We start from the raw sequence: 43,701 nt of genomic DNA on the forward strand, positions 1-43,701 counted from the left end.
GTTTGTGCGGGTGTGGGCTCGGAGGTGGGGACCGTTTGCGCGGAAGCGATCCGGGCCAGGTCGGGGGGAGCGGCTTGGGCCGGCTCAGGGGCGGGTGGGGGGACGGACTCCGCGATGACGGGCTGTGCGGGGGTGGGCCGCGTGGCGTCGGAAGCGGGTGCCGGGATGGCCGAGCCGGTGTCCGGGGTGGGCCTGTGAGCGGTCTGGGCGGGGTCCGACGTGGGGGCGAGGGGAGGCTGGGTGGGGTCCGAAGCGAGGGTGAGAGTGGCTTGGGCGGAGTTCGGGGTGAGAGTGGCTTGGGCGGAGTTCGGGGTGGGGGCGGACGTGGGTCGTGCCGGGTCGGTCGTGTGGCTGGGGCGGGGATCCGGAGTGTGCGCTGGGGCGGGGTGTCCGTGGAGTGGGAAGGAGGCCGGAGCGGGGGTGGGGCGGGGGAGGCGGGAGGCCAGAGAGGCGGCGACGTCGGCGAGTTTCGCGCGGGCCGTCAGGGCGACGGTCTCGGCGCCTCGGCGGGAGCGGACGAAGGCCAGTGTGCGTACGTTCGCCAGAACCAGGTCCGCGAGCAGATCGGCGGTCTCGGCGGTGGCGGTGCGGCGGACAGGAGCCCCGCCCTCGCCCCGGAGATCCGTCAGGGGCGGCTCCCACAGCGCGAAGGTGGTCGAACCCTTGGGGGAGCCGTCCAAGGTCACCTCGTCCATCTCAAGCCCCGTCAGTCGCCTCCCGAACACGCCGGGCTCGCTGGCCGTGGCCGAGGCCAGGACGAAGACCGGCGAGGCGCCGTAACGACCGCACACCCGGCGCAGGCGGCGCAGGATCTGGGCGACGTGGGAGCCGAACACGCCGCGATAGCCGTGGCACTCGTCGACGACGATCACCCGGAGCCGTCGGAAGAACGCCGACCACTGCGAATGGCGCGGCAGCAGCGCCCGGTGCAGCATGTCAGGATTTGTCAGGACGTAGTTGGCGTGCTGCCTGATCCACGTACGTTCCTCGAAGGGTGTGTCCCCGTCGAAACAGGCGGCGCGCACGGCGGCGATCCCCAGGTCGCGCAGCGACCGGCGCTGGTCGGCTGCCAGGGCCTTGGTCGGCGTGAGGTACAGGACGGTGCCCCCGTCGAGGCAGGCGGCGACCGCCGGGGTCAGGTAGGCGAGAGACTTCCCCGATGCCGTGCCTGTGGAGATGATCACGTTTCGGCCACGGTGTGCAAGTTCGGCGGCTTCGTACTGATGTGTCCAGAGTCCGGAGACGCCCAGGTTCGCCAAGCGCGTAACGAGCGGTTCCGGGGCCCACTTCGGCCATCCGACTTGACCCGCCTGACGTGCTGGAACATGCTCCACATGAGTGACGCGCTCGTGACGTGCAGGAACGCCGAGCAGGTGACGGAGGAGTGGACCTGGTCGGCGTGGGGAGGAAGCGGAGGAAGTCACTGTTTCCAGTCTGGCATCGGTGGGCAAAGTCGCCGGGAATCGTGATTTCGTATAGACACAAGCCAGACGCGTGGTTGAATGCCGCGCGTCAGGGTCCGACGGTCTGGAGCGCCGCTCCAGACTGCCAGGCCCATGAGGGTACTTTCGCAGGCGAGGCGCTGGAGGATCTGTGGATCTGAAGCTGGATCACCACAACGAAGACCGACTCACCATTGTGGAGGTCGAAGGTGAGATCGATGTCTACACCGCGCCCAGATTGCGTGAGCTGCTGATCGATCTGGTCAACAAGGGCAACTTCCACCTTCTGGTCAACATGGAGAAGGTGGACTTCCTCGACTCCACCGGCCTTGGCGTTCTGGTCGGCGGGCTCAAGCGGGTGCGCGCGCACGACGGTTCGCTTGAACTGGTCTGCACGCAGGAGCGCATCCTCAAGATCTTCCGGATCACGGGGCTGACCAAGGTCTTCGGGATCTACGCCTCGGTCGAGGAAGCCAAGGAAGCTCACGGCAAAGACAAGTAGCCATGGCTACCGTCGAGCTGACGTTCAGCGCTCTTCCCGCACACGTGCGCACGGCGAGGCTGGTCGCGACGGCGATCGCCCGGCGTACCGGTGTGGACGAGTCGCTGCTTGACGAGGTCAGGCTGGCAGTCGGTGAAGCTTGCTCCCGGGCTGTCGAGGCGCACCGCGCCCACTGCCCGGGGGAGCCCATCCGCATCGAACTGCGCGACGATTCCGGCCGCTTCGAGGTGACGGTCACCGACCAGGCCCCGAGCGACGAGATCCAGCCGGAGCAGCCGCTCGATCTCGGCATGCTGTCCGACTCCTTCATGTCGGGGTTCGGCATCGCCGTCATCGTGGGGCTGGCCGACGATGTCGAGGTCATCCCCAGTCCCAAGGGGATGCGCATTCGGATGAGCTGGCCGGCCGTGGCGATCCCGTCCTCATAAGACCCTTTTACGGCGAAGCCCCCGAACGCCACCCGCCGCAACCCCTCAGGCCCCTCCAGGGGCACGCTCCTCACCCGCCCGGGTCCGATCATCGCGACGCCGCCCGGTAAGCCCCTGGAAGGGATCTGGGACCCGCCCAGCCCCAAAGATCGAACCCGGGCCGGCGATCGCCCAACTCGCTGGCGAGGGCGCCGGCTCCGGGCGTCATCCCAGACTCGGAGTCGGCGCCCTCGGACCAAGAAGTCGGCAAGCGGACGGCCGACTCACCAGGCGATGGGCCCGGTGACGCGCAGGCCGGGACGGCAGAGCCCATGGCCAACGTGGCAGAGCCCATGGCCAACTCCGCAAAGTCACGAGGCTGAGCGACGCGGCCACCGCGGCACAGTCACGAGGTCATGGCCACCACGGAGGCATGGCCACCACGGAGGCATGGCCACCACGGAGGCATGGCCACCACGGAGGCATGGCCACCACGGAGGCATGGCCACCACGGAGGCATGGCCGCACTGCCACCGGGATTATGCACGGGGCCTGTGGCGTGGCCGTTAACGAAGACCTCCCGCAGTGCGATCTCCAACAGCGTGACCACTTACGACGATGACTCACCGGGACTAATCGCTCGCGGTGTGGTCGTTCGTCGGGTGGTTCGCGGTGTGGTCGTCTGCGGTGTGGCTGTTTACCGGGGTGTCCATGATGTGGTCGTTCGTCGGGCGGTTCGCGGTGTAGTCGCTTGCGGTGTGGTTGTTCACCGGGTCGTTTATGGCGTGGTCGCTGGTGGAGTGGGCGTTTGTCGGGCCGTTCGCGGTGTAGTCGCTTGCGGTGCGGCTGTTCACCGCGTCGTTTGCGGCGTGGTGGTTCGTCGGGTCGTCCCCGGCGTGGTCGTTTGCGGCGTGGTGGTTCATCGGGGTGTCCACGGTGCGATCGCTCACGGTGCGATCGCCGCACGGGTTAGGCGGGGGTTCCCGCTCGGAGGCGTGGCAGGGCGGCGTTGGGGTGGGGTGGTGTGAGGAGGGTGGCGCTCGGGGAGGCCGCCGGCGCGGGGCGGGGGGCGGCGGTGGGGGCGGCTGGGCCGTAACGGATAATGATCTTAGATCGCGTGAAACGCGATCATGTCGCGAAACGCGATCATGCATTTTCGGGCGACCGTTTACTGGCGCCTGTCATGCCCGTAAACCCCGGGAAATTCCCGAGTCAAGGTCCAAATCGGGCCCCAGTCTGGGGCTTACTGGACGCGCGAACAATTGCCGGGCCCGAGAGCCTTCATATCCGAGGAACCGCTGCGTAGACTCCCCGGCACCGGCCAAGGTGATCCGGCGGAACTGCGGACTCAACCGGAAGCGGCACCCATTACCCGGATGGTGCCGCACCAACCGAGACATCGCAGCACCACCCGGGCAGGACGTACCGTCTTGCCGAGGAGAACGGATGTTTACGCACTACCTGGCCGCAGAGCCAACGTCCAGCCTGACCCTGAGCGGCGGCAACCTCACGATCGTGGTCATCGTCGCCGCGGTCGCGCTCATCGCCCTGGCCGTCGCGGGCGGCCTCGTGCGCGAGGTGCTGGCCGCCGACCAAGGCACCGAGCGCATGCAGAACATCGCACGTGCCGTCCAAGAAGGGGCCGCCGCCTATCTCAAACGACAGTTCCGCACCCTGGCGCTGTTCGTCGTCCTCATCCCGATTCTGCTGTGGTTCCTGCCGGGCGAAACCGATGTGAAGATCGGCCGTTCCATCTTCTTCATCGTCGGTGCCGCTTTTTCCGCCCTGACGGGATTCATGGGCATGTGGCTGGCTGTGCGGGGCAATGTCCGCGTAGCCGCAGCCGCGCGCACCAGCGGTGAGAAGCAGGCGATGCGCATCGCCTTCCGCACCGGCGGCGTCGCCGGCATGTTCACCGTCGGGCTCGGCCTGCTCGGCGCCGCCGTCGTCGTCTTCCTGTACGAGGGCGACGCGCCCGGCGTGCTCGAAGGCTTCGGTTTCGGCGCGGCGCTGCTGGCCATGTTCATGCGAGTCGGCGGCGGCATCTTCACCAAGGCCGCCGACGTCGGCGCCGACCTGGTCGGCAAGGTCGAGCAGGGCATCCCGGAGGACGACCCGCGCAACGCCGCCACCATCGCGGACAACGTCGGCGACAACGTGGGCGACTGCGCGGGCATGGCCGCCGACCTGTTCGAGTCGTACGCCGTCATGCTCGTCGCCAGCCTCATCCTGGGCAAGGTGGCCTTCGGTGAGCAGGGACTCATCTTCCCGCTCATCGTGCCGATGATCGGTGTCGTCACCGCCATCATCGGCATCTTCGTCACCCGCCTGCGCGACAAGGACCGCAACGGGATGGCGGCGATCAACCGCAGCTTCTTCATCTCCGCCGCGATCTCCGCCGTGCTCGTCGCCGCCGCGACCTTCTGGTACCTGCCGAGCGACTTCTCCGGACTGAACGGCGCCTCCGTGCAGTCCGACGCCGACCCGCGCGTGATCGCCATCGGCGCGGTGCTCATCGGACTGGTGCTCGCCAGCGCCATCCAGCTGCTCACCGGCTACTTCACCGAGACCAACCGCCGTCCGGTCAAGGAGATCGGCGAAAGCTCGCTCACCGGTCCCGCCACGGTCATCCTGTCCGGCATCAGCGTCGGCCTGGAGTCCGCGGTCTATTCGGCGCTGGTCATCGGCGGCGCCGTGTACGGCGCGTTCCTGCTCGGGTTCGGCAACGTGACCGTCGCGCTGTTCGCGGTGGCGCTCGCGGGCACCGGCCTGCTCACCACCGTCGGCGTCATCGTCTCGATGGACACCTTCGGCCCGGTCTCCGACAACGCGCAGGGCATCGCCGAGATGTCCGGCGACGTCGAGGGCGAGGGCGCCCGGGTGCTCACCAGCCTCGACGCCGTCGGCAACACCACCAAGGCGATCACCAAGGGCATCGCGATCGCCACGGCCGTACTCGCGGCGACCGCCCTGTTCGGCGCGTTCAAGACCGCGGTCCAGGCCGAACTGCCCGACCCCGCGAGCTTCAGCCTCGACATCGACCAGCCGAACGTGCTCGTCGGCCTGATCATCGGCGCCGCCGTCGTGTTCCTGTTCTCCGGCCTGGCGATCATGGCTGTGGGACGCGCGGCGATGCGGGTGGTGTTCGAGGTCCGCGACCAGTTCCGCAACAACCCGGGCATCATGGACGGCACGGTCAAGCCCGAGTACGGCCGCGTCGTCGACATCTGCACCCGCGACTCGCTGCGTGAACTGGCCACACCCGGCCTGCTCGCGGTGATGACGCCGATCGCGGTCGGCTTCGCGCTGGGATACGCGCCGCTGGGCGCCTTCCTGGCCGGAGCCATCGCCTGCGGCACGCTGATGGCGGTGTTCCTGTCCAACTCCGGCGGCGCCTGGGACAACGCCAAGAAGCTGGTCGAGGACGGCCACTACGGCGGCAAGGGCTCCGAGGCCCATGCGGCCACGGTCATCGGCGACACGGTCGGCGACCCGTTCAAGGACACGGCGGGCCCGGCGATCAACCCGCTGATCAAGGTGATGAACCTGGTGGCGCTGCTGGTGGCACCCGCCGTGGTCATCTACTCGGACAACCTGGCGATGCGGATCGGCCTGCCGGTCGTGGCGGTGGCCGTGGTGGTGACGGCGATCCTCATCTCCAAGCGCCGCACGGTGACGGTCGAGCCCACCAACACGCGCGAGCACGAGCCGGTTCCGTCCTGATCGCGTTGAGAATCGCCCGCGCCCGCTCTCGGGCGCGGGCGTTTTTCGTCGCTGAGACTCTCTCCGTTACGGCAAGCCCACCTGACGCCGCCCGCCGCACCGGCCGCCCGGCCTCTCCGAGCGCTACTCCTCTGACCGGGCCCCACCGCGACGCCGCCCGGTAGCCAACGCGCCCGGCCCCTGCGGGGCCGGGCGGGAAGAACGTGCGGCTCAGTACACCTGGATGCTCACCGGCGAGAACCAGCCGGAGAAGTTCGGCGTCTCCCCGGGGTGGATCGGGGCGCCATGTCCCAGGCAATCCGTGTGCAGTTGGAACATCGCCGCCGTGCGGCTGCCCGTGTTGATCGCCGACTTGGCGCGGGCGCCCCAGCCGTGCGCCACGAGGTCGACGCAGGCGCTGCTGCCGAGTGACGACACGGTGAGCCGTTCGCCGGCGTAGTTCTCACCGTCGAACAGGCAGACGGTGTTGGTGAAGGGGCACTTCGGGTTGGGGGCGCTCGCGGAGGCGGCGCCCGTCGTGCCGAGGACCCCCAGGGTGAGTCCCGCTGCGATCACTAACGCCTTGGTCCTGGCGAACCGAGGTCGCATGTTCATGGTGGAGCTTCCTTTCTCGGGGAATTCCAAAAGGCCGACAATTCTGCCGGACGGGAAGAGGGGAGCCCGGATTCCGGGCTGCGGGGATCGGAGATTTCGGCCGGGAGGGACACCTGCTCAGCACCAGCATTCCCCGGCGTCCGGGAAGGATAAACCACAGAATACACTCGGTGATCTTGCGATGCCGAAATGGCCGACCGGGCCGCTGATTAGTCTGAGAAGTCCCGACATTTGTAAGACGTATTTCCGGGTTACCGGGAAGGCGTCATGCGCTTAAAGACAGGTTTTGAGATCTCATTACCAATGATGGATTGTCGCGACATGTCCGGATAATGCTACTGTTCGAGCTGGATCGACTACTCTATGTGACTCTGGGGTTGACATGAAGATCGCCTGCGTCGGCGGAGGGCCCGCCAGTCTGTTCTTCGCGATTCTGATGAAACGGGAGACGCCCGCTTGCGACGTCACCGTCTACGAACGCAACCCCGCCGGGACCACGTACGGCTGGGGCGTCACCTACAGCGACGACCTGCGTGACAACCTGCGCTTCGCCGACCCTGAGACCGCCCGGGCCGTCATCGACAACTCCGTGAGCTGGGGCGAGTGGCTGGTCCACCTGCCCGAGCGGCCGGGGCTGGTGATGAACGACGAGTACGGCGGATACGGCATCAGCCGCCATCGCCTGCTCGACATCCTCACCGAGCGCGCACTCGCCCTCGGCGTCCGCATCGAGACCGAGCGTACGGTCACCGGACTCGCCGACGTGGCCGACGCCGACCTCGTCGTCGCCGGTGACGGCGCGGGCAGCGTACTGCGCGAACACCACGCCGAGCAGTTCGGCACCGAGATCGAGGTCGGCCGCAACCCCTACATCTGGCTCGGCACCACCAAGGTCTTCGACGCCTTCGCCTTCGCTTTCGCGGAGACCGAGCACGGCTGGGTCTGGTGCTACGGCTACAAGTACAGCGACCAGTACAGCACCGCCGTCGTCGAATGCGGGCCCGACACCTGGACCGGCCTCGGCTTCGACCGGATGCCGCAGGCCGAGTGCCTGGCCCTGCTGGAGAAGCTGTTCGCCGGGATCCTCGACGGGCACCCGCTGATGGGCCAGGAGGCGGCGGACGGCACCGCCCGCTGGCTGAACTTCCGTACGGTCACCAACCGCGCCTGGTCCCACGACAACATCGTCCTGCTCGGTGACGCCGCGCACACCACGCACTACTCCGTCGGCCTCGGCACCGCCCTCGCGCTGGGGGATGCCGCCGTCCTGGCGCTGTCGCTGCACCAGGAGCCGACTCTGGCGGCGGCCTTCGCCCGCTACGAGCGGGAACGCAAGGACGAGGTCGTGATGGAGCAGCGGGCGGCCGGGTACAGCGCCCGATGGTTCGAGGAGCTGCACCGCTACATCGACCTACCGACCAAGCAGTTGCTCGCGTTGCTGAGCTTCCGGCACTCCAGCGTGCTGCCGCATCTGCCACCGAGGGTGTACTACGGGCTGGGCTGGACGGCCTCGAAGTTCCTCTCGGTGACGGGGATCAGGCGCCGCCTACTGGCCCGCGTGCAGCGGGAACGCCTGAGCCAGGCCACCCAGACCCGCTGACCCGGTCTCCGAGCCCTATGTGGGGCCAGGCCACCACGTCGCTGGCCTCACATAGGGCGTTCCAACCGGCTGCGCCACGAGCCCCTGCCACCACGTACCCCCGCGCCCTGCGACCACATACCTGGTGCCCTGCCACCACGTACCGTCCGGTGCCCTGCGCCCACGTACCCCCGCGCCCTGACCGCGTACCCCTGTGTCCTGATCGCGTACCCCTGTGTCCCGCCGACCAGGCACTGCCGTGCGTCGGGTCGGGTCGCGATCGAGGGTCGTATGGGCGGGCGGCGGCGCTGGATGGGAGACTTGGGGTGTGGAGGAGAACCGTCCCGGTGGGGGCAAGACGCTGGGCCTGATCCTGCTGGCCATGGTGGTGATCCTGGCGGTGCTGATCGGGCTGGCAGTGTGGGCGTCGCCGCGATGAGCACGCTCATCGTGCTGCGGCACGCCAAGGCCGCCCAAGTGCCGGGACTGGCCGACAGGGAACGTCCGCTGACCGATCGGGGCGAGCGCGACGCCGCCCGGCTGGGCGTGGCGATCCGCGACCTCGGTCACCGCCCGGACCTGGTGCTGTGCTCGCCGGCGCTCCGCACGAGGCGGACGGCCGAGTTGGCGTTCCCCGACGACGAGATCAGCTTCGAGCGTGACATCTACGCCGCCTACCCGGACGAACTGCTGGAGCTGATCAGGCTCCAGGACCCTGCGGCCGCCACCATCGTGCTGTGCGGCCACAATCCGGGCGTCCACGAACTGGCCCTGGGACTGACAGGTGGGGAGTTCGGGTTCCGGCCGGGCTCGTTCGCGGTGGTCGAGGCGACGGTTCCATGGGTAGAACTCTCGGAGGGGGAGGGACGCCTGGTCACGCACTGGGATCCCAAGGAGCATCCGGCGTAGGTCCCGAGGGCCCGGCGCCGCCGGGCCAGCGAGGGGACCATGCGGGGGATCTTCCGGTCGGCGTTCTTCGCCCCGCGTGCCCGGCCGCCGTGGGGGTACGGGCTGTTCTGCGCGGTGATGATCGCGGTTCCGGTCATGTTCGGGCAGACGTTCGCGGCCCTGGGTGTCGCTCTGACGGCGTTCGGCGACCTGTACGGGAGACCGTACGGACGCCGGGCCGCGCGGCTGGCCGGGCTGGCCGTCCTCGTCACCGCCGGGTTCTGGCTGGGTGCGGTGATCCCGTGGTGGGGCGTGGCGGTGGCGGCGGGATTGAGCGGGCCGTTGGCACCGGCCGTCGTGACCGGCCTCTACCTGCCCGGCGACGTGGTCGCCGTGGCCGCGGGCGCGGCGGGGTTCGCGGTGGCGGCGCTGGCCCTGTGGCCGGTGCACGGAGCCGACCCCCTCGCCTACGCACGTGAACGGGCGGCGGCCGACCTGGACGCGATGGCGCAGGGCCTCGGCCTGCCGGACGACGAATGGGACGAGCGGGTCCTGCGCGCCACCAAGTCCGCCGACGCGGCCGCCACAGCCTGGGTCGCCTCCCGAACCGGGGGTGCGCAGATCGCGGGCAGGGGGCCCCGTGCGGGCTGGTGGGTGCGTGCGCTGGCCGTCGGGGCGGGGGTCGCGGTGACGGCGGGTACGGGCCAGCCGTACGCGCAATGGTTCATTCTGCCCCTGCTGGCCGCCCTGGTGGTGGCGGACGGGAGCACCCGCGCCCGAGCGACCGGGGCCGTCGTGGGCGCCTGGGCGGTGGTGCCGGTGTTCGCCGTGGTGCCGACGCCGTACGCGGTTGCCGCCGCCGTGCTGGGGCTGGGCACGTTCGGTTTCGCCATGCGCCAGGTCGCCCACGGGTACGCGGCGGGCACCATCGCGGCCCTCCTGCTGCTGCTCAGCGCCCCGTCACCGGACTGGGGCAGCTGTGTGCTGCTGGCGGGCTGCGGCGGTGGCGCCGCGCTGCTGGCCGAGGGCGTTCAGAGGGTGGTGAGGGTGGCGGCGGTGGACGACGGGGTGGGGTCCTCGGCGTCGGCGGCCTCGACCTCGTCGCGGGAGATGCCGAGCAGGTAGAGGATCGAGTCGAGGTACGGGCTGTTGACCGCGGTGTCGGCCGCCTGACGGACGACGGGCTTGGCGTTGAAGGCGATGCCGAGCCCCGCGACCGCGATCATGTCGAGGTCGTTGGCGCCGTCGCCGATGGCGACGGTCATGCTGATCGGCAGTCCGGCCTCACGGGCGAACCGTTCGAGCGCCCTGGCCTTGCCCGGCCGGTCGACGATCTCGCCCACGACCCGGCCGGTGAGCTTGCCGTCGATGACCTCAAGGACGTTCGCGGCGGAGTAGTCGATGCCGAGTTCGGTCACCAGCGAGTCGGTGATCTGGGTGAAGCCACCGCTCACGATCGCGAAGCGGAAGTCGAGCCGCTTGAGGGTACGCACCAGCGTACGGGCGCCGGGGGTGAGCACGACCTCCTTGCGCACCTGCTCGAAGACGGTGGCGGGCAGCCCCTCCAGCAGGGCGACGCGGCGGCGCAGCGACTCGGCGAAGTCGAGTTCGCCGCGCATGGCCTCCTCGGTGACCCGGGCGACCTCGTCGAGGCAGCCGGCGTGGGCGGCGAGCAGTTCGATGACCTCGCCCTGGATGAGGGTGGAGTCGACGTCCATGACGATGAGGCGCTTGGCACGCCGGGACAGGCCGGTGCGCTGGACGGCGACGTCGACCTGCTGGGCGGCGGCCTCTGCGGCGAGTTCGACGCGCAGGGCGTCGGGGTCGGCGCCGGACACCGACAGTTCGATGCAGGTGACCGGCCACTGGGCGAGGCGCTCGATGCGGTCGATGTTGGCTCCGGCGGCGGCGATGCGTCCGGAGATGCCGGCGATGGCGGCGGGTGGCAGCGAGGGGCCGAGGACGCTCACGGACAGACGGCCTCTGCGGCGCTGTTCCTTGGTGAGGGAGCCGGTGGACAGCTCGACCTCCATCCCGAGGTTCTCCGCGACGCGCTCGACGGCGGTCCACAGGGCGCCGAGGGTGCTGCCGGTGCCGGTGGAGTGACCGCCGACGTAGGTGACGAGGACGCCGAGCGTGAGACGGCCTCTGATGACGACCTGCTCGATGTCGGAAACGGTGACCGGGAAGCCGGCGAGCACGCTGAAAAGCCTGGAGGTGACACCGGGGCGGTCGGGGCCGGTGAGCGTGATCAGGAGGGTGCGCTGGTCCACTCGGACCACGCTACTGCAGGGTTCGGACACGGGGACGCGAGGGGTGAACCCAGGCGGGCGCCCGCCTGGGTTCGGTGGATCAGCGCGCCAGGCGGGTCTTGACTTCCTTGGCGAAGACGTGCGAAGGAACGCCCCAGCGCTCCAGCTCCTCCTTCGACAGGTTCTCCATGCCCTTCTGGACGTCGAAGGTGAGAACGCCGAGGGCGGCCTTCTGGGTGCCCTTGGCGTACTTCTTGACGCGGGTTTCGAGGACCAGCGTGAAGTCGTCGCCCTTCTGCAGTTCCTTGGGCAGGATGCAGACGACGGTGGTCTTCTCGGTGACGCACTGCGTGTCCTTCACCGACGAGCGGTAGCGGAGCTTCCGGACGTCGACGCCCCTGGGCAGTTCGCCGATGACGAACCAGGCGTTGGCCGAGTGCGGGCCGGTGTTCACGCCGCTGATCGTGTAGTTCAGCTTGCCTCCGGCGCGGGCCCGGGACGGGGCCTGCACCTCGACGTCGAAGTTCGCGAAGGCCGGCTCGGAGGCTGCGGCGGTGGCGGCTGCGGTGACCGGCGCCGCGGCGGCCGGGAGCGCGGGAAGGACGACCGCGCCCGCGATAATCGTGAATGCCGCGGTCTTGGCGATGGAACTGCGCATGCAGATGACTCCGTAGAGGAAGAGGGGCAAAGACGCCCCGTGAATGCCGCTAGTTCCTATCATGTCGGCAAAATCTATGTAAAGTCGGTTACTTGAGTATCAGATGGATATCGCCAAACTCGTGCCACAGATACCGCTCCTGAATCGCCGCGTGATAGGCATCGCACAGAACGTCATCGCCGACGAATGCCGACAGCATTGCCAGATGACTGGAATGAGGTTCATGCAGCCCCGTGAGCAGCCCTGACACGACTTGCGGCGGATTCTCGGGGGTGATCAGCCGTTCGGTCCAACCGGTGCTCGCCCGCGCCCGGCCGTCGGCCCCGGCCGACGATTCCAGCGCCCGCACGACCGTCGTGCCCACCGCCACCACCCGGCCGCCGTCCCGCCGCGTGAGTTCGACCGTCCGGGCGGTGTGCTCCGGCACCTCGAACCACTCGGCCGTCGGCGGCTCGTGCGCCTCCGGCGAGGCCACCCCCGTGTGCAGGGTGATCGGCGCGACCCCGATTCCGCGCGAGACCAGCGCCGTGACCAGTTCGGCGGTGAACGGCCGGCCCGCGCTCGGCATCTCGGCGCTGCCGGGCACGGACGCGAACACCGTCTGGTACGCCGACAGCGGCCAGTCCCGCGCGACGTACCCGTAGCGGATCGGCACGCCGTACTCGGCCAGGTAGGCGGGCACATCGCGATCCAGCACCGCCCGCCACAGCCGGGGCGTCTCGCGCCCCACCAGCCGCAGCGTCGCCGAACCCGGCAGGGGCAGCCACTCGCCGGGGTCGCCGCCGCCGTACGGCTCGGTCGATCTGGCGGTACGGCGCCGCAGCTCCACCAGCCAGGTGCCGTCCTTCCACGCCGTGGAGAAGTGCACCGCGATGCAGTCCAGCCGCACGGCGGCGGGCAGTGTCGCCGAGTTGTTCACCACGACCAGGTCGCCGGGCTCCAGCAGGCCGGGCAGTTCGGTGAAGCGGTGGTGGGAGTGGGTGCCGCCGCGTGTGAGCAGCAACCGCACCCCGTCCCGGGTCAGGCCCCTGGCCTCGGGCGGCTGATGTGCGGACAGGGCCTCGGGGACGACGGTCCGCGCCCTCATCGCAGGTTCACCCGTCCGCTCGGCGGCCGTTCGCCGACCAGTGCGCGCAGGGCGGTGGCGACCTCGGCCGGGTCGACGGCCTGACCGGCCTCCTCCGCTCCGACGGCCTGCGCCAGCATCGCGGTGTTCATCTCGCCCGGATCGACCCACCACACGGCCACTTCGGGCTCCTCGGCGGCCAGCACGTTCGAGAGTTGCTCCAGGGCCGCCTTGGTGGCGCCGTACCCACCCCATCCCTCGTACGGCTCGGCCGCCGCGTCCGACGTGACGTTCACGATCGCGCCGCCCCTGGCCCGCAGCGCGGGCAGCGTGAGCTGCACGAGCGCGAGCGGGGCGACCACGTTGGCCTCCAGCAGGTCGCGGAAGTCCGCCAGCGGATATCCGGCGACGGGCGGCAGCGGCGTGACGCCGAGCGCGCCCGCGTTGTTGACCAGGAGGTCGAGGCCGGGCACAGCGGCGGCCAGGCGCTCGCGGTGGCGGGGGTCCGTGACGTCGCCGGGGATCGCCGTCGCGCCGAGCTCGTCCGCGACCCGGGCGAGTTCGTCCGCGCCGCGCGCGGTGAGGACCAGATTCCATCCCGCACCTGCCAGCGACCTCGCGAGCGCGAGGCCGAGACCACGGGAGGCGCCGGTGATGAGTGCGGTGTTCGTCATGGTCCCGACGCTAGGCGCGTGCCGCCGGACCGGCATCGGGCTGAGGTCTGTCCGGGTGCGGGGCCTTCGTCCTAGGACCCTAGAGTGGGAGGGTGAGCCCCGACCGGGACGAGATCCTGCACGCCGTGAGCTCGGCCGTGCTCGCCGTGACGCGGCACCTGTCGGTGCGCGAGGTGCTCCAGGTGATCACCCGGTCGGCGCAGCGGCTGCTGAACGCCAAGTACGCGGCGCTGGGCGTGCCCGACGAGGAGGGCTCGTTCGCCGAGTTCGTCGCCGAAGGCGTGACGGACAAACAGTGGGACGCCATCGGCCCGCTGCCGCGCCAGCACGGCATGCTCGCCGCGCTGCTGCGCGAGGGCGTCCCGGCGCGGCTGCCGGACATCAGGCTCGACCCGCGCTTCGGGGACTGGCCCAAGGCGCACCCGGTGATGAAGGACTTCCTCGGCGTGCCCATCCGCGACGGCGAGCGGGTGCTCGGCATCCTCTTCCTCGCCAACAAGTGCGAGCCCGGCGGGTTCACCCAGGCCGACCAGGACCTTCTCACCCTGTTCGCCGCGCACGCGGCCATCGCGCTGACCAACGCCAGGCTCTACGAACGCGGCCGTGAGCTGGCCCTGCTCGAAGAACGCACCCGGATGGCCCGCGACCTGCACGACGCCGTCACCCAGAAGCTGTTCTCGCTCCGGCTCACCGCGCAGGCCGCCGCCACCCTGCTGGACAGCGCGCCCGACCGGGCCGCCGTCGAACTCGACCGCGTTCAGCGCCTGGCGGGGGAGGCGATGGCCGAACTCCGCGCGGTCATCGTCGAACTCCGCCCCGCCGACCTCGACCACCACGGCCTGGCCGAAACTCTGCGCAAACAGGTCAACCTCCTCGACCGGGTGCAGCCCGCCACCCGGATCACCTTCGAGTGCGGAGAACTGCCCGACCTGCTGCCCGAGGTCGAGGAAGTCGTGCTCAGGGTCAGCCAGGAGGCGCTGCACAACGCGCTCAGGCACGCCGGCGCGACCGAGGTGACCGTACGGCTCACCGACGACGGCCGTGCCGTCCGGCTCACCGTCGCCGACGACGGGCTGGGTTTCGACCAGACCGAATCCCGGGGGCTCGGCCTGATCTCGATGCGCGACCGGGCGGAGTCCGTGGGCGGAACGCTCAGCGTCACCGCGGTCCCCGGCACGGGGACGACGGTGGAGATGGAGGTCAACCAGTGATCAACGTGCTGATCGCCGACGATCATCCGGTGGTGCGGCAGGGGCTGCGCACCTTCCTCGACCTGCAGGACGACATCACGGTCGTGGGCGAGGCGGGCGACGGCGCCGAGGCCGTCCGGCTGGTCGGCGAACTCCGGCCGGACGTGCTGCTGCTCGACCTCAACATGCCGGTCCTGGACGGGCTCGGCGCGCTCGCGGGGCTCGCCGGGTCGGCGACGCGGGTGCTCGTGCTCACCTCCGTCAGCGATCGGCGGGACGTCGGGCCCGCGATGCGGGCGGGGGCGGCCGGATTCCTGTACAAGGACGTGGACCCGTCGGCGCTGGTGCAGGCCGTACGGGCGGTGCACGGCGGACAGGTGCTGCTGGCGCCGGAGGCCGCGGCGGCCATGCTGGCCTCGGCCGATGGGCCGCCGCCGCACGTGCCGGGGCCGGTCCAGCTCACGGACCGGGAGCGGGAGGTGCTGGAGCTGATCGCGGCGGGGCGCTCGAACCGGGAGATCGCGCGGGAACTGGCGGTCGCGGAGAAAACGGTGAAGACGCACGTGTCGAACGTCCTGATGAAACTGGGCGTCCAGGACCGCACCCAGGCGGCTTTGTACGCCGTCCGCCACGGCCTGGCGTGACAAGCCTCTCATTCCATTACGGCCCAGCCGCCCCCACACCTCCCGCCGCCCCGGCTACCGGGCCTCTCCGAGCGCCACTCCCCGCGACGACCTCCCACCGCGACGCCGCTCTCTTGCGCCTCTGCCAGGGACAACCGGGTGGTGTCGCGGCGGGGAGCGGTCGGAGGAGTGGCGCTCGGAGAGGCCGGATGCCCGGTGCGGTGGGCGGCGTCAGAGGGGCTTGCCGTAAAGAAGTCAGGAGCCCCTTGGGGGCTCGAAGACGGCGTGGTGGGAGGCGACGAGGGCGCGGCGGACGGCGCGGTCGAGATGCCGCAGCGACTCCGAGCGCGTGGACATCTGACTGGAGGTCAGTCCCCGGTCCTCGCCCGTCAGGTTCAGGACGGCGGCCAGCCGGGCGGCCAGCGCGCACACCCGGTGGGCGCGGCCCGGGTAGCCGGGGGCGAGGGCGGTCGCGGGCTCCAGTCGCGCCGGGTGGCCCTGGGCGGGGCCGCCCACCCTGCTCAGCGCCTCGGTGGCGGAGGTCATCGCCTCGGCCAGTTCCCGCTCGGCCTCGGACAGCGACGGCAGGTCGGCGCGCGGCGGCCCGGCCGGGTGGACGGCGAAGCCGACCCCCGTGTACGACGATCCACGCAGGTCCGGCGCGGGTACCAGGCCGATCTGCGCGTCCGTGAGCACGGCGATGACCGCCTGGCCGGCGTCGAGGGCGGCGGTGTTGAAGTCCGGCGGGCCGGACAGCCCGAGCGGGTCGCCGGGGGCGGGCAGCGCCAGCCGCAGCTCGCGCAGGCCGCGCGAGCGCAGCCCGGCGAGGTGCTCGCGCAGCGGTTCGCCGGCGACCAGCGTGGGGCCGGCCACGGCCTCGATGCGGTCGGCGGCCTCGTCGAGGCCGATGTGCCCGGTCAGCCAGGCGTTGCCCCAGGCCACCAGTGCGGGGGAGACAGGTGATTCAACACGCACTGATCCACGATATGTGCTCGCCCTGCAATAGGTTTGTCCCGTGCGTTCCGGCGAAGGGGCGCGCGGGCGCGAGGAGGTATCGGGGATGGGCGGTCAGGTCCTGCGGCTCCAGGACGTCGCCGTCAGGCGCGACGGGGCGGCCCTGCTGCGAAACGTCGACTGGACGGTCAACGAGGACGAGCGCTGGGTCGTGATCGGCCCCAACGGCGCGGGCAAGACCACTCTGCTCCAGGTCGCCGCCACTTTGCTCTATCCGAGCGAGGGCCTGGCCGAGGTGCTGGGCGAGCGCATCGGCCAGACGGACATCTTCGATCTGCGGCCCCGCATCGGCCTGGCCAGTGCGGCGCTCGCCGAGCGGATCCCGGCCGAGGAGAAGGTCATCGACCTGGTCCTGACCGCGTCTTACGCGATCATCGGGCGGTGGACGGAGGAGTACGACTCCAACGACGTCACCCGGGCGGTCGAGCTGATCGACATGATGGGGGCGGCCCACCTGATCAGGCGGCAGTTCGGCACCCTGTCCGAGGGCGAGCGCAAGCGGGTGCAGATCGCGCGGGCGCTCATGCCCGACCCCGAACTGCTGCTGCTCGACGAGCCCGCCGCCGGGCTCGACCTGGGCGGGCGCGAGGACCTCGTCCGGCGGCTGTCGGTCCTCGCACACGACCGGCGCTCGCCCACGATGGTGCTGGTCACCCACCATGTGGAGGAGGTCCCGAGCGGCTTCACCCATGGCCTGCTGCTACGGCACGGCTCGGTGGTCGCGCACGGGCCGCTCGACGTGGTGATGACGGCCGACAACCTGTCGCGGACGTTCGGGGTCCCGCTGTCCCTGGAACGCAGCGCTGAGGGCCGCTGGTATGCCCGCGCCCACTGACCTGCGGCCGAGGACCGACGGCGACCTGGAGGCGTGCGCCGAGGTCCTGGCCGAGGTCCATCGCGCCGACGGCTACCCCGTGCACTGGCCCGACCGGCCGGGCGAATGGGTGGCGCGGGCGGCCTCGATCGGCGCGTGGGTGGCCGAACTCGACGGCCGGGTCGTCGGCCACGTCGGCCTGTCGGAGCCGGACCCGGACGACCGGGCCGCCGGCATGTGGGGCAGGCCCTCCGCCGTGGTCGGCCGCCTGTTCGTGTCACCGGCGGCGCGGGGCTTCGGGGTCGGCGCCCGGCTCATGGACCAGGCCGTGACGGCGGCCAGAGCCGTCGGCCGGCACCCGGTGCTCCACGTGGTGGCCACGAGAACGGACGCGACCGCCTTCTACGAGCGCCTCGGCTGGACACTCATGGGCACGGTCGAGGAGACCTGGAACCCCGGCGAGACGGTGACCATCCACTGCTACGCAGCCCCGTCCTGACCCACCACGAAGGGCATGCGGCGTGACTCGCCCCCGTGACCTTGCACGAGGGCCGAGGGGCGCGGCTCCTTGACGTCGCGTGATGGCCGGGGCGCGGCCCCGGACCCCTGACCTGCGGGAGGGCCAAGGGTCGCGCGGTGGCGCGACCTTTGGACCCGTGCCGGGAAAGGGTTCTGCGGCGCCCGGCGGCGAGGAGGCGGGCGGTGAACCGGCGCCGCCGTACGGCGGCGCGGCGTGGGCCGGGACGTGGGTGACAGGGCGTCGTCGCGGGGGTGAGGGGGAGCGGCGGGTAGCGCCTCGGAGGCCGTCGGGCGGAGAGCGGGGGAGGCGTCAGGGGGGCGCTGCCGTAACGCTGACAAAGCTTATTAAGCTCGGGCGAAGGCGAAGTACGGCGAGAGGGCGAGAGGAGGCGAGTTTGACCCCCTGGGAAGCGCTGATGGTCGGGCTGGCGGGCATCGCGGCGGGCGCCATCAACGCGGTCGTCGGGTCGGGCTCGCTGATCACGTTTCCCGCGCTCGTCGCCGTCGGCATCGACCCCGTCGTCGCCAACGTCTCCAACAACATCGGCCTCGTGCCCGGCTCCGCCGCCGGTGCGTACGGTTACCGCGCCGAACTCAGCGGCCAGCGCGCCCGCCTGGCCAAGCTGGCCGTGGCCTCCCTGCTCGGCTCCGTCGCCGGTGGCCTGCTGCTGCTCGAACTCGACCCCGGCGTGTTCAAGGTCGTCGTCCCAGTGCTCATCGCGCTGGCCTGCGTGCTCGTCGTCGCGCAGCCGAAGCTGAACGCGTGGATGGCCGCCCGCCGCGAGAACCCCCACCCCGACGGCGGCCTCGTGCTGTGGCTCGGCGTGCTCGGCGCGGGCGTCTACGGCGGCTACTTCGGCGCCGCCCAGGGGGTGCTGCTCATCGGCCTGCTCGGCAGCTTCCTCGCCGAGGACCTGCAGCGGGTGAACGCGGCCAAGAACGTGCTCAGCCTGGTCGTGAACGCCGCCGCCGCGGTGCTGTTCATCCTGTTGGCCGAGATCGACTGGCAGGCGGTGGCGCTGGTCGCCGCGGGGGCGACCGCGGGCGGGTTCGCGGGCGCGCGCATCGGGCGCCGCATCCCGGCCCCGCTGCTGCGCGGGATCATCGTGACGGTCGGTGTGATCGCCATTGTCAAACTAGTGTACGGATAAATACCCCACTTTCTGGGTATAAATCGGGGCATGAAGGGTGATTGGGTTGAGATAGTCATCGATGCCGGAGGATCCCCGCGCACCTACGAGATCACCGCCACCAAGGCCGGGCGCAGGGTCGAGGTCGACACCCGGCGCGGCCTGGTCGAGGTCAGCGAGGTGACCAGGACCGGCACCCCCGTCCGCACGGCCCGGTTCATGTCCAGCCGCATCCTGGCCCTCGTCGAACACCCCGCCGATCAGCCGAAGGCCGATCAGCGGAAGTCTGAGGCGTGATCCTCGGCCCACTCGCGGAACGTCCGCGCCGGCCGCCCGAGCATCAGCGGCACCGTGTCGAACACCGGCTCCGGTGAGTCCACCATCGAGGCCCACGTCGCGATGGCCGCGTCCGCGAAGTCCCGGCCGCCCCACTCGATCGCCAGGCGCTCGCGCGCCACCTCGGGGTCGAGTTCCTCCCACACCACCTCACGCCCGATGACCTCGCCGATCACGCGCACCTGCTCCTCCTGCGTGATCACCTCGGGACCGCTCAACGCGTAACGCCTGCCCGAGTGCCCGGCGGTGATCAGCACGTGTGCGGCCACCGCCGCGATGTCCGCCTCGTGGATCAGCGACCGCCCGGCCTTGCCGTACGGCCACTGGACCACCCCCGCGCGGATCTGGTCGGCCCATCCGAGGGTGTTCGTCGCGAACCCGCCCGGCCGCAGCAACGTGAATCCCACCCCCGAGTGTTCGATGATCCGCTCCACCCCACCGTGGAAGGTGTTCTCCGCCGTCGTCGCCGACAGGTACACGATGCGCCGCACCCGCTCGGCCATCAACTCGACCACCGGGCGGGCCTGTTCGGCGTCGAAGGTCGGCCAGAGGAGGAAGACCGACTCCACGCCGTCCAGCGCGGGGGCCACCGTCTCCGGCCGCAACAGATCGAAGCCGGTGCTCCGCGACGCCCCACGCGCCGGTATGCCCGCCTCCGCCAACTGCGACAACAGGCTCCTGCCCACGTTCCCGGTCGCGCCGGTCACCAGAATGTCACTCATGACCCGACCCTAGAACCTCAAGTGGACTTGCGGTCAAGCTCCGGGTCTCACCTGGATCGTTCCGTCTCGCCGGACCCGGGTCTCGAACGTGGGCGCGGGCGCCGTCGCGGGTCCGTGCCTGACGGTCCCGTCCGCCAGCCGGAACGTGCTGCCGTGCCACGGGCACACCACGCACGCCTCGCCGTCCTCCACCACGAGCCTGCCCTGGTGAAGCGGCCCCGCCAGGTGCGGGCAGCGGTCGGCGAGCACGGTCACGGACTCGCCGCTGCGCAGCACGAACAACTGGATGTAACCGAGCCGCCTGGCGACCGGCCGCCCCTCGGGCAGGTCCTTGAGCGCGCACAGGTCGTGCCAGCCGAGCGGCACCAGGTGCGCGACCTGCGGCGCGTGGTTGGCGCCCGCCGCCAGCCGGTACGACAGGTGGCCGCCGAGGTAGCCGCCGACCCCCGCCGCCGCGAGCCCCAGCATCGACAGTGTGCGCCCGCTCTGGTGGTGGCCGTTGACCCTGGCCAGCAGCGAGGCGGAGAACAGCCCGAGCGCGGAGACATTGGCCAGCAGGTGCACGAAGCCCACCCGCTGCTGCTCACGGTGCAGCGATGACCAGTCGGTCAGCCCGGCCGCCGCCGCGGGCAGCGCCCCGCAGACACCTGCGCCGATCAGTACCCTGACCGCCCGCCGATCGGCCCCGGCCAGGTCGAGTACGGTCGCCGACAACCAGCACCCGAGCGCCACCGTGGCAAGCGGCGGATGCAGCGGTTTCCCCGTCGGCACCCCGTGGAGCAGGTCGCGCACCCGGCCCGGCCGGATGCCGTCGCGCACGGCCTTGGCCAGCACCCGGATCGGCGTGTCCATGGCTCTGGACTTCTCCAACCGGTCGGCCAGATCGACCGGCCCGACGAAACGCCGCAAGTGCCGCCGTCCCGCCCGTACTGTCTCCTTCACGACAAGTCCCCTACCCCGCGACTCCCGCGCCCACCCACCCCGAGCCCGGGTGAGCAGGTCACTCGGCCAGATGACCCCTGGAGACCGAGAGTTCGACCAACTCGCGAGCGAAGGCGCCAAGAGAGGGTGAACCCTCCTCGATGATCTCTACCTTCTCCCGGACCTGCGCGGCACGGACTTTGAACAATCCCCAGGTGCCCCCGTCGTTGTGATGGTTCGCGAGGATGGGCGCGAGCCGGTCGAGGGCCTTGGCGAAGCGGGCCTCCGGCGTCCGCATGGCCTCGAACTCATCCCACAACGCCCGCAGCTCGGCACCCTGAGGGTCGGGGAGCAGCGAGAAGATGCGGTCGGCCGCCGCGCGCTCGTTGTCCGCCTGCGCCGCGACCGCCTCGGTGTCGTAGATGAAGGTGTCACCGGCGTCGATCTCGACCAGGTCGTGAACGAGCAACATGGCCACCACGCGCTGGATGTCGGTGCCCTCCGGCGCGTGCTCTGCGAGAACCATGGCCAGCATGCCGACGTACCACGAGTGTTCGGCGTCGTTCTCCCGTCGCGAGCCGTCCATCAGATGGTTACGGCGGAGCACCCTCTTCAACTTGTCGATTTCGAGGGCGAAGGAGATCTGGGCGTGCAGGCGGTCCTCTTCTGGCGCGATAGTCACGCGCGACACCCTAATGTGCGGTGATCACACCGGTTGGCAAAATCGTGACCGGAACGGTGTCAGAAGTGGAGTTGCCGGAGGTCAGGGTGCTGCGGAGAGGTTTGAGACGGAAACGGCCGCCCTGCCATCCGGGGAAGGGGTGGCAGGACGGCCGATGGTCAGCCCCGGAGCCCCCGCGTTTCTCCGGGGCTGGGTCTCACCGGCTCACCCGGGCTCACAGAACGGGCTCACAGAGCGGGCTCACAGAGCGGGCTCATCTGGGGACCCGCGCAGCGAATCGCATGAGGGCCCACACGGGGGCTCACACGCTGGTGAGGACCCTGGTCGGGGCCTCGTCGGGCGCCTCCGACGGCAGTGGGTGCCAGGACCGGCCGTACAACCGCTCCTGGCCGGAGCGGCCCGTGCCGCTCTGCCTGCGGACGGTCTCCACGGTCAGCAGGTTCGCCCACCTGCGGTGCCGGTGGACGCGGACGCTCCCCGCCCAGCAGGCCGCCGCGATCTCCCAGGCGTAGGCGCCGAACTCCTCCGCGCTGATGCCCGCCCGGGTGAGGACGAGGGCCCGCTCGCCCCGGGCGCTCGGGGTGATCCAGAGCACCAGCGGGATACGCCCGCTCCTGGTGTGCATGGTGGTCTCCAGACAGACCCGCTGGAGGCGGTGCCGGGTGACGACGCACCACAGGTGCGCGGTGAGGCGGCTTCTGCCGTACCTGGTGGAGACCGGCGCGCAGATGACGCCGCCCAGCAGGACGAACGGCAGCCAGCCACCCTGCCGGGCGGCGGTGGCGACGATCAGCACGACGGCGGCGAGCACCGCCAGTTCGGTGCGGGCGCGCCAGAGCGCGGTGAGCGGGCCGGTACGGCCTGCGGCGGGCAGGTCCTCGGTCGCCGGGTACATCTGGTTGCGGGGGTTCCTGGCGGACATGTCAGGAGACCTCCTCGGCGACCCGGGCCGGAGCTCTGCGCTGGTCGAAGCGCGGGTCGCGGTAGCAGCGGGCCCCGAATCCGAGGCGGGTGACGCTCCAGCCCCGCCGGTGTGCGAACTCGTCGGGCTCCATGCAGATCTCGCGGTCGGCCCAGTGGGTGAGTTCCTGAATCCAGGACTTGATTCGGCTGATCCCCTTGGTACCTTGTGAGTACATAGAAGACCCCTTTCGCGGCATTACTCGAGGTGGCTTCTTCAAGCCGGGCCGAGTGCTGAATGCCGGGCGTCGTAGGGTGGCAGCCCTTTGATGCGGCGCCCAGGCGATCAGTGTCGGTCCGGCTTCTTCGTGCTCGAACGAGCGTGTGACGCGGCGCTACTTGCATTCGAGGTGATCGCGGCGTCGGGCCTCCCTTGACTCGTCGGGGACGGCGACGTTGCCGATACTTGGGAGGATCGTCTCCCCACATTCCGTCGGCTGCAAGAGTTTCGGCAACAGAAGATTTATATTTCTTCGCACCTTGCGGGAAAGCTTGCGATGCAACTTGCATCGAAGGCGGGGTTTACCGGGAATTTTCCTTGCTTCCACCGTCCACCCGTGGAACTCTTGAGGCAAGCCCCCGCAGCACTATTCGTGCAACTTGCAGGGTAAGATTGTTGTACGGCCCACCAACCCGGGCTCTAAACAGTCCTGTTCGGCTACATCTTCATTGCCGATGAGGATGCCGATGAGGAGCGTGGACGGTGCCATCAGAGCAGGGCAGCCCGACTGTCCGCAGGCTCAGGCTGGGCCAGGAACTACGCATGCTGCGCGAGCGCCGCAAACTCACCGGCGCCAAGGTCGCCGAACGGCTCGGCTGGTCGCCGAGCAAGGTGAGCCGGATCGAATCCTCCAAGACCATGCCCAGCCCGGCCGACGTCGCGGCGATGGCCAGGTTGTTCCTGGTCGGCGACGAGAAGCTCGACGAGCTTCTGGGCCTGTTGCGCGACGCCGACCAGCGGGGCTGGTGGGAGGATTACGAGGACACGCTGCCCTCGGAGTACACCACCTTTCTGGGGCTCGAAGCGGAGGCCGTCGCCCACTGCGGCTGGGAACCCCAGCTCGTGCCGGGTCTCCTGCAGACCGAGGACTACGCGCGGGAGGTCGTCCTGGCCACCCGGGGCATCGCGCGCATCACGCACAGCGGTGTCCGCCGCCGGGTCGAGGCGCGTCTCGACCGGCAGCAGCGCGTCCTGCACCGGCCGGATCCGGCCATGCTCGCCATGGTCCTGGACGAGTCCGTGCTGGCCCGCCGCTTCGGTGAGCCCTCGGTCATGCGTGAGCAACTCGAACATCTGCTGGAGATGTCCCTGCTCGCTCACGTGAGTGTCCGGGTGCTGCCGCTCGACGGCGAGCACCCGGTCAACACCGGGGCCTTCGTCCATCTGAAGTTCGTGGACCTGGACGACGCCGTCTACCTGGAGTCGCTCTACGGTGGCCGCTTCGTCGAGGCGCTGGAGCTCGTGGCCGACTACGAGCGGGCCTTCGAGCACCTGAGGTCCGCGGCACTGTCCGAGGACGAGTCCCGGGTGCTCGTCCAACGCAAGATCATGCAGTGGCGATGAAGCCACAAAAGGTGCATTCAATACCAAAGGGGCTGTTGAAGCACCATCATGAAGAGGAACCACCACATGGACGTCACGCCCACCTGGAGGAAGAGCCGTTTCTGCAACGGCAACTCCGCATGTGTCGAATTCGCCCGCCTGGCTGACGGCAACGTCGCGCTGCGCGACAGCAAGCAGCAGGACGGACCGGTTCTGGTCTTCACTCCCGAGGAGTGGACGGCCTTCGTCGCCGGGGTCCGCGACGGCGAGTTCGACGCCTCCACGGTCGCCGTGGGCGCGTAGAAGAAGAGCGGCCCGTGCACGTTGGGCGAACAACACGCAGGGACCGCTCCGAGAAGGCTCCGCACAACCCACGCGAAGACCACGGCCATCATGGCACGAATCCACCGTTCATGATCGCCGACACTCTCTACACTGCCTTCGATGAAGACGTTTCGCCGGGTCCTGGCCTGCCTGCTCGTCCTCGGCCTGCTGGCCTTCGGACTGGACCGGCTGGTCAACGCCCGCACCTTCCAGCTCGCCGGCGAACTCGTCGATCGGGTCGAGACCGGCGAGAAGGTCGTGGCCCTGACCTTCGACGACGGCCCTGACGAGCACCTCGACGAGATCGTCGGCACGCTCGCGGCCGAGAGGGTTCCCGCGACGTTCTTCGTCATGGGCAGCAGGCTCGCGGCCGAGACGGGCTCCGGGGCCAAGCTGGTCGCCGCAGGCCACCAGCTCGGCAACCACACCTACAACCACACCCGGATGATCTTCGTCGGGCCCGGTACGGTCGCGGCGGAGGTGGACCGAACGAACGAGCTCATCCGGCAGGCGGGTCAGCAGGGGGAGATCCCCTTCCGCCCGCCCAACGGCAAGAAGCTGCTGATGCTGCCGCTCCACCTGTCGGAGATCGGCCAGCGCACGGTGATGTGGGACGTCGAGCCCGACTCCGGGGCCACTCCGACCGCCGACGAGATCGTCACGATGGTCCGCGAGCAGTCGCGGCCGGGTTCGATCATCCTGCTCCACCCCTGGTACGCCTCGGGCGCCCCCACCCGCGCCGCGATCGGCGGCCTGGTCCGCGCGCTGAAGGCCGACGGCTACCGGTTCGTCACGGTGAACGACCTGCTCAGCCGTTAGAGACGCCGAGCCCCTCCGCGACACCCTGGCCGAGGTCCTTGTGGACGTTGCGCCAGTACGCGACGACCCGCTTCTTCATCTCGGCGGTGACCTCGGGCGCGGAGGCGTGGCCGACGATGTTGCCGACCAGATGCTCCCGGTCGGTGTCCGACAGCACGTTCTCCCACAGCGCGCGCGGCTGCACGTAGTCGTCGTCGTCCGCGTGCAGCGTGTACGCCGAGCGGACGATCTCCCCGGCGACCTGGTAGTCCGCGCCCTCGAACGGGGCCGGGTCGGCGACCGGCCCGCCCGCCGAGTTCGGCGCGTACACCGGGTCCCGCATGTTCCGGTAGGTCATGGGGCCGTCGAAGTTGTAGCTGGTGACCGGCACCTTCGGCGCGTTGATCGGCAACTGCTGGTAGTTCGGCCCGATCCGGTACAGATGGGTGTCCGGGTAGGAGAACAGGCGGCCCTGGAGCATCTTGTCGGGGGAGGCGCCGATGCCCGGCACCAGGTTCGACGGCTCGAAGCCGGCCTGCTCCACCTCGGCGAAGTAGTTCTCCGGGTTGCGGTCGAGGGTGAACCGGCCGATCGTGATCTCCGGGTAGTCGGCGTGCGGCCACACCTTGGTCAGGTCGAACGGGTTGAAGCGGTAGTCGGCCGCCGCCTCGAACGGCATGATCTGCACGTTCAGCGTCCACGACGGGTGCTCGCCGGACTCGATCGCCCGGTACAGGTCGCGGATGTGGTGGTCGGGGTCGGAGGAGGCCAGCGCGGCCGCCTCGGCGGCGGTGAGGTTCCTGATGCCCTGGTCGGTCTTGAAGTGGTACTTGATCCAGAACTTCTCGCCGCCCGCGTTGTACCAGAGGAAGGTGTGCGAGCCGAAGCCGTGCATGTTCCGCCAGGACGCCGGGGTGCCCCGGTCGCTCATCAGGAAGGTGACCTGGTGGGCCGACTCCGGTGAGAGCGTCCAGAAGTCCCACTGCATGTTGTTGTCGCGCAGGTGGTTGTCCGCGCGGCGCTTCTGGCTGTGGATGAAGTCGGAGAACTTCTGCGGGTCGCGGATGAAGAAGATCGGCGTGTTGTTGCCGACCAGGTCGTAGTTGCCGTCCTCGGTGTAGAACTTGATCGCGAAGCCGCGCGGGTCCCTGGCCGTGTCGGGGCTGCCCAGTTCCCCGGCGACGGTCGAGAACCGCAGGAACAGCGGCGTCCGCTTGCCCTTCTGGAAGAGCTTGGCCTTGGTGTACTGGCTGACGTCCTCGGTGATCTCCAGGAAGCCGTGGGCGCCGCCGCCCTTGGCGTGCACGACCCGCTCAGGGACGCGCTCGCGGTTGAACTGCGCCATCTTCTGGATCAGGTAGTGGTCCTGGAGCAGCAGGGGGCCGTTCGGGCCGACGGACTGCGAGTGCTCGTCACTCGGCGCGGGGATTCCGGCGTCGTCGGTGGTGGTGGGCCTGGTCGTCATCGCGGCGTCCTCCGGAGTCTGCGCATACAGGCGACCTATGCCCCGAGCCTGGATGATCCACGTTCAAGCTTCGGTCGAATCCCGCCATGTCCGGCTGTGTGGGATCCTCGGTACCCGGCACCGGCGAACAAGGAGAAAGCACGGCAGATGAGGCTAGTTCCGCCCTTAGCCCTTCTGACCGTCCTGTCGGCCTGCGGTACGGTCTCGCCCGCCCCCGTGAGAACCCCCGCCCCCGCTGAGACCCCCGTCGGGACACCGGCCGCCACGCCCGTCACCCGTCTCCCGCCCGTTTCGGCGGCGCCTCGGGAGTACACGGTCGCCTTCGGCGGGGACGTGCACTTCGAGGGGGTGCTGAGGGCCCGCCTGGACCGCGACCCGGGCACCGTGTTCGGTCCGGTCGCCAAGGTGCTGCGCAAGGCCGACCTCGCGATGGTCAACGTGGAGACCGCGATCACCGAGGGCGGCACCAGGGTGCCGGGCAAGAAGTACGCCTTCCGCGCCCCCGCCACCGCCTTCACCGCCCTGAAGGCCGCCGGGATCGACGTCGTCACCATGGCCAACAACCACGGCATGGACTACCAGCGCTCCGGCCTGGCCGACACCTTGGCCGCGATCAGGCGCGCGAAGTACCCGGTCGTCGGCATCGGCCGCGACGCGAAGGCCGCGTACCGGCCCTTCCGCGAGACCGTCAACGGCAACCGCGTCGCCGTCGTCGGCGCCACCCAGGTCATCGACGAGGAGCACGTCCACGCCTGGAGCGCCACCGGCTCACAGGGCGGGCTCGCCTCCGCCAAGAACGAGGCCAGGCTGCTCAAAGAGGTGCGCAAGGTCCGCAAGGACTCCGACACCGTCATCGTCTACCTCCACTGGGGCACTGAGTCGAAGTCCTGCCCCAACCCGGCGCAGCGCGCGCTCGCGCCCCGGCTGGTGAAGGCGGGGGCCGACGTGATCGTCGGCTCGCACGCCCACGTCCTGCTCGGCGGCGGCTTCCTCGGCCGGGCCTACGTCGCCTACGGGCTCGGCGACTTCCTCTGGTACGACCCGGGCCCCACCGGCGTCCTCACTCTGACGATCAAGGGCAGAAAGGTCCTCAAGGATCGGTGGACCCCGGCGGCGATCAGGGGCGGCGTGCCCGTTCCCCTCACCGGCGCCGCCCGCGCCAGGGGTGTGGCCGACTGGAAGGCACTGCGCTCTTGCGCCGGATTGTCGGCTCGCTGATCCTTGGACTGTGCGTCTAATAGAGTCCGGCGGAGTACGGCTCGCCTTCTACGAGGACGGCGACCCGGGCAATCCGACGATCCTCCTCGTCCACGGCTACCCCGACACCCACCGGGTGTGGGACGAACTCGTCGAGCGACTGCGCGACCGCTTCCACGTGGCCCGCTACGACGTCAGGGGTGCGGGCGACTCCACGGCCCCGCGCGGGCCCGGCGGCTACGCCTTCGACCACCTCGCCGCCGACCTCGCGGCCGTCCTCGACGCGATCGGCAAGCCCCGCGTCCACCTCGTCGGCCACGACTGGGGCTCCATCCAGGGCTGGGACGCGCTCGGCCGGCCCGGACTGCGGACCCGTCTGGCCTCCTTCACCGGCTTCGGCGGTCCGGGCGCCGACCAGATCGCCCACTTCATGCGGCACGCGGGCCCGCTGCGGGTCGCCGACCAGAGCCTGCGCTCCTGGTACATCGGCCTCTTCCAGACGCCAGTGCTGCCCGAACTGGCCTGGCGCCGCTTCTTCCCCCGCCTGCTCGCGCGCACCCTGCGGCGCACCGACGGCGTCGGCCCCCGCCCCGGCCACCCCGCCCGCACGCTGCTCGCCGACGGCCGCAACGGGATCGGGCTCTACCGGGACGCGTTGTCCCGCCGCCTGGCCCACCCGGGAGACCCGGCCGTCGAGGTGCCCGTCCAGATCATCGCCGCCACCCGCGACCCCTTCGTCTCACCCGCCCTCGCCCGGTCGCTGACCCGGTGGCCCGCCCGGGCGTGGTACCGCCGCGTCGCCGCCGGACACTGGATCCAGCGCAGCCACCCGGACACCGTCGCCAGGATGGTCGGCGAGTTCGTCGCCCACCTCGAAGGGGCGCCGCCCGCCCGTGAACTCCGCAGGGCGCGGGTGCGCACCGGCGGCCGGGCCTACGCCGACCATCTTGTCGTGGTCACCGGCGCGGGCAGCGGCATCGGGCGGGCCACCGCGCGGGCCTTCGCCGCCCACGGCGCCGACGTGGTCTGCGCCGACCGGGACGTCGCCGCCGCCCAGCAGGTCGCCACGGAGATCGCCCGCCTGTGTCGGGGCGGGGCCGTGCCGTACGAGGTGGATGTGGGGGACGCCGCGCAGATGGCGACCTTCGCGCGCTGGGTCCGCGACCACCACGGCGTGCCCGACGTCGTGGTCAACAACGCGGGCATCGCCGTCAGCGGCCCCTTCATGGAACACCGCCTCGACGACTGGCGCAGGACGCTCGACGTGAACCGGTGGGGCGTCGTCCACGGCTGCCGCCTGTTCGCCCGCCAGATGATCGAGCGGGGAGAGGGCGGGCACCTGGTCAACATCGCCTCCCTCGCCGCCTTCGTGCCCACCACCAGCCTGTCGGCGTATTCCGCCGCCAAGGCGGCGGTCAAGACGCTCGGTGACTGCCTGCGCGCCGAACTCGCCGGGTACGGCATCGGCGTCAGCACCGTCTGCCCCGGGTTCGTGTCCACCGCCATCGCGCGCAACACCACCTACGTCGGCACCGACCGGCGGGCCGCCGCCGAACGCGCGCTGCGCCGCCGCGCCTACCCGCCCGAGCGGGTCGCCGCCCACGTTCTGCGGGCCGTCCGCCGCAACCGGGCCGTCGTGCCCGTCAACGCCGAAGGCAGGCTCGGATATGTGCTCTCACGCCTATCTCCTGGGGCGATACGCGCGATTACCCGTATATCCGGCGTGTTAGCCAGCGGTACCAGAAATCCTGGCGTAGGACGGTAACGATCACGGTTATCGGGGGAGGATTGGTTCGTGTCCACCCCCGAAACCGACGACCCGCAACCCCAGGTTCTGCGCAGACAGCCTGCCCAGCGGCGCAGTGCCCGCCGGGTGGAACGCATCCTCAGCGCCTGCGCCGTCCTGCTCGACGAGGTCGGCTACGAGGCCCTGTCCACCACCCGCATCGCCGAGCGGGCCGGCGTCGCGATCGGCTCGGTCTACCAGTTCTTCCCCGACAAACGGGCCATCACCCAGGAGCTCAGCCGGCGCAACGTCGAGCAGTTCGTCTCCAGGGTCGGCCGCAGGTTCATGGAGGAGGACTACCGAGGCTGGTGGGAGGCCGTCGACGCGATCATCGACGAGTACGTCGACATGCACCGCCGCGTCCCCGGGTTCAGGAGCCTGCGTTTCGGCGACATCGTCGACCTCAACCTGCTCGACGCCGACACCGACAACAACACCGTCATCGCCGGGCGGCTGCGCGGCCTGCTCCTCAAGGAGTACGGCCTGGCCGACAGCGCCCACCTCGACACGGCCGTGCTCGTGGCCGTCGAGGCCGGCGACGCCGTGCTCAAGCTGGCCTTCCGCCGCGACCCCGAAGGCGACCCCGACATCGTCGAGGCCGCCAAGCAGCTCATCAGGGGCTTCCTGTCCAGGCAACTGCGCACCTGGAAACCCTGAGGCCGATCAGCGCAGCCGCTGCGAGCGTTTCTTACCCGCCTTGTACTCCGGGGCGAACGCCGCCGACGGCTGTTGTGCCTGCGCCGGCGACCTCGGCGTGATCCCGCACGGGGCGGGGTAGGACACCGGATACGACACGGGCCGCAACTCCCGGGCCGAGCGCTCGTTCAGACGCATCTCCATGGCGTGCAGCTTGCGTTCGGCGGCCTCCAGCGACTCGACGCGCGCGGACAGATACCCCGTCACGCCCGGAACCACCGCCGACAACACCACCGCGCACGCCAGCGAGAAGGTCATCTGCTTGGAAGAAACACCCATCACAGCTCCCCTCCATCGCGTCCGCGCGACGGGGATATGCCCTTCCGCCAGGCAGGACACGCTGATCGTGAACAGAGTTGTGCGAGGCGTTACCCAATCTGGGCGTGTCTCGCCCTGCGCATTGCCCAGCGCAGACACCGGGCGGCTCGGTAGTCTCGGCGGTGTGGCGTATGTGACCCGTGAGCACCTTGATCGCCTGCTTGAGCGGGCACTTCTGGCCGACGACCACAGCTCGCTGGCCAGGCAACTCGACGATCTCGCCGTCTACTACTCAGAGGGGGAGGTGTCGAAGGCGGCGATTCTCGTACTCGCCGCCGAGGAATGGCGGGCCGCCGGACATCCCGTGCGGGCCCTCGACTGCTACCAGCGAGCCCTTGAGGACGGCGGGGAGTCCGGCGTCGATCCGCGCGCCGGCATCGCCGACACCCTCTTCGAACTCGACCGCCCGGACGAGGCCCGCGAGCTGATCGCGGAGCTGCGCGCGGAACCCGTCCTCACCCCGGCGACCGCGCACAACGTCGCGGAGACCCTCGTGGCCTACGGCGACCTGCGCGGCGGCCTCGACTGGGTCACCCAGGCGGTGCTGACGTGCGAGCGCGACGACCCCGAGCACGTGGCGCTGTTGCGCACGCGCTACCGCATCAGGGTCGATCTCGGGCTGCCGGAGGACGAGCTCGACGCGCTCGTCTCGTGACGCGCGAAGGGCCGCGACCCCTCAGCTCAGGTCGCGGCCCACGGGCGTGGACGGGTGGCGCGCACCGCCCACAGACTGTGCCGGGCGGAGGTACCGTCCGCCCGGGGGACATCAGGGCAGCTTGAGTCCCTTGACCAGGCCGTCCACGGCCTTGCCGTCAGAGACGGGCAGCTTCGACAGCGGCAGCTTCGAGACCGGCAGTCCCGACAGCGGCAGCTTCGAGGTGGGCAGGTTACCGCCCACCTTGTCCGTGATGCCGCCGACGGACTGTCCGAGCCGCAGCGGCTCCTTCACGGTGGCGGGCAGCGCACCGGTGCCGGGCAGCGAGGGCACCTCGCTCAGCGGCAGCCCCTTGCTCAGGGGCAGTGCGTCGCCCAGGGGCAGGTCCTTGCCGAGCGGCAGTCCCTTGCCCTGGGTCAGTGAGCCCACGTCGGGCAGCGACGGCACGGTCGCCATCCGGCGTACGTCGGGCAGCCCCGCCTCACCCGGGACCCCCTCCGGCAGCGCCGGAAGACCCGCGGCGGCGGCGACGCCGCCCAGGTCGGTGAAGCTCAGCACCGCCGACGCCTTGGAAAGGCCAGGCAGCCCAGCCTGCTTGGCCAGCGCCTCGGCGGTCATCGCCACGTCGCTTCCCTTGCGCGCCGACATCTCGCTGAGGCTGCCCGTGGCCTTGACATCGAGCGCCTCGTCGCAGACCTGCGCCAGCGAGTCCGGGCCCTTGAGCAGGGCCACCCGGTCCGTGCAGGGCTCAGCGTTCACCGGACCAGCGGCCAACCAGCTCACCCCCGTGGCCAGAGCGGCAACCGCAAGGATGCTCCGGATGTTCCGAGATGACACGTCACGTCCCCCTGATCGTTTTCGGTGATCCGACGACGCTGAAGCTAGTCACGCGGCCGGGACGGAGAGGGGGTCTTGTCCGAAGGGTGGGCCAGACCTTACCGACGGCCCCGGCCGGTTGTCCGGGGCCGGGGGCGCCTATGCTGCGCGGTTTACCGTGAGCTCGTCGTCGCCGAGGTCGACGCGGACCGTGTCACCGTCGGCCACCTCGCCCGACAGGACCGCTTTGGCGAGCTTGTCGCCGATCGCGGACTGCACCAGCCGCCGCAGCGGGCGGGCGCCGTACATCGGGTCGTAGCCGGTCAGCGACAGCCACTCACGGGCCGCCGCCGTCACGTCGAGCGTGAGACGCCGCTCGGCCAGCCGCGCGGCCAGCCGGTCGACCTGCAGATCGACGATCCGGCCCAGTTCCTCGGAGCCGAGCGCGTCGAACAGGATGACGTCGTCGAGCCGGTTGAGGAACTCCGGTTTGAACGAGCTCCTGACCGCGCCCATCACGGCTTCGCGCTTGGCGCCGTTCTCCAGCTTCGGATCGACCAGGAACTGCGAGCCGATGTTGGAGGTCAGGATCAGGATCGTGTTGCGGAAGTCGACCGTGCGGCCCTGCCCGTCGGTGAGCCGGCCGTCGTCGAGCACCTGCAGCAGGACGTCGAAGACCTCCGGATGGGCCTTCTCGACCTCGTCGAGCAGCACCACCGTGTACGGCCTGCGGCGCACCGCCTCGGTGAGCTGGCCGCCCTCCTCGTAGCCGATGTAGCCGGGCGGCGCCCCGACCAGCCGGGCCACCGAGTGCTTCTCCGAGTACTCGCTCATGTCGATGCGGGTCATCGCCCGCTCGTCGTCGAACAGGAACTCCGCCAGCGCCTTGGCCAGCTCCGTCTTGCCCACCCCCGTGGGGCCGAGGAACAGGAAGGAGCCGGTCGGCCGGTCGGGGTCGGAGATGCCCGCGCGGCTGCGCCGGACGGCGTCGGAGACCGCCTGGACGGCCGTCCGCTGCCCGATGAGCCGCCTGCCCAGCTCGCCCTCCATGCGCAGCAGCTTGGCCGTCTCGGCCTCCAGCAGGCGCCCGGCCGGGATGCCCGTCCACGACGAGATGACCTCGGCGATGTCGTCGGCGCCGACCTCCTCCTTGACCATCTGCTGCTCGGGCGTCTCCTGGGCCGCCGCCGCGACCTCGCGCTCCAGGCGCGGCACCTCGTCGTAGAGCAGCCGGGAGGCCTCGGCGTAGTTGCCGTCGCGCTGGTGGCGGTCGGCGGTGCTGCGGGTCTCGTCGAGCTGCTTCTTCAGCTCGCCGACCTTGTTGAGCCCGGCCTTCTCCCGCTCCCAGCGGCCGACCAGCGCGTTGAGTTCCTCCTGGCGGTCGGCGAGCTCTTTGCGCAGGCGCTCCAGCCGCTGCACGGAGGCGTCGTCGGTCTCCTTGCCGAGCGCGAGCTCCTCCATCTTCAGGCGGTCGACGGAGCGCTGGAGCTCGTCGATCGCGACCGGGCGCGAGTCGATCTCCATGCGCAGCCGGGAGGCGGCCTCGTCGACCAGGTCGATGGCCTTGTCGGGCAGGAAACGGCTGGTGATGTAGCGGTCGGACAGGGCCGCCGCCGCCACCAGCGCGCCGTCGGCGATCTGCACTTGGTGGTGGGCCTCGTAGCGGCCCTTCAGCCCGCGCAGGATCGCGATCGTGTCCTCGACGGACGGCTCGCCGACGTACACCTGCTGGAAGCGGCGCTCCAGCGCCGGGTCCTTCTCGATGCGCTCGCGGTACTCGTCGAGCGTGGTCGCGCCGATCATGCGCAGCTCGCCCCTGGCCAGCATCGGCTTGAGCATGTTGCCGGCGTCCATGGCGCCCTCCGCGGCCCCCGCGCCGACGACGGTGTGCAGCTCGTCGATGAAGGTCACGACCTGCCCGTCGCTCTCCTTGATCTCGGAGAGCACGGCCTTCAGCCGCTCCTCGAACTCACCCCGGTACTTCGCGCCCGCCACCATCGCGCCCAGGTCGAGCGCGACGAGCCGCTTGTTGCGCAGCGACTCGGGCACGTCGCCCGCCACGATGCGCTGGGCCAGCCCTTCGACGACGGCGGTCTTGCCGACGCCCGGCTCGCCGATCAGGACCGGGTTGTTCTTGGTGCGGCGGCTGAGCACCTGCACCACCCGGCGGATCTCGGAGTCGCGGCCGATCACCGGGTCGAGCTTGCCGCTGCGGGCCCGCTCGGTCAGGTCGACGCCGTACTTCTCCAGCGCCTTGTAGGTGTCTTCGGGCGTCTCGCTGGTGACCCTGACGTGGCCGCGTACCTTCTCGAAGGCGTCGAGCAGCGCCTCCGGCGTCGCGCCCTGCGCCTTGAGCAGGTCGGCGGCCTGGCCGCCGTCGGCGGCGAGGGCGACCAGCAGGTGCTCGGTCGAGACGTACTCGTCCTCCAGGCGCTTGGCGCGCTGGGCGGCCGTGTTGAGCACCGTGAGGAGCTGCCGCGAACTCGACGGCGCCGACACCGTGGCCCCCTGCGCCTTCGGCAGCCCCGCCAGCAGTTCCTCCGCCTTGGCGCGCAGCGCCTTCCAGTCGGCGCCGACGGCCTCCAGCAGAGGTACGGCGGTGCCCCCCGTCTGGGCCAGCAGAGTGGTCAGCAGGTGGGCCGGGGCGATCTCCGGGTTGCCCTCGGCGGCGGCTCGCCGCATGGCCCCCGAAAGCGCCTCCTGGCTCTTCTGGGTGAGCTTGTAGTCCATGGTGTTCTTACGCCCCCGGTGGCAGCTCGTAACGGATGAGCGCCCGCACCATCTGCATCTCGGCCCTCAGCCGGTGTACCTCCTCACGCAGCCGGAGGGCCTCGTTCTCGAGTTCGAGGATGCGCTTGATGCCCGCGAGGTTGATGCCCTCCTCCTGGGACAGGCGCTGGACCTCGCGTAGCTGGATGATGTCGCGCGTCGAATAAAGGCGGCCGCGCCCTGCGGTGCGGCCCGGGCAGACCAGCCCGAGCCGGTCGTACTGCCGCAGCGTCTGCGGGTGCAGGCCGGACAGCTGGGCGGCCACGGAGATCACATAGACCGGCGTGTCGTCTGACAGGTTGAAATAGTTGGCGTCCATCGGCTACTCGCTTCTGGCTCGCTGGATCAGTTCGGCACGCGGGTCGTCGCCCGCCGTCGCCGTGTTGAACTCCGTGAGGAGGTCACGCGACTTGTCGTCGAGCGTCTTGGGTACCAGGACCTCGATGCTGGCGAGGAGGTCGCCCTTGGTCCCGTCCTTGCGGGTGACGCCCCGGCCCCGCACCCGGAAGGTGCGGCCGTTGGGTGTGCCCGAGGGGATGCGCAGCGTGACCGGCAGGCCCTTGAGGATCGGCACCTTGATCTCGGCGCCGAGCGCCGCCTCGGAGAACGTGACGGGCACCGTGATCGTCAGGTTGTCGGCCGAACGGCCGAACACGGCGTGCGGCTTGACGTGCGTGAGGATGTAGAGGTCGCCCGCAGGGCCGCCATTCTCGCCCGGCGCGCCCTTGGCCTTGAGCTTGACCCGCTGGCCGTCGGCCACACCGGCGGGGATGCGCGCCTGGAGGGTGCGCGTGCTCTTGGCCCGGCCGCTGCCCTCGCAGTCGGGACAGGGGTCGTCGACGATGAGGCCGCGCCCCTTGCAGTCGCGGCACGGCTCCGAGAAGGCGAAGTTGCCGAGGTTGCGGCTGGCCGCGCCGGTGCCCTCGCAGGTCGCGCACACGCGCGGGGTGGTGCCCGCCTTGGCGCCCGTCCCGCTGCAGGACTTGCAGGCCGCGGAGCTGGTCAGCCGGAGTGAGACCGTGCTGCCCTCGACGGCCTCGGTGAAGGTCAGCGTGACCTCGGACTCGATGTCCTGCCCGCGCCGGGGCCTGGTCGTGCTGGTGGTGCGGCCGCCGGGCGCGCCGCCCCGGTTGAACAGGCCGCCGAACAGGTCGCCGAGGCGTTCGCCCGCACCGCCGCTCTGCTGGCCGGCGGTGCCGCCGAACAGGTCGCCGAAGTCGAACGGGAATCCGCCACCGCCCGGACGCGGGCCCCCGACCCCGGAGCCGAACAGCGTCCTGGCCTCGTCGTACTCCTTGCGCCGCTTGGCGTCGGAGAGCACGTCGTTGGCCTCGGAGATCTCCTTGAACCTGGCCTCCTTGGCGGTGTCACCCTGGTTGGTGTCGGGGTGGTACTGCCTGGCCAGCTTCCGGTAAGCCTTCTTGATCTCTTCGGCGGTGGCGGTTTTGGGCACACCAAGGACCGCGTAGTAGTCCTTCTCAAGGTAGTCCTTGGTGCTCATCGATGGCCCTTCGTCCTAATTGTCGTCGTCGGTGTCGGCGGTGGGGGTGTCTTCGGGCTCGGCCACGGCCACCCGGGCCGGGCGCAGCACCCGCTCGCCCATGCGGTAGCCGGACTGCAGCACCTCGATGGCGGTCGGCTCTGACACCTCCGACGAGTAGCTGTGCATCAGCGCCTCGTGGATGGTCGGGTCGAAGGGGTCGCCCTTCTGACCGAACGAACTGAGCCCCAGCTTGGTCACGACCGCGTCCAGCGACTCCGCCACCTTCGCGAAGCCGCCGGTGAGCTCGCCGTGGTCGCGGGCCCTGCCGATGTCGTCGAGGACGGGCAGGAGCTCGGTGAGAGCCCCCGCGACGGCCTGCTCGCGGACCGCGACACGGTCACGCTCGACCCGGCGGCGGTAGTTGGTGTACTCCGCCTGGAGCCGCTGGAGGTCGGCGGTGCGCTCGGCCAGCAGGCCGTCGCCCAGCGGGCCGTCCTGAGGGAGGGGGGCCGGAGCGGCCTCGGGCTGCTCCGCCTCCTTCTCCTCTGCGTGTCGTGCCTTGCCGGTCTCCGGGTCGATCTTGCGATTGTCGCGGATGACCGGCTCCTCCGCGCCTGGCATCACTGGTCCTTCTTCGGCTGCTCGTCGTCGACGATCTCGGCCTCGACCACGTCGTCGTCGTCCTTCTTCGCCTGCTCGTCGCCCGCCGCGCCGCCCTGCGGAGCGCCGTCGCCGCCGCCCTGCTGGTTCTGCGCGTAGATGGCCGAGCCCATCTTCTGGCTCACCGTCGCGAGCTTCTCCGCACTCGTACGGATCACATCGGTGTCGGTGCCCTCAAGAGCGTTCTTCAGCTCGGCGAGAGCCTCGCTGACCTCGGTCTTGATGTCGCCCGGGATCTTGTCGTCGTTCTCGCGGAGGAACTTCTCCGTCTGGTAGGCGAGACCGTCGGCGTTGTTGCGCACCTCGGCCTCGTCACGACGCTTCTTGTCCTCTTCGGCGTAGGACTCGGCCTCGCGCATCATGCGCGCGATGTCGTCCTTCGGCAGCGCGGAGCCGCCGGTGATCGTCATCGTCTGCTCCTTGCCGGTGCCGAGGTCCTTGGCGGAGACGTTGACGATGCCGTTGGCGTCGATGTCGAAGGTGACCTCGATCTGCGGGATGCCGCGCGGCGCCGGGGCGATGCCGGTCAGGTCGAAGGTGGCCAGCTTCATGTTGTAAGAAGCGATCTCGCGCTCGCCCTGGTAGACCTGGATCTGCACCGACGGCTGGTTGTCCTCGGCCGTGGTGAAGACCTCGGAGCGCTTGGTCGGGATCGTGGTGTTGCGCTCGATGATCTTGGTGAAGATGCCGCCCTTGGTCTCGATGCCCAGCGACAGCGGGGTCACGTCGAGCAGCAGGACGTCCTTGACCTCGCCCTTGAGCACACCGGCCTGGAGCGCCGCGCCGATGGCGACGACCTCGTCGGGGTTGACGCCCTTGTTGGGCTCCTTGCCGCCGGTCAGCTCCTTGACCAGCTCGGAGACTGCGGGCATCCGGGTCGAGCCGCCGACGAGCACCACGTGGGCGATGTCGGAGATCTTGATGCCGGCGTCCTTGATGACCTGGTGGAACGGGCCCTTGGTCCGCTCAAGCAGGTCGGCGGTCAGCCGCTGGAACTCCGCCCGGGTGAGCTTCTCGTCGAGGTGCAGCGGGCCCTCGGCGGAGGCGGTGATGTAGGGCAGGTTGATGTTGGTCTCGGCCTGGCTGGACAGCTCGATCTTGGCCTTCTCCGACGCCTCGCGCAGGCGCTGGAGGGCCATCTTGTCCTTGGCCAGGTCGACGCCGTGGGCGTTCTGGAAGCGCTTGACCAGCTCGTCGACGACCCTCTGGTCCCAGTCGTCGCCGCCGAGGTGGTTGTCGCCGGAGGTGGCCTTGACCTCGACGAAGCCGTGGCCGTCCTCCTGGCCGACGTCGAGCAGCGACACGTCGAAGGTGCCGCCGCCGAGGTCGAAGACCAGGATGGTCTGGTCCTTGTCCTTGTCGAGGCCGTAGGCGAGGGCGGCGGCGGTCGGCTCGTTGATGATGCGGAGCACGTTGAGGCCCGCGACCTGGCCGGCCTCCTTGGTGGCCTGGCGCTGCGAGTCGTTGAAGTAGGCCGGGACGGTGACCACCGCGTCGGTGATCTTCTCGCCGAGGTAGGCCTCCGCGTCCTGCTTGAGCTTCTGCAGGACGAAGGCGCTGATCTGCTGCGGGGAGAACTTCTTGCCGTCGATCTCCTGGGACCAGTCGGTGCCCATCTCGCGCTTGACGGAGCGGATGGTCCGGTCGACGTTGGTGACGGCCTGCCGCTTGGCGACCTCACCGACGAGGACCTCGCCGTTCTTGGCGAACGCGACCACGGACGGCGTGGTCCGCGAGCCCTGCGCGTTGGCGATGACGGTGGGCTCACCGCCCTCGAGGATCGAGACGACAGAGTTGGTCGTCCCCAGGTCGATACCTACCGCACGTGCCATGAGTACGTCCTTGTAGTCAAAGTTGAGTCCGTTGCGCTCAACCTACGGAGGCGGGGTGCCTTTGTCAAACGAGTTGAGCCTACCCGACTCAACCCGGTGCGGCGTGAAAGCATTCCGCTCCCCGAGGCAACAACGGGTGTGATCGTGCACAACACGCGTAACGGGGTGGAACGCTTACGGGTTCCACCCGATCTCTTCGAGACGCACTTCGAGGAGATCCACCGCTACATCGCGCGCCGCCTGTCCGACGACGTCGCCGACGACCTGGCCGCCGACGTCTTCCTCGTGGCGCTGCGCGGCGGATACGACGGCGTCAAGGGCGAGGTCAGGCCCTGGCTGTACGGCATCGCCACCAACCTGGTGGCGCGGCATCGCCGTACGGAGGTGAGCCGGTTGAAGGCGCTGGCCCGCGCCGCCGAGCGCCACGTCGAGGACCGCGAGGACGAACTGCTCGACCGCGTGGACGCCGCCCGCTTCACCGGTCCGCTGGCGGGGGCGCTGGCCGGACTCAAACGGCGCGACCGGGACGTGGTCCTGCTGATCGCGCTCAGCGGGCTGACCCACGCGGAGGTCGCCGAGGCGCTCGGCATCCCCTACGGAACCGTCGCGTCCCGGCTCAACCGGGCACGCAAGCAACTGCGCAAGGCTTTGAAGGAGGACGTCGATGGATGAGCTCGACCTGATCTCGCGCGCACTGCCCGAGGCGCGCCCGCTGTCACCCGAGGTCGTGGCACAGGCCCGCGCCCGGGTGGCCACCGCACGGGCACCGAGGCACCGTTCCAGGGCATGGACGTGGACATGGGCGGGGGCCGCGATCGGAACGGCGGCGGTCGTGGGTGTCGTCGCGCTGGTGGCGAACATGGCCGAGCCCGCCGCACCGATCCTCGCCTCGCAGGCGAAACCCAACCAGGCACTGTACGACCTCGCCGACAAGGTGGAGCAGCTCAAGGAGCCGACGACGGGACGGTACTGGTCGGAGCTCAAAAGGGAAGGGGAGGGCGGCAAGACCGCGACGGAGGACCGCTGGGTGCCGCGCGTCGCCGCCGACGACCCGGTGCTGATCAAGAGGAGCTACAAGAAGAGCTGTGTCGTCCACAGGCTCGACCTAGGCGGCAGGTGGCCTGATACCGGCCTCGGAGAGTTCAGCATGGTCGAACTCGGCGCGCTGCCCTCGGATCAGGCGGCGCTCGAACGGAAGCTTCGCGGGTTCCACAAGGTCTGGTACGACAGGGGCTTCAAGGACTCGTTCGAGGACTTCCTCCCGGGGGCGGCCAGCCTGCTGAGCATGCCGGTCAAGCCCGCCGTCAGGGCATCCGTGTTGCGCATCCTGGCGGCGGCGCCGCACACCAGGGTCCACGGCACCGCCACCGACCCGCTGGGCCGCCCCGGCCTGCTCGTGACGTTCGCCAAGCCGGGCGCGGGCGGGACGATCGGCAAGGTGGCGGTCTCCTACCGGACCTTCCTCAACCCCTCGGACGGCAGGTGGCTGGCCGTTGTCGCGCTCGCCGACAAGGACCAGCGGGTCGTGTCGTACAGCGCGCTGGTGTCCGGCGGCTGGGTGGACGAGCGGCCGTTGGTGCCGAAGGGGTGCAAGCTGAAGGGGTGAGGTGGGACGGCCCCGGGCCGCCAGGGTCCGGGGCCGCCGCCGTGTCAGGGGATCGGGGTGTTCATGTCGGTGATGATCTGGGCCGGGGTCAGTGCCCGGTCGTAGATCCGCACCTCGTCGATGAGGCCGTTGAAGTACTCGCCCCAGACGCTGTTGCCGCCGATGCGCAACACACCCCCATCAGTCCTGATATTTCCGGACGTGGTGAAGTAACTGGACTCGACGCCGTTCACGTACATCCGCAGCGTGGCGCCGTCGTAGGTCGCCGCCACGTGGGTCCAGGTGTCCAGCGGCAGCGCGGCGGCGCCGAACAGCCCGCGCTCGGTGCCCGTGTGGATCGCCGCGTGCGGGCGCCCGCTGACGTCCAGCACGTAGGCGAACCCGCCCGCGTACTCCTTCATCAGGATCGTCCGCCACTGCGTGGTGACGGCCGGTCTGACCCACGCCTCCACCGTCATCCCACTGGTCAGCCGCAGGCTGGGGGAGTCGGGCACGGTCACCCACCCCGACCCCCCGCCGAACGCCAGCGCCCCGCCGTACTTCCCGGCCGCCCAGGTGGCGCCTGCGGCGGTGCCGTGGTTGGCGGCGGCGGAGGCGTCGCCCACCGAGGTCCCCGAACCCTCGTTCATCCCGAACGCCGCCACCGGTCCCGGCGGCCCCGCAACGGTCTCGTACGTCGCCGTGTACGTCGCGGGCGTGGCGGGCGCGGTGATGTTGTGCGCGGCGGCGCCCCCGTCCGACCAGGACACGAACCCCTGGTCGCCCTGTGGCGTCGGCGCCGACAGACTGACGCTGGAGCCGACGATGACCGTCCTGGTGAACGGCGTGACGGCCTGCTCGGCGTTGAAGCCGAGCCGCAGGCCGGGCGGCGAGCTGCGCAGCGTGAGCTGCACCGTCTTGGGCTGCAGCAGCACGCTCTGGGTGCCGGTGAGCCCGTGCGCGTCCGTGACCGTCAGGCGCAGCTCCAGGTGCGACGGGTACTCGTGGTCCGGCGCGGGGAAGCTGCCGCTCGCCCCGGTGAACGTGGTGATCTCGTGCTCGTGGCAGCCGCCCGGACAGTGGTGCATGATCAGTTTCCAGCTCATCCGGGAGCCGGGGATCGTGCCGTCCTGGGCGTCGGTGCCGGTGCCCGAGAAGCCGATCGTCTCGCCGACCGCCCAGGTCGTCGCGGCGGTGGGCGTGGTGATGGACGCGGTGGGCGCGGTGTTGCCGACGTTGACCGTCACCGTGGCGTCGCCCTGCCCGCCCCTGCCGTCGCTCACCCGCAGCCGCACCGTCACCGAGCCCGGCTGCGGGTACGTCCGCGACGGCGCGGCGGCGGTGGAGTCGTCGAGGTCGCCGTCGCCGTCCAGGTCCCAGGCGTAGGTGAGCGGGTCGCCGTCGGCGTCCGTGGAGCCGGTGCCGGAGAAGTTCACGGTCAGCGGCGCGGAACCGGAGGTCGCGCTCGCGGTGATGACCGCCGTCGGCGGGGTGTTGTCGTAGACGTAGCGCACGATCGTGCCCGCGTTGATGTCCACCGCGAACAGATCGCCGTTGGGCCCGGTCTCCAGTTCGACCGATCCGACGCCCGAGTCGAACGTGGTGATCGAGGCCGGGTCCGGGAGGCCGTTGGCGCCCTTGGTCATCACCCACACGCACGAGCGGCTGTAGTCGGACAGGAACAGCGCGCCGTCGTAGGGGTCCGGGTAGGGCCCGCCGTTGTAGAAGGCGACGCCGCTGGCGGAGGAGTTGCCGCTGGGGCAGGGGTCGCCGGGCGCGGGCCGGGTGCTGTGGTTCCAGGCGAAGTACGGCGCCGCGTGCGCCGACGGGCCCGAGGCGTACAGGCTCTCGCACAGGTTCAGGTTGAGCGCGTCGTAGCCGCCCTGCCGGTTCGGCCCCTCGTAGCAGGGCCAGCCGAAGTTGGTGACGCCCGCCGTCGGCGAGACGACGCGGTTGATCTCCTCGAAGACGTTCCAGCCGACCTCGCCGATCCACATCTCGGAGGTGCCGGGGCGGGCGGTGAGCCGGAACGGGTTGCGCAGCCCGGTGGCGACGATCCTGCGGGTGCCGGGGTCGGGGCTGGCCGCGCCCGGGTTGCCGGGGGCGCCCGCGCCGGTGTCGGGGTGCACGCGGATCAGCGTGCCGTCGAGGCCGGCGGGATCGGCGGAGGTGCGCACGTCCTGGGCGCGCAGTGCGCCGCCTTCGGCGGCGGGCGGGCTCAGCGCGGTGCCGACGGGGGAGGGCGGGTCGCCGCACGGGTTGTCCGGGGTGACGTCCGAAAGCGGGGAGTTGTCCTGGCCGTAGTCGGCGAAGTTGAAGCTGGCGCCGTCACCGGCGGTCGCGTACAGCATGCCGTCGGCGCCGAACTGCAGGTCGCCGGTGGAGTGGCTCGGGTACTGCTGGCACCAGTCGGTGATCAGCGGGGTCTCCGCGCCGGTGGCCGAGACGACCGACAGGCGGCCGGTGATGAGGCAGCCGTCGCCGGTGGCGCCGGGCGGGGTGGGGCAGGGGTCGTCCGTGGCGCCCGCCGTGCCCCAGCGTGGAGCGTTCCCGCCTGGGACGGCGTCGCGCGCGTACAGGACGTACAGGCGCGGGTCGGCGGGGAAGTTCGGGTGCAGCGCCATGCCGAGCAGGCCGCGGTCCCAGAAGTTGTGGACCTGGGTGCGCAGGTCGGCGTAGACCGACGGGGTGGTGTCCGCGAGGGAGTCGAAGACCTTGACGACGCCGCTCTTCTCGGCCACGAAGACGCGGCCGTCGGCGGCGAACTCGACGTTGGTGGGCCGGGTCAGGCCGCTGAAGACGACCTGTTTCTGGAATCGCGCGGGCAGGGCCTGCGCGGCCGGAGCGGTCATGGCGACCACCCCGGCGACGAGTAAGGCGATGGACAGGGAAGCGCGTAACAGCCGTCTCACGTGGAACCCCCAGTGACTCGGTGGCGCCCCCGTTCGCCGATATCTCGACTTATCGCAATGAATCGGGGGTCTGTCACCGGGCCTGTCCACATGTGGACAGGGATGCTCCTATCGATGTCAAGCCGCGAGTTCATGATCGTTCGTGGTGATGATCTGGTAGAGCTCG

At 70.3% G+C, this 43,701-nt stretch carries 43 protein-coding genes; 21 read left to right on the plus strand and 22 right to left on the minus strand.

Features of this window, described 5'->3' with window-relative positions:
- Positions 1 to 1,184, minus strand: a 1,184-nt coding sequence (locus tag ABD120_RS38720; protein WP_343955364.1) for a DEAD/DEAH box helicase, incomplete at its 3' end; no start/stop codon positions are given.
- Between the two features lie 409 nt (positions 1,185 to 1,593).
- Between ABD120_RS38720 and ABD120_RS38725 the strand changes: the two genes are divergently transcribed.
- Both ABD120_RS38725 and ABD120_RS38730 read left to right on the plus strand, forming a co-directional pair.
- Positions 1,594 to 1,944 carry an STAS domain-containing protein gene (locus ABD120_RS38725; protein ID WP_343955365.1) on the plus strand — a complete coding sequence of 117 codons (351 nt, stop codon included), beginning with the start codon at positions 1,594 to 1,596 and terminating at the stop codon, positions 1,942 to 1,944.
- 2 nt (positions 1,945 to 1,946) lie between these two features.
- A complete protein-coding gene (locus tag ABD120_RS38730; RefSeq protein ID WP_343955366.1) occupies positions 1,947 to 2,372 on the plus strand; it encodes an ATP-binding protein in 426 nt (141 codons plus the stop codon).
- A gap of 611 nt (positions 2,373 to 2,983) precedes the next feature.
- Here the strand turns inward: ABD120_RS38730 and ABD120_RS38735 are convergent.
- Positions 2,984 to 3,301 carry a hypothetical protein gene (locus ABD120_RS38735; protein WP_343955367.1) on the minus strand — a complete coding sequence of 106 codons (318 nt, stop codon included), beginning with the start codon at positions 3,299 to 3,301 and terminating at the stop codon, positions 2,984 to 2,986.
- Between the two features lie 496 nt (positions 3,302 to 3,797).
- Between ABD120_RS38735 and ABD120_RS38740 the strand changes: the two genes are divergently transcribed.
- A complete protein-coding gene (locus tag ABD120_RS38740; RefSeq protein ID WP_343955368.1) occupies positions 3,798 to 6,074 on the plus strand; it encodes a sodium-translocating pyrophosphatase in 2,277 nt (758 codons plus the stop codon).
- 210 nt (positions 6,075 to 6,284) lie between these two features.
- On the opposite strand, the gene ABD120_RS38745 is transcribed toward ABD120_RS38740, so the two are convergent.
- Positions 6,285 to 6,668 (minus strand): peptidase inhibitor family I36 protein, encoded by a 384-nt coding sequence (locus ABD120_RS38745; RefSeq protein WP_343955369.1) that lies wholly within the window; start codon positions 6,666 to 6,668, stop codon positions 6,285 to 6,287.
- 382 nt (positions 6,669 to 7,050) lie between these two features.
- Between ABD120_RS38745 and ABD120_RS38750 the strand changes: the two genes are divergently transcribed.
- From ABD120_RS38750 to ABD120_RS38760, 3 genes are all read left to right on the plus strand, one after another.
- Positions 7,051 to 8,268 (plus strand): FAD-dependent monooxygenase, encoded by a 1,218-nt coding sequence (locus ABD120_RS38750; RefSeq protein WP_343955370.1) that lies wholly within the window; start codon positions 7,051 to 7,053, stop codon positions 8,266 to 8,268.
- Between the two features lie 414 nt (positions 8,269 to 8,682).
- Positions 8,683 to 9,156 carry a SixA phosphatase family protein gene (locus ABD120_RS38755; protein WP_343955371.1) on the plus strand — a complete coding sequence of 158 codons (474 nt, stop codon included), beginning with the start codon at positions 8,683 to 8,685 and terminating at the stop codon, positions 9,154 to 9,156.
- 39 nt (positions 9,157 to 9,195) lie between these two features.
- On the plus strand, positions 9,196 to 10,260 hold the full coding sequence (locus tag ABD120_RS38760; protein WP_343955372.1) for a hypothetical protein: 1,065 nt from the start codon (positions 9,196 to 9,198) through the stop codon (positions 10,258 to 10,260).
- Here ABD120_RS38760 and serB read toward each other — a convergent pair.
- From serB to ABD120_RS38780, 4 genes are all read right to left on the minus strand, one after another.
- Positions 10,167 to 11,408 carry a phosphoserine phosphatase SerB gene (gene serB / locus ABD120_RS38765; protein ID WP_343955373.1) on the minus strand — a complete coding sequence of 414 codons (1,242 nt, stop codon included), beginning with the start codon at positions 11,406 to 11,408 and terminating at the stop codon, positions 10,167 to 10,169. The two genes, ABD120_RS38760 and serB, sit on opposite strands and share 94 nt — an antisense overlap.
- A 79-nt stretch (positions 11,409 to 11,487) precedes the next feature.
- Entirely contained in the window at positions 11,488 to 12,045 is a 558-nt protein-coding gene (locus ABD120_RS38770) for a hypothetical protein (RefSeq protein ID WP_343955374.1), read from the minus strand.
- 88 nt (positions 12,046 to 12,133) lie between these two features.
- Positions 12,134 to 13,132: an S-adenosylmethionine:tRNA ribosyltransferase-isomerase gene (locus ABD120_RS38775; protein WP_343955375.1), complete on the minus strand. Its 999-nt coding sequence runs from the start codon at positions 13,130 to 13,132 to the stop codon at positions 12,134 to 12,136.
- Positions 13,129 to 13,785: an SDR family NAD(P)-dependent oxidoreductase gene (locus tag ABD120_RS38780; protein ID WP_343955376.1), complete on the minus strand. Its 657-nt coding sequence runs from the start codon at positions 13,783 to 13,785 to the stop codon at positions 13,129 to 13,131. The genes ABD120_RS38775 and ABD120_RS38780 overlap by 4 nt, the downstream gene beginning before the upstream one ends.
- A 92-nt stretch (positions 13,786 to 13,877) precedes the next feature.
- Between ABD120_RS38780 and ABD120_RS38785 the strand changes: the two genes are divergently transcribed.
- Positions 13,878 to 14,996 carry a GAF domain-containing sensor histidine kinase gene (locus ABD120_RS38785; protein ID WP_343955377.1) on the plus strand — a complete coding sequence of 373 codons (1,119 nt, stop codon included), beginning with the start codon at positions 13,878 to 13,880 and terminating at the stop codon, positions 14,994 to 14,996.
- Positions 14,993 to 15,619, plus strand: a complete 627-nt coding sequence (locus ABD120_RS38790; protein ID WP_343955378.1) for a response regulator — start codon at positions 14,993 to 14,995, stop codon at positions 15,617 to 15,619. Before ABD120_RS38785 ends, ABD120_RS38790 begins: the two co-directional genes overlap by 4 nt.
- 234 nt (positions 15,620 to 15,853) lie before the next feature.
- Here ABD120_RS38790 and ABD120_RS38795 read toward each other — a convergent pair whose 3' ends face one another.
- A complete protein-coding gene (locus tag ABD120_RS38795; protein WP_343955379.1) occupies positions 15,854 to 16,573 on the minus strand; it encodes a hypothetical protein in 720 nt (239 codons plus the stop codon).
- 85 nt (positions 16,574 to 16,658) lie between these two features.
- Here ABD120_RS38795 and ABD120_RS38800 point away from each other — a divergent pair, with 85 nt between their 5' ends.
- The 4 genes from ABD120_RS38800 (at position 16,659) to ABD120_RS38815 (ending at position 19,372) form a co-directional block, all read left to right on the plus strand.
- Positions 16,659 to 17,447: an ABC transporter ATP-binding protein gene (locus ABD120_RS38800; protein ID WP_343955380.1), complete on the plus strand. Its 789-nt coding sequence runs from the start codon at positions 16,659 to 16,661 to the stop codon at positions 17,445 to 17,447.
- The gene (locus ABD120_RS38805; RefSeq protein WP_343955382.1) at positions 17,431 to 17,925 is read left to right on the plus strand and encodes a GNAT family N-acetyltransferase; all 495 of its coding nucleotides are present in this window, start codon (positions 17,431 to 17,433) and stop codon (positions 17,923 to 17,925) included. Before ABD120_RS38800 ends, ABD120_RS38805 begins: the two co-directional genes overlap by 17 nt.
- A 415-nt stretch (positions 17,926 to 18,340) precedes the next feature.
- On the plus strand, positions 18,341 to 19,096 hold the full coding sequence (locus tag ABD120_RS38810) for a sulfite exporter TauE/SafE family protein (protein WP_343955384.1): 756 nt from the start codon (positions 18,341 to 18,343) through the stop codon (positions 19,094 to 19,096).
- A gap of 30 nt (positions 19,097 to 19,126) precedes the next feature.
- A complete protein-coding gene (locus tag ABD120_RS38815; RefSeq protein WP_343955386.1) occupies positions 19,127 to 19,372 on the plus strand; it encodes a hypothetical protein in 246 nt (81 codons plus the stop codon).
- Here the strand turns inward: ABD120_RS38815 and ABD120_RS38820 are convergent.
- From ABD120_RS38820 to ABD120_RS38840, 5 genes are all read right to left on the minus strand, one after another.
- The gene (locus tag ABD120_RS38820) at positions 19,351 to 20,133 is read right to left on the minus strand and encodes an SDR family oxidoreductase (protein ID WP_343955388.1); all 783 of its coding nucleotides are present in this window, start codon (positions 20,131 to 20,133) and stop codon (positions 19,351 to 19,353) included. The two genes, ABD120_RS38815 and ABD120_RS38820, sit on opposite strands and share 22 nt — an antisense overlap.
- A gap of 33 nt (positions 20,134 to 20,166) precedes the next feature.
- Positions 20,167 to 21,075 (minus strand): Rieske (2Fe-2S) protein, encoded by a 909-nt coding sequence (locus tag ABD120_RS38825; protein ID WP_343955390.1) that lies wholly within the window; start codon positions 21,073 to 21,075, stop codon positions 20,167 to 20,169.
- A gap of 58 nt (positions 21,076 to 21,133) precedes the next feature.
- On the minus strand, positions 21,134 to 21,736 hold the full coding sequence (locus ABD120_RS38830) for an HD domain-containing protein (protein WP_343955392.1): 603 nt from the start codon (positions 21,734 to 21,736) through the stop codon (positions 21,134 to 21,136).
- A gap of 301 nt (positions 21,737 to 22,037) precedes the next feature.
- Positions 22,038 to 22,658 (minus strand): hypothetical protein, encoded by a 621-nt coding sequence (locus tag ABD120_RS38835; protein WP_343955394.1) that lies wholly within the window; start codon positions 22,656 to 22,658, stop codon positions 22,038 to 22,040.
- A gap of 1 nt (position 22,659) precedes the next feature.
- Positions 22,660 to 22,875: a hypothetical protein gene (locus ABD120_RS38840; RefSeq protein WP_343955396.1), complete on the minus strand. Its 216-nt coding sequence runs from the start codon at positions 22,873 to 22,875 to the stop codon at positions 22,660 to 22,662.
- Between the two features lie 524 nt (positions 22,876 to 23,399).
- Here ABD120_RS38840 and ABD120_RS38845 point away from each other — a divergent pair.
- The 3 genes from ABD120_RS38845 to ABD120_RS38855 all read left to right on the plus strand — a co-directional run bounded on the left by ABD120_RS38845 (position 23,400) and on the right by ABD120_RS38855 (position 25,382).
- Positions 23,400 to 24,260 carry a helix-turn-helix domain-containing protein gene (locus ABD120_RS38845; RefSeq protein ID WP_343955397.1) on the plus strand — a complete coding sequence of 287 codons (861 nt, stop codon included), beginning with the start codon at positions 23,400 to 23,402 and terminating at the stop codon, positions 24,258 to 24,260.
- Between the two features lie 48 nt (positions 24,261 to 24,308).
- Positions 24,309 to 24,542, plus strand: a complete 234-nt coding sequence (locus ABD120_RS38850; RefSeq protein ID WP_343955399.1) for a DUF397 domain-containing protein — start codon at positions 24,309 to 24,311, stop codon at positions 24,540 to 24,542.
- Between the two features lie 141 nt (positions 24,543 to 24,683).
- Positions 24,684 to 25,382 (plus strand): polysaccharide deacetylase family protein, encoded by a 699-nt coding sequence (locus ABD120_RS38855; RefSeq protein ID WP_343955401.1) that lies wholly within the window; start codon positions 24,684 to 24,686, stop codon positions 25,380 to 25,382.
- Here the strand turns inward: ABD120_RS38855 and ABD120_RS38860 are convergent.
- Positions 25,372 to 26,826: a catalase gene (locus ABD120_RS38860; RefSeq protein WP_343955403.1), complete on the minus strand. Its 1,455-nt coding sequence runs from the start codon at positions 26,824 to 26,826 to the stop codon at positions 25,372 to 25,374. The genes ABD120_RS38855 and ABD120_RS38860 overlap by 11 nt on opposite strands.
- Before the next feature lie 147 nt (positions 26,827 to 26,973).
- Here ABD120_RS38860 and ABD120_RS38865 point away from each other — a divergent pair, with 147 nt between their 5' ends.
- From ABD120_RS38865 to ABD120_RS38875, 3 genes are read left to right on the plus strand one after another with little or no spacing between them, the layout of a single operon-like run.
- The gene (locus tag ABD120_RS38865; protein WP_343955405.1) at positions 26,974 to 28,044 is read left to right on the plus strand and encodes a CapA family protein; all 1,071 of its coding nucleotides are present in this window, start codon (positions 26,974 to 26,976) and stop codon (positions 28,042 to 28,044) included.
- A 10-nt stretch (positions 28,045 to 28,054) separates the two neighbouring features.
- The gene (locus tag ABD120_RS38870) at positions 28,055 to 29,788 is read left to right on the plus strand and encodes an SDR family oxidoreductase (protein WP_343955407.1); all 1,734 of its coding nucleotides are present in this window, start codon (positions 28,055 to 28,057) and stop codon (positions 29,786 to 29,788) included.
- A 30-nt stretch (positions 29,789 to 29,818) separates the two neighbouring features.
- On the plus strand, positions 29,819 to 30,466 hold the full coding sequence (locus ABD120_RS38875) for a TetR/AcrR family transcriptional regulator (RefSeq protein ID WP_343955408.1): 648 nt from the start codon (positions 29,819 to 29,821) through the stop codon (positions 30,464 to 30,466).
- Between the two features lie 6 nt (positions 30,467 to 30,472).
- On the opposite strand, the gene ABD120_RS38880 is transcribed toward ABD120_RS38875, so the two are convergent.
- The gene (locus tag ABD120_RS38880; protein WP_343955410.1) at positions 30,473 to 30,784 is read right to left on the minus strand and encodes a hypothetical protein; all 312 of its coding nucleotides are present in this window, start codon (positions 30,782 to 30,784) and stop codon (positions 30,473 to 30,475) included.
- A 163-nt stretch (positions 30,785 to 30,947) separates the two neighbouring features.
- Here ABD120_RS38880 and ABD120_RS38885 point away from each other — a divergent pair, with 163 nt between their 5' ends.
- Complete coding sequence (locus ABD120_RS38885; RefSeq protein ID WP_343955412.1) at positions 30,948 to 31,478, plus strand: tetratricopeptide repeat protein; 531 nt, start codon at positions 30,948 to 30,950, stop codon at positions 31,476 to 31,478.
- Between the two features lie 111 nt (positions 31,479 to 31,589).
- Here the strand turns inward: ABD120_RS38885 and ABD120_RS38890 are convergent, their stop codons facing one another.
- The 6 genes from ABD120_RS38890 to dnaK form a co-directional block, all read right to left on the minus strand.
- The gene (locus ABD120_RS38890; RefSeq protein ID WP_343955414.1) at positions 31,590 to 32,237 is read right to left on the minus strand and encodes a hypothetical protein; all 648 of its coding nucleotides are present in this window, start codon (positions 32,235 to 32,237) and stop codon (positions 31,590 to 31,592) included.
- A 216-nt stretch (positions 32,238 to 32,453) separates the two neighbouring features.
- Complete coding sequence (clpB, locus tag ABD120_RS38895) at positions 32,454 to 35,024, minus strand: ATP-dependent chaperone ClpB (RefSeq protein ID WP_343955416.1); 2,571 nt, start codon at positions 35,022 to 35,024, stop codon at positions 32,454 to 32,456.
- 7 nt (positions 35,025 to 35,031) lie between these two features.
- A complete protein-coding gene (locus ABD120_RS38900; RefSeq protein ID WP_425564115.1) occupies positions 35,032 to 35,382 on the minus strand; it encodes a heat shock protein transcriptional repressor HspR in 351 nt (116 codons plus the stop codon).
- 3 nt (positions 35,383 to 35,385) lie between these two features.
- Positions 35,386 to 36,564: a molecular chaperone DnaJ gene (gene dnaJ, locus ABD120_RS38905; protein ID WP_343955418.1), complete on the minus strand. Its 1,179-nt coding sequence runs from the start codon at positions 36,562 to 36,564 to the stop codon at positions 35,386 to 35,388.
- 15 nt (positions 36,565 to 36,579) lie between these two features.
- Positions 36,580 to 37,167 (minus strand): nucleotide exchange factor GrpE, encoded by a 588-nt coding sequence (gene grpE, locus ABD120_RS38910; protein ID WP_343955420.1) that lies wholly within the window; start codon positions 37,165 to 37,167, stop codon positions 36,580 to 36,582.
- Positions 37,167 to 39,038, minus strand: a complete 1,872-nt coding sequence (dnaK, locus tag ABD120_RS38915) for a molecular chaperone DnaK (protein ID WP_343955422.1) — start codon at positions 39,036 to 39,038, stop codon at positions 37,167 to 37,169. Before dnaK ends, grpE begins: the two co-directional genes overlap by 1 nt.
- A 144-nt stretch (positions 39,039 to 39,182) precedes the next feature.
- On the opposite strand from dnaK, the gene ABD120_RS38920 reads away from it, so the two are divergent.
- Together ABD120_RS38920 and ABD120_RS38925 are read left to right on the plus strand one after the other, a co-directional pair.
- Positions 39,183 to 39,710, plus strand: a complete 528-nt coding sequence (locus tag ABD120_RS38920; RefSeq protein ID WP_343955424.1) for an RNA polymerase sigma factor — start codon at positions 39,183 to 39,185, stop codon at positions 39,708 to 39,710.
- Positions 39,703 to 40,644 (plus strand): hypothetical protein, encoded by a 942-nt coding sequence (locus ABD120_RS38925; protein WP_343955426.1) that lies wholly within the window; start codon positions 39,703 to 39,705, stop codon positions 40,642 to 40,644. Before ABD120_RS38920 ends, ABD120_RS38925 begins: the two co-directional genes overlap by 8 nt.
- A gap of 44 nt (positions 40,645 to 40,688) precedes the next feature.
- Here the strand turns inward: ABD120_RS38925 and ABD120_RS38930 are convergent, their stop codons facing one another.
- Positions 40,689 to 43,535, minus strand: coding sequence for a LamG-like jellyroll fold domain-containing protein (locus tag ABD120_RS38930; RefSeq protein WP_343955428.1), 2,847 nt, complete (start codon positions 43,533 to 43,535; stop codon positions 40,689 to 40,691).
- Positions 43,536 to 43,701: the final 166 nt, after the last annotated feature.

The sequence above is a fragment of the Nonomuraea longicatena genome, from assembly GCF_039525605.1.
Classification (GTDB): Bacteria; Actinomycetota; Actinomycetes; order Streptosporangiales; family Streptosporangiaceae; genus Nonomuraea; species Nonomuraea longicatena.

Excerpts from the sequence above, each read along its gene's own strand:
- ABD120_RS38730 (WP_343955366.1), top strand. The coding sequence starts at position 1,947 with ATGGCTACCGTCGAGCTGACGTTCAGCGCTCTTCCCGCACACGTGCGC.
- ABD120_RS38740 (WP_343955368.1), top strand. The coding sequence starts at position 3,798 with ATGTTTACGCACTACCTGGCCGCAGAGCCAACGTCCAGCCTGACCCTG.
- ABD120_RS38745 (WP_343955369.1), bottom strand. The coding sequence starts at position 6,668 with ATGAACATGCGACCTCGGTTCGCCAGGACCAAGGCGTTAGTGATCGCA.
- ABD120_RS38750 (WP_343955370.1), top strand. The coding sequence starts at position 7,051 with ATGAAGATCGCCTGCGTCGGCGGAGGGCCCGCCAGTCTGTTCTTCGCG.
- ABD120_RS38755 (WP_343955371.1), top strand. The coding sequence starts at position 8,683 with ATGAGCACGCTCATCGTGCTGCGGCACGCCAAGGCCGCCCAAGTGCCG.
- ABD120_RS38760 (WP_343955372.1), top strand. The coding sequence starts at position 9,196 with ATGCGGGGGATCTTCCGGTCGGCGTTCTTCGCCCCGCGTGCCCGGCCG.
- ABD120_RS38770 (WP_343955374.1), bottom strand. The coding sequence starts at position 12,045 with ATGCGCAGTTCCATCGCCAAGACCGCGGCATTCACGATTATCGCGGGC.
- ABD120_RS38775 (WP_343955375.1), bottom strand. The coding sequence starts at position 13,132 with ATGAGGGCGCGGACCGTCGTCCCCGAGGCCCTGTCCGCACATCAGCCG.
- ABD120_RS38780 (WP_343955376.1), bottom strand. The coding sequence starts at position 13,785 with ATGACGAACACCGCACTCATCACCGGCGCCTCCCGTGGTCTCGGCCTC.
- ABD120_RS38800 (WP_343955380.1), top strand. The coding sequence starts at position 16,659 with ATGGGCGGTCAGGTCCTGCGGCTCCAGGACGTCGCCGTCAGGCGCGAC.
- ABD120_RS38805 (WP_343955382.1), top strand. The coding sequence starts at position 17,431 with ATGCCCGCGCCCACTGACCTGCGGCCGAGGACCGACGGCGACCTGGAG.
- ABD120_RS38815 (WP_343955386.1), top strand. The coding sequence starts at position 19,127 with ATGAAGGGTGATTGGGTTGAGATAGTCATCGATGCCGGAGGATCCCCG.
- ABD120_RS38820 (WP_343955388.1), bottom strand. The coding sequence starts at position 20,133 with ATGAGTGACATTCTGGTGACCGGCGCGACCGGGAACGTGGGCAGGAGC.
- ABD120_RS38835 (WP_343955394.1), bottom strand. The coding sequence starts at position 22,658 with ATGTCCGCCAGGAACCCCCGCAACCAGATGTACCCGGCGACCGAGGAC.
- ABD120_RS38840 (WP_343955396.1), bottom strand. The coding sequence starts at position 22,875 with ATGTACTCACAAGGTACCAAGGGGATCAGCCGAATCAAGTCCTGGATT.
- ABD120_RS38850 (WP_343955399.1), top strand. The coding sequence starts at position 24,309 with ATGAAGAGGAACCACCACATGGACGTCACGCCCACCTGGAGGAAGAGC.
- ABD120_RS38855 (WP_343955401.1), top strand. The coding sequence starts at position 24,684 with ATGAAGACGTTTCGCCGGGTCCTGGCCTGCCTGCTCGTCCTCGGCCTG.
- ABD120_RS38860 (WP_343955403.1), bottom strand. The coding sequence starts at position 26,826 with ATGACGACCAGGCCCACCACCACCGACGACGCCGGAATCCCCGCGCCG.
- ABD120_RS38865 (WP_343955405.1), top strand. The coding sequence starts at position 26,974 with ATGAGGCTAGTTCCGCCCTTAGCCCTTCTGACCGTCCTGTCGGCCTGC.
- ABD120_RS38880 (WP_343955410.1), bottom strand. The coding sequence starts at position 30,784 with ATGGGTGTTTCTTCCAAGCAGATGACCTTCTCGCTGGCGTGCGCGGTG.
- clpB (WP_343955416.1), bottom strand. The coding sequence starts at position 35,024 with ATGGACTACAAGCTCACCCAGAAGAGCCAGGAGGCGCTTTCGGGGGCC.
- ABD120_RS38900 (WP_425564115.1), bottom strand. The coding sequence starts at position 35,382 with ATGGACGCCAACTATTTCAACCTGTCAGACGACACGCCGGTCTATGTG.
- dnaJ (WP_343955418.1), bottom strand. The coding sequence starts at position 36,564 with ATGAGCACCAAGGACTACCTTGAGAAGGACTACTACGCGGTCCTTGGT.
- grpE (WP_343955420.1), bottom strand. The coding sequence starts at position 37,167 with ATGCCAGGCGCGGAGGAGCCGGTCATCCGCGACAATCGCAAGATCGAC.
- dnaK (WP_343955422.1), bottom strand. The coding sequence starts at position 39,038 with ATGGCACGTGCGGTAGGTATCGACCTGGGGACGACCAACTCTGTCGTC.
- ABD120_RS38925 (WP_343955426.1), top strand. The coding sequence starts at position 39,703 with ATGGATGAGCTCGACCTGATCTCGCGCGCACTGCCCGAGGCGCGCCCG.